The organism is Verrucosispora sp. WMMC514, from assembly GCF_027497295.1.
GTDB lineage: Bacteria > Actinomycetota > Actinomycetes > Mycobacteriales > Micromonosporaceae > Micromonospora > Micromonospora palythoicola.
This window is the reverse complement of sequence record NZ_CP114906.1, coordinates 6804540-6862210: the sequence shown is the minus strand read 5'-3', so window position 1 is coordinate 6862210 and position 57671 is coordinate 6804540. Positions and strand designations below refer to the sequence as shown.

Below are 57671 nucleotides of genomic sequence, written 5' to 3'. Positions count from 1 at the left end.
CCGCCCCCGACCGGTTGGCATACCTGTTCCAGTCGTGGCCGTTGCCTGGCGCGGGAGGTGAGGTGACGTCGTTCGTCGCCGATGCGCCGGTGGCAGTCGTTACGCCCGCCGGTACCGGTGACGCCAGCACGTACGCGGTGTTCCTCACGTTCTACGACGGCGCGAGCCTCGCCTGCTCCCGCCCGCTGGTATTCCCGGGGGTCGGGTTGTGGGAACTGGCCGGACATCTGCGGACCGCGGACCCCGACAGCGGTGCAGCATGGCCACCTGAGCTGCTGGTCTTGCGAGCACTCGTCGCGCCCGAAGACGACGCCGTCGGGCCGGCGCTGGAGCGGTGCAACAGATGGCCCGGCTTCAACCTCAACGCCGACCCGTGGCCCAACCTGCCCAACGAGCACGGCCCCGCCCACCACGAAGCCATGGCGCTCATCGCATCGGGCCGGTACGTCGACGGCCGACGCCCTGACGCATCGCGCATCGAGGTCGACGACCATCTTGCCCAAGTCGCCATGCACTGTGGTGGGTCATTCGGGTACCAGCAGTGGTTCCTGTTCGACACCGTGTGGGCGGCCGCTCACCCCGACCTGGCCCAATCACTGCTGCGCTACAGCAACCACTGGGATCCACTCGAGGACTGAACACAGCCGAGCCATCAGCTCTGGTCGTCAAACGAGCGGATGCAGATCGGGCGCGCGGTCGCCGGCTACCTGATCAATTACCTGCGCCCGTGGCCCGCCAGGCTTTGGGGCCTCAGGCAGCCCGGCGACCACCAGGGAACGACCCCTCAATCCGCTGCGTCGAGCCCGATCTGCGGCATGACAGCGCATCGATCCCTATGTTGGCGGCCGCCCACTCCTGGCGCCTCAGAAGCTCGTCACCGAAGCCCTGGTTGACACTCGCGTCCCAGTGGATGACATTAGGGGCAATCGGCCAAGGTCGGCCCTGGTTTACAGGACGGATCCTCCATATGGACGCCTATAGCGGCGGCAAGACCGATGACGGCGAACAGCCCGACACCGTCCGCGGTTCTGACGACATAACGGTGAAACCGTCCCGGTTGCCGGTGCATTGGAGCAAGCACCGCAAGCAACTCGGCTTCCTGGCGATGGCAGCGCTGGCGCTGGCCGGACTCGTCATCGTGGGCGTCCGCGTCGGATGGTGGTACGGAGGATTGGCAGCCTTAGCGGTCGGCATCGTAACTACCGCGCTTCCAATCATCTGGTCATTCCTCGGATTTCTGGAGCTGAACGATCCGGGCCCCTGGTTCACTAGTGCGGCCAACCTGGGCACGCAAGCGTCCAGGCTCCAAGCTCACTACGAGCGCATCGAGGGAACGCTACGGTTCTGGAAGAACAAGGCGACCGCGCACTATCGGTTACACCTAGCGCGCGTGATGTGGAACCTGATATCAAGTGTCAGCTTGCCTGTACTCGTTCAACGGTTTGAAAAAGATGAGCCAGGCGCCGTTCTGTTCATGACGACCCTCACAGCATGGACAGGGCTGATATCCATCCTCGCCTACACTTTGAAGTCGGAGGAAAAGTACCAGGGGTTCCGGCAGCAGGAATCAGATTTCTACGACGAGGGCCGACGGCTGCTGGACTTTGCCGACCCTAATGATCCGAAGTTCAAGGAGCGCGTGGACGACTACATTAGGACTATCGACCAGGTGCGCAAGGTCGGCCGCCGGGTTGAGACTGGTAGCCCTCCATCGGCCGTCTAAAGGATGTCTCGTAATCCGGTGGCTGTACGGCGGGACGGTGGCCGATGATGTCGGCGCAGGTGACCTCGGTGGCCCGTCAGGAGTGGATCTTCCGTTCACCGAGTTGCAGCCCGTCCAGTTTCGCAGGCTGGTCCGGCTGATCGGTTCTATAGCCAGCACGGCTATGCCGATTCGGGTCGACTCTTGGGTAGGAGGTCACCGCGTGACGCGCCCACATCGGCACACCGGACGCCAGCACCGGCGTCGACGTCACCTTCGGTCAAGAGCGCACGGCGGCGGTTGAGTAAGTCACCAGACGTGATCTATGAACATTGCCCGGGTACTCTATTGTGTTCTGAATCGGACGGACCTCAGCCACCGGCCGGCTTGACTGATCGATTTCTCGGCAGTCGCTGATCTGCAGGAACTTCATCATCTGCGATACGCCGATTGACGGAGGGCAGATGCAGCTCCTCAATCCACACTACGTAGCGGCGCCAACCCGCCTTTGCTTGAAACCTTGCCAACCGGAGTTGCGCTCGGCCATTCGGTTGGCGGAGATCCCGCTGTGCCCGGCCCCGAAACCAGACGTCGGAAATACCCATGGGAAGGGTAAGGTCATCGACGTGTTCAGTTATCCCGTCGCCATATGAATCGGACAGACGGTAGAAATAGTGGCCGCCATCCTTGTATAACCGCGCGAAGAGAAAGAGGTGCCGTTCGTCGGCCGGTTGAGCCAGAAGTTTGTCGATGTTCTCGCGGGCCCAATCTTCCGCGAGCATCTCAGCACACACCTCCGCGAGCTCGTTCAAGCGTAGGGGGATTGATCCGCTCTCGAACTGTGGCCGCCCTTCCTTCTTCGCTCGCGCCCATTTAACCATCAGTTCTGCGGCTGGGGGCGAGGTGACCTCCACGATGGCCGTGCGTTGCTGACTACCGGGGTAAACCCATGATCCGTCCGGCTTTTTGTCGCCAGCCCCAGCATCCGCAAGCTTGATGTCGACCCCGAGTACCTGCTCGATCGCCAGGAATGCAATTTCTTCTTCACGGCTTGCGTTCGCGCCGGCCACGTTGCTCATGGCTTGAAGAGTAGCCGGGCGCATCCTGCGGAGACTCGATGCTGGTCCGCAGGGGTGAGTCGGCGACGTCGACATACACCGGCCATGGTTCAGTGAGGATCGAGCGAGACGCTAATACGGCAGCCGCCGTTTGAGATCTTGCTGGTCAGGTGGGGTGGACGCGAGACGGCCACCGCGTGATCGTCTGTGCGTTGTGGACACAACATCAGATCGGGCGGTGGCCGCGTGCCACAGCGTAGCCGTTGTCGGATGGGAACGTGTGCTGGCCGGGGTGCTCGGGTGCTTCGCGGGCCGGTTCGGGCGGGTCGAGCCGCGACGTGCGGCCCGACAGTTCGTGACCGGGCTGCTGTCCGATTGTGAGGTCAAGACGTGTTGGCAGTTGGCGGAGCAGGCCGGACACGCCCGGCCGGACGCCATGCAGCGCCTGTTGTACCGGGCGGTGTGGGACGCCGACGCCGTCCGCGACGACCTGCGCGATCTGGTCGCCGGCCGGTTCGGTGACCCGGATGCGGTCCTGATCCCGGACGAGACGGGGGACCTGAAGAAGGGCACTCACACGGTCGGGGTGCAGCGGCAGTACACGGGCACGGCCGGCCGGATCGAGAACAGCCAGGTAGGGGTCTTCCTCGCCTATGCCAGTGCGCACGGGCACACCCTGATCGACCGACGCGTGTACCTGCCGGTGTCATGGACCGACGACCGCGATAGGTGCCGGGCCGCCGGTGTGCCTGACGAGATCGGCTTCGCGACCCGGTCGGAACTGGCCGCTGACATGATCACCGCCGCCCTCGACGCCGGTGTTCCAGCAGGGTGGGCCGCTGCGGACGAGGCCTACGGCAACAGCACTGCCTTCCGCGCCCACCTGCGCGGACACGGGCTCGGCTACGTCCTCGCGGTCTCCCGCAATCACCTGATCCCGCTCGACGGCGGCAAGACCCGCGTCCGGGCCGACCGGATCGCCGCCGACCTACCCGCCACGGCGTGGCAACGCCGCTCAGCTGGCGCCGGGTCCAAGGGTCCACGCTTCTACGACTGGGCGTGGCTCGACGACGTGTGCACCGACGCCGACCCCGACGACGACGGCCGGCACAGCCTCCTCATCCGCCGTAACACCACCACCGGCGAGCTGGCCTTCTACCGCTGCTGGACCCCGCGACCGACCAGCCTCGCCCAACTTGTTCGGGTCGCGGGCATCCGATGGACGGTCGAGGAAAGCTTCCAGGCCGCCAAGGGCCAGGTCGGTCTGGACCAGCACCAGGTCCGCCGCTGGGACTCCTGGCACCGGTTCACCACCCTCACATTGGCCGCCCTCGCCGTCCTGGCGATCTGCGCCGCCGACGCCGCCCACAACGACCCGACCGACACCGGACAGATCAAGCTCACCGTCAACGAGACCCGCCGCCTGATCAACGCCCACATCATCCGCCCGCTCCACGACCTCGCCCACCGTCTGCGCTGGTCACAACGGCGACGCCGGCATCAAGCCCAAGCCCGGCGATCCCACTACACACGCCGCCTCAACCTCGAACTACAGCCATGATCCCAAACGGCGGCTGCCGTACTAACCCACCGATTCACGGCAACTGGGGCGCCCTCGGTCGACCGTGCCCAGATCTCGGCGCAGCACCCGCCCGATGGAATGACACACTCACATCGGATCCGCAAGCATGGTTGTTCCCCGGCTATCGTCTCAACTACTTCGGGTAACCACGAGTCTCGGGTCCTCTGTGCCTCAAGTCGGTGTTGACGAGGCGGTCCGGCCGCGCGGCTCCCGGCCGGACCGTGGTTAGTACGGCAGCCGCCGTTTGGGATCATGGCTGGAGTTCGAGGTTGAGTCGGCGTGTGTAGTGGGCTCGGCGGGCTCGGGCTTGATGCCGGCGTCTCCATCCTGACCAGTGCAAACGGTGGGCGAGGTCGGTGATCGGGCGGATGATGCAGGCGTTGATCAGTCGGCGGATCTCGTTGACGGTCAGCTTGATCAAGCCGTGGTCGGTGGAAGCGTCGGTCGCGGCGTCGGCGGCGCAGATCGCCAGGACGGCGAGTGCGGCCAGGGCGAGGGTGGTGAACCGGTGCCAGGAGTCCCAGCGGCGGACCTGGTGCTGGTCCAGGCCGACCTGGCCCTTGGCGGCCTGGAAGCTCTCCTCGACGGTCCAGCGGATGCCCGCGACCCGCACGAGCTGAGCGAGAGTGGCCGGCTTCGGGGTCCAGCAGCGGTAGAAGGCCAGCTCACCGGTGGTCGTGTTCTTTCGAATCAGGAGGCTGTGCCGTCCGCCGTCGTCCGGGTCGGCGTCGGTGCACACGTCGTCGAGCCAGGCCCAGTCGTAGAAGCGTGGGCCCTTGGATCCGGCCCCGGCCGAGCGGCGTTGCCATGCGGTGGCGGGCAGGTCGGCGGCCACCCGGTCGGCGCGGACGCGGGTCTTGCCGCCGTCGAGCGGCACCAGATGACTGCGGGACACCGCGAGGACATAGCCGAGTCCGCGTTCGCGCAGCAAGGCACGAAACACGCTGCTGTTGCCGTATGCCTCGTCCGCGGCGGCCCACCCCGCCGGGACACCGGCATCAAGGGCTGCGGTGATCATGTCGGCGGCCAGCTCGCACCGGGTCGCGAACCCGACCTCGTCGGGCACCCCCGCGGCGGCGCAGCGGTCACGGTCGTCGGTCCACGACACCGGCAGATACACCCGTCGATCGATCAGAGTGTGCCCGTGCCGGCTTGCGTAGGCGAGGAACACCCCGACCTGGCTGTTCTCGATCCGCCCGGCCGTGCCCGTGTACTGCCGCTGCACCCCGACGGTGTGGCTGCCCTTCTTCAGGTCTCCCGTCTCGTCCGGAACCAGGACCGCGTCCGGGTCACCGAACCGGCCCGCGACCAGAGCCCGCAGGTCATCACGAACGGCGTCGGCGTCCCACACCGCCCGGTACAACAACCGCTGCATCGCGTCCGGCCGGACGTGCCCGGCCTGCTCCGCCAACTGCCAACATGTCTTGACTTCAAGGTCAGATAGCAGACCAGAGACGAACTCTCCCGCCGCCCGCCGCGGCTCCACCCGCCCGAACCGGCCCGCGAAGCAGCCGAGCACCCCGGCCATGACCCGCTCCCACGCGGCGGGGTCTACGCTGTGGCCTGCGGCCACCGCCAGATCTGAAGTTATGTCCACAACGTACAGACGATCACGCGGTGGCCGCCTCGCGTCCACCCCACCTCAACAGCAAGATCTCAAACGGCGGCTGCCGTATTAGTCCTCGTCGTTCTTCAGCCGGAGGGCGTCCCTGACCTTGTCGTTGCGAAGCGGCACGTACGCGCCTTCGACGAACCGGCCGCCCTCGAAGATCTTCATGAACGCGGCCGAGGTCTCGTCGCTGAGTAGCGAAGAGTTGGCCTCGAGCATTCGGTTGACGGTGTCCGTGAGGTCAGCGGCGGAGAGCTTCGCTAGTGCGATTCGCAGTTCCCGGGGCGCCTCGGCGTCCTCGACGCGAGCGTGGGACAGCGCTCGGATCTGGTCCGCGATGAAAGCCGCGGCAATCATGATCATCGCGATCCGCCGCTGCGCTTCCTCGCTACCCATGCCTGCCCGGAGGTCCTCCAGCGCCAGTTCCACCTGCTGCGGAAAGCCCGTCTCGGCGTCATCATCCAGGGCCGGCTGCCTGTCGGCCTCACCGCTCAGTTTCGACTTCATGCCGTTGATCCAGCCCTTGATGTGCGGCGCGGCCTTGACCGTGAGGACGGTGCCACCGACCGCGACGGCACCGGCCGCGAAGCCGATCACTAGGTGCTTAAGTTTGGCCCCCTTGAGCAGGTTCGCGATCTCCTCGTCGGCCGACAGCAGGTCGGCTCGTCCGAGGTTTCCGGCGGCATCGAAGGTGTTCGTACTGAAGGCGCCGATGTTTCTGGCCGACGCCGCGAGGTCGTGGCCCGCGTCGACGATGACCCGATAGAAGTCAGGCATATCTCTTCACGCGCCGCACTCTACTGACTCTTTGGCCGACCGAGATGTCGCCTCGCAGCGTGATCCGGTGCATGCTGCGCCGCGGCAGCGGGCAACGGCGAACGCAGCGCGGCATGCGTGTGAACGAGGCGTCGCCGATCACGTCGTTGTCATCACGGCCAGTCTCTGCTGGCCGCATCGGCGCGCCACTCGCACGGCTGCGCAGACTGTCGTAGCGACATTCGAGGGCTCCGCGCAGAGCATCCGCTCATCGGCCGAATCCGCTACCCGAGGAAACGGCTGGCCCAGCAACACCCGTTACGCAACGTCACCGACTCGGACCGCTGCCAGGTCAGGCGGCGAGTCGCCGGACGTAGACCGAACTCGGCGCCGATGTGCGCTTGCAGCCCTACCTACCTCTGCACTCGGACCTGTACGCCGACAGTTGTCCAAGCGACGTGATCGCCGGTGCCGTCACCGAGCTGCTGGTCGGGCGGCTGTCCACCGTGGTCACTCTGACCAGCCAGTACCCCGACATAAGCGGCCCGCCTACCCTGGGGATTCACCCAGTGGCGCACCGACGGCGATCATGAACGGGACGGGATCTTGGGCGCCTGCGCTGCTGGAGTCGCCGTTGGTGTGAATCTCGTAGTGCAGGTGTGGGCCTGAGCTGTGGCCGGTGGAGCCGACGAGGCCGATGGGTTGGCCGACGGTGACGGGCTGGCCTGGTTGGACCAGGGGCGGCTTGTCCATGTGGCAGTACCGGGTCATGAATCCTTGATCGTGTTGGATGTCGACATACCAGCCGCATCCGATGGTGTGGTGGGGGTTTCCGTCGCGGTGGCAGCCCCAGTCGCTGCCGTCGCGGCGGTCGATGGCGTTGCAGCGGACGCGGGTGACGGTTCCGGTGGAGGCGGAGCGGATGATGGTGCCGCGTGGGGCGGCGAGGTCGACGCCGTCGTGTCCGGGGCGTGCGGCGGTCCGGAATCCGGATCCCACTGGGGCGTGGATCGGTTGGGTCCACGGTCCGGTGACGTGACAGCCTTCGGCGGCTGGTGATCCGTCGGGGTGCGGGTTGGTGCCGGTGATGGTGGTGACCAGCAGGGTGGCGTCGGGTTCCCATTTCGCGTACGCGTCGGGGTAGGCCGAGATTTGGACGCGTTGGGCGGCTTCGGTCAGCGGCATGGTCTGCCAATCGGGGATGGTCAGGAGTGTGGCGTAGAACGTGGCGGCGGCGTAGGCGGGGTCGAGGAGTTGCGGTGGGGCGCCCCATCCTTGGCTGGGGCGTTGTTGGAACAGGCCGACGCTGTCGCGGTCGCCGTCGGGGAGGTTGCGCAGGCTGGATTCCTGCATGGCGGTGGCGACGGCGATGACCCAGCCGCGCGCGGGTACGCCGTCGCGTACGCCGACGGCGGTGATGGTGGCGGCGTTGCCGACCTGGTCGCGGTCCCAGCGGCCGACGGTCGGCCACCCGCCGGCGGGGGCTGGCGGTAGGGAGGTGGCGGGGTCGGGCGCGCAGCCGATGGCGGGGGCGCCGACCAGGATGCTGGTACCGGCGAGACAGGTGAAGATCACCGCGAGGCTGACGGCGAGCAGGATGGTGGCGAGGCGGCGGCTCATCCTCGCGCCTCGGGCGTGCGGTCGCGGGTAGAGGCGGTTGCTGGCGTGATCATGGGGTCCTCCAGGTATGGGGGCGGCCATCGTTGACGTTCGCCGCCCTGTTCGGTGCGGTATTCGTGCTTTGTGGTGCTTGTGGCTGCTGGTTGTGGGCACAAAAAATGGCCGCATCTGCGGCACGGTCGAGTGCGGGGCTTACAGCGGCGGTGAGGTCAGTAGCGGTTCGGGCAGGGATTGGGGCCCTGGCGTCGGGGAGACGGTGCGTGATGTCACGTGCCCGTCGTTCCCGACGCCAGGGCTTATCGGTGGTCGGTCAGCAGACGAGATCCGCCCGGCATGTGCACAACTGGCGGCGGATGCCAGCAGAGAACCCGGCTCACCGACGTGAGTGTGGGCGGCTTACCGAGGCGGCGGGGTCGGTCACGGTGAGGCCGGTTGGGTATCGGTGGCCGGCTGGGGTGGTGGTTCGTGGTGTCCGGTGGCGGTGGGGAGTGCGGCGAGGCGTCGTGCGGGCGGGTCGGGGTGATCGAGGATGCCGAGTTGTCCGGCGCGGCGGATGGCTTGGACGGAACGCACGTCGAAGTGGTGTCGTCGGGCGAGATCCTTGAGGTCAGTGTGGCCGGCTTTCAGGTCAGCCCAGACGGCTTGCCAGCGTTGGTAGGGCTCGGGGTTGACGGGGATGCGGCGCATGAGGGTGACCGGCCAGTCGTCGGCGGCTGCCGTGTCGCCGTCGGTGTCGTCGGGTCGCGACACGGTCGGGTCGTCGGGTGTGGCGGGCGGTTCGTGTCGCGGCACGTTCTCGCTCGGCGCGTCGTCGAGCCCATCGGCCGGTTCCGCGGTCCTGGGCTTGGTGGGGGCCGGAGGGTGTCGGTCGGGTGGGGTGTCGTGTCGTGGGGCGTGTTCGAGGATGCCGGAGAGCATCTTGATCGCGGCGATGAGCGCGATGGCGGGCCAGCCGGCGATGATCCGCGCGATCAGGTCGTCCTGGGCGACGAGGATGTTCGCGCCGAGGCTGGCGATGCCGCCGGCGACGAGCGCGGTCCAGGTGACCCAGGTGGAGGGGCGGCCGGCGCGTCGGTCGGACAGGATGGTCAGGGTCGCCACGATTTCGACGCCGTCCACGGTCAGTGGGAAGGCGTGGGCTCGCCAGCCGGTTTCGCCTCGGGACTCGGCGAGTTCCCGGAGATGGTCGTAGCTGACGGCGCCGGCGATGCCGGCCAGTCCGAGGGTGGTGAGGGTGGCGGCGGCGGTGATCGTCAGGTCGGCTGGTGACCGTCGTGGTGTGTCGTGGCGGGCGCGTAGCCGCAGGACGATGTCGGTGAGGGTGAGTGCGACCGCGACGGCGATGCCGGCGGCGAGGAGACGCCCGTCCATCAGCGGCACCCCCACCGATGGTGCGGTCCGCCACCGGGGTCGCGGCCCTTGTCGGGTGTCGCGACATCGGCGGGACCGGTGGTGTGGTGTCGGGTGGGACCGGCGGTCGGTTCGTGGGTGGTGCGGGTCGAGGGCATCAGAGGTTGCGCCTTCCACTCAAGACGTGCGGTGCCGGCGCTGGGGCGCCGGCACCGCATGGGGGTGATTCCGGCGCCCAGGGGGAGCACCTGTCGGTGCGTCACCCGGGGGTCAGGAACAGACCGCGGGAAGTCAGTCGGTGGTGGGGTCGTAGTCGCCGTGGTGGACCGGTGTGATGTCCACGGCGCGGATGTCGGCGGTGTAGGCGTGGGCGACGTCGAGGTGGTCGAGGTCGGCGGTGACCATGTCGACGGCGATGGGGATGGCCTCGCGATGGTCGAGGGCCTTCACCGTGACGACCAGCGGCACCACCCACACCACCCGGTACCTGTACTGCTGCTGGTCGGGGTGGGTGGGGGGCTGGTCGAGGACGCGTAGCCGCAGCTGCCACGGTTCGGTGGGGTGCACGACCGCATCGAGGCTGCGCAGGTCGACGCGCAGGAGGTGCTGCGCCGAGGCGACGGCGTCGTCGGTCGTGGCCGCGTCGACATCGACGGCCAAAGGGGTGTGGACGGTCGCCTCGAAGTGGGTGCGCAGGGGCGGCGGCATGGTCAGGTAGTGCAGGGCGGTGTTGGCCTCGGCGACGGACAGGGCGCCGGTGTTGACCGCCCAGATGATCCAGCGTCGGACGAGGCCGACGAACTGCTGATACCGGTATTCCAGAGCGCCGTTGCTGTCGCGCAGGGTGTCATCGGCTTGGGTGAGCGCGCCGCGCAGCGTGGTGATCAGGTCGGTGTCGGCGCGGCGCAGGAGCGCCACCTGCTGGGCGATGAGGTCTGCGGTGGCGTGCAGGACAGTGTCGTCCGGCATGGCGCCGCGGCTTTGCTGGAATCCGGCGTGCAGCAGGTCGGTGATCTGTTCGGCGGTCCACGGCGTCTGCTCGGGCAGGGCACCACTGCTGGTGTCGGTGGGGTTGGGATGGTCTTTCATGAAGGGTCCTTTCGGTGGCCGCGCGGAAGCGGCGCGGGCGGGTGTCGGTCTGTCGGGCGCGGCCGAGTTCGATCAGGCGCAGGCAGGTGCGCAGGACGCCGCCGTGGGCGCGGTCGAGGGCCCGGCCGATGTCGGCGGGTATGGGGTCCAGATCGGGGTGGGCGAGCTGCGCGTCGACGGCGGCGCGCAGCTGGCGAGCGGCGAGGCGAGGGCGACGCGACACACGGGGCTGGGTGCGGCCGGTCACCGGAACGCTTCCGTGAACCGGTGGTGCAGTTCTGGCGCGGCATCCCTTCGGTGAAGGGGACGGGTGCGGCGGGCGAGGTCGGTAGCAGGCCCTGCCCGCCGCTTCCGTAAGGTCAGTCAGGGCTGAGGCAGGTCCACGCGCAGCGCAGACGGACGAGGCGGGCACCGGTGAGTGACCAGCCGGAATTCGTCCGTCACACCGGCGAAGTCAGACGGGCCGTTGCGGTCGGCTTCACGGGAACTGCCGTCTTCCGCGTGTTCGACTGCCCGGTCGAGCAGATCCCGGCGGTAGCCGGGTCACCATGAGCCAGGGGCTTCATGCGAATGCGGCGAGCCTGGCGCGGAGGAATCCGCCGTCCGGCCCACAGTGGCGGCATTCCGCGATACGTCATCGAGCAGGCATCAGGCCGACAGGGTTTGTGGTCGCGAACATCGTGGTACGCCGGTACCTCTGCCTGGACTGTGGGCAGGTTTGCGGTCAGCGGTGCCGGCGTGAGGCCAGATCGTGGATCTCGCCGCGAAGTAGCCTGATCCCGTCGGCGGCGGCGGCCTCGACGGTGTCGAACGATGCCGCGCGGGCACCGCCTTCGGTGTAGGAGGGGAAGCCGACTCCGGTGACCCGGTTGTGCACGGTCACGTGCCAGCCGGAGGTGTCGGTGGGTGGGTGCAGGTAGGTTGTCGCGTCGATGACTCCGCCGGGCGCGTCGATGGCGATCGCGTACGGGGCGCAGGCTGTTCCCTGATGGGTTCTGGCGGTCCAGCCCTCGGGCAGCATCTTGTGGACCCGGGGCAGGTTGTCGGTGACCTGGCGGGCGGAGGCGGCGATGCGGCGTGTCGTCTCGGCGGCACGGTCCCGTGACGCATGGTCGGCGTAGCTGACCCACTGGCCGGTCGGCTCGTGCAGGACGAGCCAGATGCGGCAGGTGTCGCACCACGGCCGACCGTCCCGCACACCGCCGGGTGTGGCGCAGGTGCCGCAAACGGGTCGGGTCACGGTCTCCTTCCTTCCTGACCGCGTGGCTGGTCGGTGATGGTGGGCGGGGCTGCCCTCAGGGCGGGCAGCCGGGCGTGCAGCCAGTCCGCGATGAGGTCGCCGACGTCGCGGACGAGGTCGCGACAGGGGTCCGGCATGGCGGTGCCGAGTTCCGGATATCGTGCGGCGACTGCCCGGACCATGGCGCCGGCGGCGGCCGACGCGGCGGCGGACAGCCGGGCACGCCGCGCCTCGACCTCGTCGATGGTGGCGATGACCAGCGCGCAGACTTCCGCGGTGGTGGTGTGTTCGGGTACGCGGACGCACCACCAGCTGTCCTGGTCGTCGGGACCGATGGTGAACTCGCTGGTGTCCGCGACGGGCCGGCGGCGACCGGGTGCGTCGAACCAGCCCGGCCCGGCGGTCACTGACCATCGGGTGTCGCCGAGGCGGTCGGTGTAGCGGCTGCCTGTGTAGAGGGTGGCGGTGTTGCCGCCGCTGTGCGCGACCAGAGCCGGACGGCCCTGCTCGGCCAGGTGGGCGACGACGGAGTCCAGGTCGATCAGGTGGGGGCGCCGGCCGGCGTTGAAGGCGTCCCGCAGGTCGTCGACGAGGAGTTCGTCGACGGGTGCGGGCAGCCCAGGGCGGTGGCGGCGGGCGTACGTCCACAGGTCGTCGTCGCTGGGCGAAGACGTGTCGTTGCGGCGGCTGGCCTCGCCCCACGCCGTGGTGAGGTCGAGCAGTTCCTGCCAGTCGTGGGAGGTGTCCACCGTGTTCCTTCCAGGTTGACGTCGAAGGTGTGGCGTGGGCGTGGGGTATTGATTCCGGCGCGCACCTGACGGGGTGCCCGGGGATGCGGCGCAGCCGCTCCCGGGCACATCAGGCAGATCGCGGCTCAGGTCGGCTGCTCACGCCGGGGGCGGGTCGGTGACCTGCCAGCTCCACCCGTCGAGGAGGTAGTAGCCGTCGGCGTCGGCCGTGATGATGCTGGTCGACTCCGCCGGCGTGCCGGCCCGCTCGGTCTGGCGGACGGTGCCGTCGACCAGGCGGATGCGGGTGGTGCCGGCCGCCTCGCCGACCCGCGCCGCGTGCGCGTCGCAGTCGGCCGCGATCCGGGCGACCGTGTCGGCGGTGAACCGGGCGATCGGCCAGCCCTGCGGGCCGGTCAGGTCGGCCACGAGCGCCGGGTACGGGCCGCCGACCCCAGGCAGCACCACCCACCCCGGCTCCCACGTCGTGGCAACATCCCGGCCCCGTCCGGGGTGGCGGGTGGGTGGGGTGTGGTGCGCGACGACGTCAGCGGCGTCGCACACCAGGCGGATGCGGGGCTCGTCGCGCAGCGCCTGGTGGCAGCCGGCGGACAGCCCGGAGGTGACCGGACCCGGCACGGCCATGGCCGGTCGGCCCAGGGCCAGCGCCCGCCCGATGATGCCGTGGCCCCTGCCGGGGGCCGCTTCGACGAGGACCGCGCCGCAGGTGAGGGCGGCCAGCCAGGTGTGGTTGAGCAGGGTTCGGGTGCGGCTGGGGTCGCTGCTCGGCGGCCAGACGCTGATCAGGTCGAGCCGGTCGAACAGCGGCCGGTTGCCGACGGGGTGCAGCCGGTCGAGCCCGCAGGCGGGCATCGCGACGGCGGCGTGGGGTCGGCTCGTGAGGGCGCCGCGCAGCGCGGCGGCGTCGATGCCGTAGCCGCCGGCGTTGAGAACGGTCCAGTCCTGCTCGGCGAGCCCGTGGCCGAGTTCAGTCGCGACGTGCTGGCCGTAGGCGGTGGCGGCGCGGGAGCCGACGACGGCGACCGCATGGCGCAGCAGGTCGGGTAGGGGCCGTTCGGCGCGCACCCACAGGCACAGCGGCGGCGCGGGCAGATCAACGGCGCCGGCGGTGTGACCTGCGGTGGCAAGGTCGTGCAATCCGGTGGGCCATTCCGCGTCCTGCGGCGTCACGATCCGCGCGCCGATTCGTGCCGTGTCGGCGACGACCGCCTCGGCGATCCGACGTCCGTCGACGGTGGACAGATGCCCGACGGGAGCCGGCATCGCGGCGGCGGGCAGGTCGCGGGTGAGCAGGCGCCGCAGGACGGTCAGCGGGCCCTCGTGGTGGACCAGGGTGTGGATGTGACGGTTGCCCGGCGTGGTCAGGTGGGCCAGCACGGCGCGGGCGATCCTCGGGTCAGTGTCGGTGGGCATGATGGTCTCCTTGGTGCAGGGTGAGAGGTGCGGTGATGGGGCCCGCGTCGGGCAGCGGCCGGCCGTCGAGGTCGGCGAGGGTGAAGGCCAGACGCACGGGCGGTCGGGGCCATGCGCAAGCGCCTGCCGGCCGGGTTGGTGTGGACCAGGTCGCCGCGCACGTTCCCTGGCAGGCTGACTGGGTGTTTTCCAACGGCCACGGTGCGGGCGACGGACCCGTCATCCCGTCCCTCCGCGACGACTCTCCACACATTGCCGTCAGCTGCGGGACAGGCGCGGGTTAGAGCGTGCTCGCCGAGCTGGTCGCCGTGCAGGCGCTCGCCCGGGGCGGACCGCGTCGCCATCCTTGACCGGAAGGGCTTACACCGTTGGGCGCTCGGAATGGCCAGGTCGACTATTCACGCGGCCGGCGCAGATGCATGAGGCCCTGGTTCGCGATGTTCTCGCCAACGAGCGCAACCAACTCGCACTGCACGAGCCGGAAGACTGGGATCTCGGTCCCCGCAGGCTGGTCATCGCCGAGGAGTTGACGGCCCCCATCGGGCAGTTGGTCAACGTCTGGACGGACGTACGCGGCAAGGGTGACCCGAAGCGATCCCCTTGCCGTGTCGGCTCTGGCCAACCTGCCTGGGGACATCCCACGTCAGCGGCCTATCAGGCGGTGCCGGGGGACTTCCTGACGCTGCGGCAGGCTGACGAGGCGGGAGTCACCCCGTGGAAGCTCGACGCAGCCGAGAAACGGCTGCAGGGCAGCGTAGGCAACGTCCCCACCCCGAGAGGTAAGGACGGGAACGCCGACCTGTACGCGCGCAGCGCTCCTCGTGCCTTGGCGCGGTAGACAGTAGTCGGATAGGTGGGCAGGGAAGCCTGCACCTGATGGCGCAGGCTTCCGCTCACACTGATCGACGGACGACGGCCAGACCGCAGGTAGCGAGAACTCCCACCGCAACGAGCCCGATGCGAAGCCACGGCACGTCCTCGGTCTTTTTGATCCCGATCGATAGGGAGAGACCAACGCAGCCCGCGAGGACCAGGCAGATGAGAGCGGTTATCGTCCGGTATGTTGCGCTGTTCTCAGACCACCAGGCCCATGCGCCGAACACTGCGGGCACGAACAACAGGAGACTGAGCCCGAGCAGCGGGATGGCGATCCTCCACCGCTTCCATGCGCTCATCGCTGTTGGCCTCCCTCAGGACGCTCTTCGTCCTCTGTGTCGTCCTCGTCCGGCACCGTCAGGTCGTCACCCGCATCGCGAAGCAACCGAGCCTGCCGGTCGTGCTCGGCTCGTTCCTGCGGCGACATCGTGTCACGGCGGGCCATAGCCTCCTCGAACGAGGCATGCAGCGCCGTGCCGTACCACGAGATGGAGGCAGCGGTTCGAAGGTCCGCATCGCCGCTGAGGACGGTGCGAGCGAGTGAGCCGAGAGGATCGTCGGGCCCTCGGGTGCGTGCCAGCTTGGCGAGCACGGCACGCGCAAGGGGTTCCTGGGTGATGTCGTCGTTCATCGGTCCACCAGGGCCGGGTGCTGGTAGGGCTCCAGATCGGGCAGCGAGGCCACTTCCATGCCGGCTTTCACCATCTCGATCGAGGCGGCTATGCCCTTGAAAACCATCTCGGCGTTGCCGAAGAAGCTGGAGATCTCGTCATACAGGTCGTATGCCTGCCAGGCGTAGTAGCCGGCCACGCTGTAGCCGATAACGGCACCGACGCCAGTCTTGATCGTGGCAGTGCCGACAGCCGCAGCAGCGTTGATGACGATCAGCACGTCGATGAGCTTGCTGATCAGTCCGGTGACCACAGAGTAGAGTTGCTTAGCCGCTTCGGCTGCCTTGCTGTACAGGTCCGCGTACTGGTCACAGACGGGATGAAGGGCACGGGCCGCCAGGCCGACAGACAGCTGATACTCCTGCTCAGCCTCCGCCGCGTTGCCGCGCCACACGGTCGATACGTCCGCCGCGCCGGTAATCAAGTTGCGTCCGATGTCATCCATCGAGTTGCCGATTATTCGCCATGCAGCGGCGCAGTGAACGTAGGAGTTCCAGTCACCACTGAAGGCTTTTCCCCAGCTCTCGAACGGGTCTTTGCCGAACAACCAGACGCTGACCTGCCGCACCCAGGCGGCGGGGCTGAGCAGGTCAGACATCGGGTTGATCTGGAACATCTCGACGCCAGTGATGTAACTGGGAGGCACCAGCCGCGCTGTCGGCTCGACCACGTCGGCAAAAGGTGACCGGACAGCCGCAGGCCACAGGTCCGGCCGGGTCGGTCCAGCTAGCGTGCCGCGAAGACGGGAAGGGTCACTGGCACCGGGGTAGGTTCGGTCCAGATCGGCGGCCACGTCTGCGTCAGACGTCACGTACTCACCCTGAGCCAGATTCACTTGCGTCGCGGCGCTCTGCAGGAGTTTCTTGAGCCGCTCCAGACCTTCGCTCATCCGACGGTAGGCCGTTTGATGAGGGCCGGCGAGCATGAAGATCAGACCCTCTTGGTCGAAGGTCAGGTCGCAGTGCCGGGTCATGTAGTGCAACCCCTCGGCGGCATCCTGCGACGCACGGTGCAGCACGTTGTACACGCCATCCATGCCGTTGACGTCCACGTAGAAGCCGCTCACTTATCGCGCCTCCACGCCTGGCGGCTCGGACTGCGCCTCGTCGAGCCTCCGGGTTGCAGCGGTCACCCGCGCGATGATCTGTTCCCCGCTCACGAACCCTCCCTGATCCTGATCGCCGGTGGTGATCGACCCGCAGCAGCCTACGCAACAGAGCGGATGCGGCGCAGTACCGCAAGTGACCGCACGGGAGTGAAAGGCCCGACATCCTCGCGAACAGTGACACGGAGAGGGGATCGGGCCCGGACGACCAGACAGGGTCGCGTCCATCGGCAGCAAGGAGCAGATCTCAGTGCACACCCCCACGGGTCTGGCCCATTCGGACGGATGCGTGCCTGCCGCCGCGGGCGGCACTGCCCTCGGATGGCTGCCTTGTCGAGGGACAGGGAATACCGGCTCCACCGCCGGCAGACGGCGGTGTGCGTCGCGGTGCTACCAGCCGCCGCAGGTCGGCGGTCTCAGACAGGAGCAGTTCTGGGCGGGACATGCGACACGCCACCCGGGACGGGTGGCGCCAGATGACACTCGACCACCGGCTCGACGGGCGCCGCCAGTCACAGGTGGTGGGTTGCGGTGACGAGCCGGCTCAGCACGTCGGGGATGGCGCCGGCCAGGAGTTGTGGCGTGAGCGCGTCGTGGACCGTGATCGGCTGGGGGTGTTCGTCCCGGATGCGTTTGGTCTCGTAGCAGCGGCCGTCGGTGTCGATGGCGACGACGATGCGTACCTCGGCGTCGGCCATCGCCGGCACGGTGTTGATGTCGCCGTAGGTGTAGTCGGCGTACGGCGTGTACTGGAAGCCTTCGAACACCAGCGCGTACCCGACGAACGTGCGGTGCGTGGCGTCGAGCCAGTCCTTCAGCTCGGGTGCGTTCTCGGGGATGCAGATGAAGTCGGCGAGTAGGTTCAACACGCCGGCGAGGCCGGAGTTCGAGCCGGGATCCAGGTCGAGGGCGAACGGTGAGGGCTCCACCTCGATCAGGTGCAGCGGGGAGCCGGTGACCAGGTGGCGGTGGAACAGGGCGAGAAGCACCGGTGGGGCGTCCCAGCCGAGATTCTCGGCTTTCTCCTCGATCCCGGTGATGACCTGGGGCAGCGCGAGGGTGATCTGCGGGGACAGCATGTCCATGCTCCTAACGAGTGCGGGATGTGTGCACGACCTGCCGGCATGCGGACGGGCACGTGTGCCCGTTGCCGGCCGGGCCGGCGCGGAATGGGATGCCGACGGGGTGGATGAGGAAGCAGCCCCGGCGGCGGTGGCCGGTCAGACGGGCTGCGCCACGACGGCGAGCCCAGGCTCGGCGGCCTCGGCGAGGTCAGCGTCGTCTGGGGTGAGGTCGCGCAGGATCGTCTTGGCCACCCGCAGCACGGTCTGCGCGCAGTCACGGATCAGGGTGAGGTCGCCGTCGGCCCAGCCGAGCACGTACGCGTCGGAATAGGCTTGGGTGTCGAGGCCGAGCGCCCGGCACAGCAGGTGGGCGACGCTCTCGGCTTCGGTCTCACGTCGGCCGCGGTGCAGCAGTTCCTGCCGGTCGAGGTCGTCAAGGTGCCCGCACCGGATGTGGGCCAACTCGTGCAGGCTGGTCTTGATGCGCTGTGCGCCGCTGACGTCGTCACGCACCCGCACCATCTGCACACCGGTCCCCTTGACGGTGACCCCGTTCGCGCGGCCCAGGTGGGCGCTGCCCGCAGGCACGAGGGCGAAGTCGTAGCCGGCCTGTCTGATCAGTCCGACGACGTCGTCGTAGGCGCCGGTGGGGTCATCGCCGGTGAGCAGCTGCGCGGTCTTCCCGCCGGCGGCCTTCACCTGGCGGCGGCGCCGCACGGTGGGCACCTCAAAGGGTTCACCGTCGGTCTGGCTGATGTCGAAGGTGCTGGTGGGCCGGAATCCGACGACCTGGATCGCGGGGCGGCCGTCCGGGTCGCGTCGAACGGTGCGGCCGGCGGCCTCCCAGTCGCGGGCCTGCTCCTCGGTGGGGCGGCGGGTGACCGGCGCCCAGATGAGGAACCCGGTCTCGCCCTCGCGGACGTGCCGGTTGAGGGCCTTCCAACCTGAGGTGCCTTTCCTGTTGCCGTAGGGCAGGAAGTAGCGGGGCTCGATGTTCCGCTCGGCGGCTTGGAGCATGAGCAGGAACTGGTTGTGCAGGCTGTAGCGGGCGCCGAACACGGCCGCTTCCTCGATGAAGGTGACCCACTCGGTGGGGTCGGCGGCGAGGCGCGCCAGCCGGGCGTCGAACTCGGCTTTGCTCCGTTCGAGGAACGCGTCGCGTTCCTCGGCTGTCATGGCCATGGTGGCCCTCCTGTCTCCGCCACGTGGCGGCGGACAGGCTGGGGCCGCAGCCCCAGCCGGCCCGTAGGCACGAGGTGGGACTGCAGCCCGGGTGTTGCGGGAACGCGGACGGAGGTGCGCGTCAGCTCCGGGTCGGTGCGGGAAGAGTCGCGGCCAGCGCGGCGGTCTTGGGTGCGGTGCGGAACATCGAGACCGCGTTGGGGGCGATGTCCGCGACGCCGTCGGCGCGTTCGGTGGCGGTGAAGGGGAGCTTGGCGTGGGGGCCGACGCGGAACGCGGGCAGGCTGTAGTGGGTACGGGCAACGACGGTGCCGTCGGCGGCGGTGTACTGGTCGAAGGAGGTGAGGTCGAGTCCGTCGATGGGTGTCTCGCGGTTGCCGGTGCAGACGATGACGAGGTCGTAGGTGCGCCCGCCGATCAGTGCGGCGTCGGGTAGCGCGATGGGACGCGCCCGGCGGCTGATCACGGTGAGTCGTTGGACGCCGCGGCGGTCCGGCTGTAGGTAGCGGCCGGTGGCCTGGTATCTGCCGCGGATGTCGGTCTGCCACTGCTCGCAGGTTGTCGGCAGGTCCTCGGCGTACCAGTCGATGCGGTCGACCTGGTCGAGGGCGGCGGCGGCCATGAACGGTTGCGGGGCGAGGCCCAGGCACGACTCGACGGCGCACTTGGCGGAGTCACCGCCGCCGACGACCGCGACGCGACGCAGTCCGCGCAGCGGCCACATGCCGGCCATCCGCTGCATGAACTGCCGGAAGGTGAGCACGGTGGTGCCGTTGGCGCCGTCGGGGATCGGGTCGCCCACGCCGCGGGCGTCGATGACCCGGCCCGCCAGAATCGGGGCCTTGCCCTCGATCTCAATCTTGGCACCGGTGCCGGCGGCGCTGACGGATGAGACGGTGGCGTTGGTGACCACGTCGGCGAACTGGGCCAGCGCGAGGCGGATCACGAACGCCATGTCCGTGTTCGGCTGATATTCGATCATGGACAGGTCTGCTGCCTGGATCGGTGCGCCCGGCAGGTAGTTCAGGCTCGCCCCCTGGTCGCCGGCGGGTCCGGCGCCTCCGGCGCGGTTGCGGGAGTTGAGCCAGAACGTCGGCCGTGCGGTCAGCGCGAACGTGCCGCCGACGCGCTGGTGGCGTTCCAGCACCAGCGGCTTCGGGTAGCCGGCGAGGACGCGGACCGCCGCGTAGGTGGCGGCGTGGAATCCGCTGCCGATGATGACCTCACGGCCGGTGCTGCCGCCGCTGATGATGTCGTGTTGGCGCTGGTCGTCGGACCAGTAGGTGTCCAGGACCTGGTCGGCGAACTCGCGGCCGTAGGGGTCCAGGGCGATCCCGGTGAGTTGCGCCTGCGTCTGGCTGGGGAACTCGGACTGGCGTTGCATGATCGTCCGCATTCCCTCGGCGGCGGCCGGCCGTAGAGAGACGGCGGCGAGCAGGGCCTGGATCTGCGTGGATGGCTCGATCATGGGGCTCCGTGTCCTTTCGTGCGGAGTCCAGGCATCGCGCCGGGCCGTGCACCCACCCCGGGTGGCCCCCGGGGGTTTGCGGCACACGGCCGGCACGATCCCCGGAAGGGGTCAAACTGGGATGGGTTCCTGGGCTGGCCGTGACCAGCCCCTGGTGGGTCGATCGCTGACGTGGTCGGCGTGGACCGTCAGCCGGTCGCCGCCTCAGCGCGGGGCGGATGCCCTCCGGCGGCGGTGGCCGGGCATCCGCCGTTGGCAGCGGTGAGGCCGCCGTGGTGGTTATTGGGCGATCACGACCTCGTCGTCGAGGACGGCGAACCAGGGGATGGCCGTGGCCCGGCGCAGCCGGGTCAGCCAGTCGTCGATGGCCTCGATCGGGCCGTCGGGATCGGGCAGCGGATACCGGTCGGTGAAGTCCGGGGCGTCCTCGGCGAGGCTGCCCGTGTCGGCGAGCGTGCGGGCGAAGATCCGGATCGCTTCCCGCTTCACCGCCTCAACGCTGCTGCCGACGATCAGGATCGGCGCGTCGTCCCAGTCGATCAGCCCGTACACGTCCCCGCCGACACCCGCACCGGAACGCGCCCGACGGCGGCAGATGACCAGTCGGCGGGTCTTCATCGGACCGGCCCGCCGTCGGTGGTGCCGGGCTTGGTGGCGGGATGGAACACCGTCGTGAGCCCGCGACCGGTCTGCTTTGCCGCGCGCAGGGCGCGGTCGGCGTGCACGAGCGCTAGCCGCCGTGCGGCCTCCTGGTGGGGCGTGAGGGACGCGACGCCGGCGCAGGCGGTGACGGTGACCGTGACGGGCTGCCCGGTGAGATGAATGTCGGTCGGTTCGGCGACGGCAGCGACCAGCCGCGCGGCGAGACCGGCGGCGTCGGCGCGGTCGTCGATGACTGCCGCGAACTCGTCGCGGCGCAGACGGAACACCTGTGCGCCGGCGGCCTGCACGGCGTGGTGGAGCCGACCGGCGGTCAGGACGAGCAGTTGGTCGAACGCGCGGTCGCCGAAGCGGGCCACGAACGTCCGGGTGCCGTCCAGGTTGATCAAGATCATTGCGACGGGTCGTCCGGCGACGGCCAGGGCGGCGTGCAAGCCCGCCCGGTTACCGAGGCCGGTCAGGTCGTCGTGGTGGGCGCTGTGCAGGGCGGCGGCGACGGCCGCCCGGTAACCGGCCGCAGTACGCAGCCGGGTCAGGTGGTAGGTGATAGATGCGGTGATCACGATCGCCGTCAGCAGGACGGTGATCTGCGTCAGGGTGGACACGGTGCCCACACCTCCAATCCCCAAGGTCGGGGAGGTATCGAGGGCAGCCGGGTGCCACCGGCTGCCCTCACCTCGAACGGTGTGCGAGCGCCTGCTCGCGAAGGGGGGTGCCGGCGGCGCCCGGGTCGGGCACCGCAGCGACGACCTACTCGGCGGTGCCGGTGGTGGCGGCCCGCCACTGCTGCGGCGACACACCGGCCCGCAGGGCGTGGCCGAGCAGGTGCGCCAGGTGGTAGCCCGGGTCGACGTGCAGGGCACGGTTCACCGCGATGTTCGCCATGGCGCCGTCACCGGCCAGGTAGGCCGTGATGGCGAGCAGGCAGGCCGGTGCGGCGCTGGTAGCGGGCATCGCCCGTCGGGTCACGTCGATCCACAGCCGCCGCTGCGCATCGCTGCCGTCACAGGTGATCCAGGCGTGATCGCGGACCTCGGGGACCATGAGGACGGCGGTCAGCCACCCCACCTCGTCGTCGGACAGGGACTCGTCGCGGGCAACGGACTCGTACGCCTGCTGCACCGCCGCGATCCCGGCGCGCACCACATGCTCCGGTGCCACCGGCTGCCCGCCGCTGGCGGTCGAGACGGCAACCTCGGCCAACATGACGGCCATCCGAGACAGCGCGGTGTATGTCGCAGTGCGCATCCGGACGCGCTCCGGCCCCGATACCGGCGTGATGAGGCGTTCCAGCGCGCCCCGGTCCGGCAGGGGCGCGAGACCGCGGTAGACCGCTTCCGCCGCAATCCTGCTGCCAGCCGGGTCGTAGGCCACACCGTCGGCGCAGCCGGCGTCACCGCACAGGCACCAGTAACGGCCCTCGCCGACCCGCAAGGCTTCGAGGACGTCGACGCCGGCGGTGGTCAGCGCGGTGGTGAGCAGCGTGGCGGCGGGTGCGACCCGATCGGCCGGTCCGTAGCCGACGAGGAACGCCGCCGACCCGTGCCGGGCGATCATCGCGGCGTTCCGCGCCGCCGGTACCGCCAGGTCCGCAAGGTCGGACGGGTGGGGTAGGTCGAGGCGGGCGGCGAAGCGGACCTTTCTGCCGCCCAGGACCACCACGACCAGGCTGTCGGTCGGGGTGAAACCAACGAGGTAGGGCACTGCGGCGACACGATCGTCGCGGGTGGTGAGAGTCAGCTTGTCAGGTGTGACCACAGTTAGGTTCTCCTTCCCGAGGCCGCCGGCGGCCCGTGCCGCCGACGGGCAGGTCAGCGACAGCAGGTGAGCGCGGTGAGCACCGCGTCGGTCTGGGTGGTGGTGAGACTGATGACGGTGGTGCCTCGGCGACCGGTGACGACGACAGGTCCGACCAGCGGCAGGTCACCGCCGCCCAGACGCGCCACGAGCAGGCGGGCGACAGGGTTCGGGCGCAGAGCTTTCGGGTGTCCGTCCTCGTCGCCCCAGGCGTACAGGTCCGGGACGCCGATCGGGATCGGTGTCAGCCACCCGCCGACTATGCGGCGCAGCAGCGATGCGACGTCGCTGTGGCGCAGTCGGGTGTGGTGTTCGTGGCTCATGCCGTCCTCGGCAGCCACGATGTAACGGAACGTTTCACGGGCCATGCAGACTCCTGTCGGGGTAGTCGCCGGGCATGGCCGTCTGGCCATGCCCGGCGCGAAAGGGGTGGCCGGGCATCGGCCAGGACAAGTGGTGTGCAGGTACGGCCGCCGCCGGCGGCGCGGGTCCGTGGCGGGTGGACGTCGGGACCAGGAGGGTGTCCTGGGTGGTCACGGCGCGGTGGGCGGCCGCCGGGATGCGCGCCTCAGTCGCCGAGGTCTTCCACGTCGGCCGTGACGTCGATCGTCACGGTGTCGTCGTCGACGTTGTCGACCCGATCGGTGTCGATCCGCAGATAGCTGCGGACGTCGGACTCGGTGTCCTCGGTGTCGCGGTCCACGTCGGGGATCACGTCGAAGCTGCCGCTGATGGTGAACCGGACCCGGTGGCGCGGCTGATAGGGACTCAGGTCGAACCGGGACAGGAGGCTGTCGAGCCCGTCGCGGGTGATGTCCGCCTCGCGGTACTGGTCGATGGCGTAAGACCGGATCTCGGTGAGTTGGCTGGCCTCGCGTCGCCGATCCTCGTCGCGTTGCTCGACCAAGCTGCGGGCGCGTTCGGCGGCGCTGTCCTGTTCCGCCACCGCCCACGCCACGGCCTGCCGGGTCAACGCCAGCGCGGTGGCCGGGTCCGTGACCGGTACCGCGGAGATGTCCACGCGCAGGCTACGGACCTGCCCGTCGACCAGGACACGGACCATGCTCGTCCCCGGGGCCGGGGACAGCACCACGGCGTCGTAGCGGGCGCCGGCGTCCAGGATGGTGACCACCTGGCCGGCAGAGCCGGCGAAGGCGGTCAGCGGACGCGGTGACGGCTGCGGGGCGACAGCGGCCGAGGAATCGGGGCGTTCGGAGGTCAGGGCGTCGGTCATGACGATGCCTTTTCTGATAAGCCCGGCGGGACACCGGGACGTGGAATGGGGTTCGCGCCCAACGGCGCGCAGAGGGGAGTGGTGAACCGGCCAGGCGATCACGCCCGGCGCGGCGTGTGGACTGCGGCGACGTTCGGCCCGGGGGCTCGGGCACTGCCGGTGACGCCGGCCACCGGTACCGGGTCGGTCAGCGGCGTAGCCGCATTCGCCCGCGCTGGTGTGGTCGTCATCGGCGATTCAGGTGCGTCGCCAGCGGCCGCCGGGTCAGTCGGGTGGGTCGGTGAGAACGTCGATCAGGGGTTCACCGGCCAGGGCGGGATCATCGAGCCAGCCGCTACGCGTGAACGCACGCGCCGCGGTGCTCACCTGGAACCTCCCGCTGAGGGGGCGCGGTCCAACCAACGCAGCCGGACCAACCGGTGCAGGGCCGACTTCACCGACCCGGCCGACATGCTCGTCATCTCGACCAGGTCGTCCGGCTGGCAGCCCGAGTAGACGCCGCCCATGGCGGTGACGCAGTCCGCGTGATGGTGCACGGCCACGCACACCAGCCGCTCGGCTGGGGTCAGGTCATCCGGGTGCAGACCACGGCCGGCCCGACCGCCGGCCAGCAGCCACCAGCCGTAGGCGGTGTAGGTGCACATCCTGCTGCTGGCAGCAGCCAACGCGTCCAGCCGCTGCGAGCGGCCGGTCACCGGCCGTCCCGAACGGACGCTGCGAGGACGACGTCCACCTCGCCGGGCAGCCGGACGACGTCGTCCTGCCGCAGGTCGACCGCCCCGCACAGTCCGACGACCACCAGAGCAGGCGGTATCGGTCGGAGCCGGGTCACGACTCGCCTCCCGGCATATCGAGGGCGTCGGCGATCGCGTCGGCGAGTGTCGCGTACCTGGCCATCTCCGCCTGCGCCACCACCCGGATCCGATCGATCCCCGCCGCCGTGGGCGTGACATCGATCGTCTGGTCCGCCGCGCCTGCCGCACCGCTGCCCGTCGGCGCAGGTCCGGCAATCGCTGCCCACCTCTCCTGAGCGGTTCGAAGGGCGTTGACGATCGCTGCCGCGTCGGCGCCCGAGCACAAGATGCGGACTCGCGGAACGGAACTGTCAATGAGAACGATGTCGCGGCCGGGTTTGAGGTCACGGCGACGGACCTGCGCCCGGGTGCCGTCAGCCTGCGGTATCCCGTCGCGGTCCGGCTCGTAGACCAGGGTCTGGTTGCCGGCCCGCTTCGCGATGTACATGGCAGCGTCGGCTTGGGCGAGGGCGTAGCGGGGATCGCTGCCGTTGCTTGCGGCCACGCCAACGCTGGCCCGCGGTGCCGGTTCGTCAGCGGCCGGTGCGGTGAAGGCGGCACGGATCGCGTCGGCCAGCACGGCCGGGTCGGTGTGCGGGGCCACGATCACGAACTCGTCGCCGCCGGCACGAGCCACGACGGCATCGGCCCGCACAGCGGCGGCCGCGGCGGAGAGCCGATCCGCGATCGCGGTCAGGTACCGATCACCCGCCGCATGCCCACCGTCGTCATTGACCTGGTGCAAACCGTCGGCGTCGGCCACCGCGACCGCCACCGGGGCGCGGTGTTCGGCGGCGGTAGCCAGAGCCCTCTCCACGACAGCCCGGGTGGGCAGGCCGGTGAGCGGATCGGTCAACGCCGCGGCGAGTTCCCGCCGCAGACTGTTCTCCCGGTCGGCGGCCGCAGCGAGACTGGCCCGCAACCGCTCGAAATCGGTGCGCCACCTGTGCTGGTGGTGGCGGGCAAGCCGGACCAGCGTCACGGCGCCCGGCAGCGCCACCATTCCGGTAATGACGGCGGCTACCGCCGCGGCAGTGAACCGGCCGGTGGCGGCGAACGCGCCAGCCGGCCCGGCGGTGATGATGCTGGAGATGACGATGAGCATGCCCGCCCTGGTCAGGCGGGGTTGGCGGTCTAGTCGATGAGGAGACAGCATTCAAGGGCTCCTTACGGCTGAGGAGCACCGGGGGCGGACCGGCGTGGCAAGGCAGGGGCCCGCCCCCGGGCCCACGTGAAGCCGGCCCACGGATCAGGCGGGCTGGCCAAGCGTTGTCCGACGGCGAATCGGCCCGTGCACGGTCATCGGCCTACGGCGACACCGGCCGGCTCCCGGGTGGGCGAGATGGCCGGCGGGACGCGGTGAGGCGACGCCGGGCAGCGCAGCAGCCCGTCTGCTGACCTGCCGAGAGTGTCGCGGCGTGACGTGAGTCGCGGCAGCCCCGAACGCAGCTGTCCGGGTCGCACTCGAGGCCCGTGGCCACCCGCGTGAGCATCTGCCGCAGGTTCGTCGATGGTGTCGTAAACGGCCAGCCGAGTCCGTCGGCGAAGATCTTGACCTTGGGCGCCCCGTACATCGGGTAGTCGCCGTCGTCGATGGCCGAGGCGAAGTCGTCGCGGCCGAGCAGCCGGGCCTACTCGGTGAGTTCTTCGACCGAACGGCTGGCCGAGTTGCCGCGATGGTCGAGGAAGTTGTCGATCGCGAACTTCCAGGAACTGGCGGGCGTAGCTCTCGGCGTCGCTGTGCCGGCTCCACCGCAACTGGTCCCACCGCCCTGCGGTCATATCGGCGTCGAGAACATGCGGGCGTGTGCGGGGTTTACCCGGTCGGGTGGGCGGCGACGGCAACCAGTGGAGTGCGTAGGAGCAGCTGGTCGAATGTAGTCGTTGGCGGCGTGGACATAGGTCAGTTGGGCGGACAGCCGGCCGCTGCGGGTGGTGAGCCACATGCCGGTGGCAGTGGCGGTGGCGTCGCCGGGAACCGCGGCGAGTGCGGCTGTGGTGCAGTGGCTGCTCAATCCGGCCTGGAGCGTTTCGAGCCGGGCAGCGGGGATTGTGTGCTGCCGGTGTGCGGCGTTGTAGGCGGTCATCGCCAGCACTCGGGGCTACGCCAGGTCCACCTGTTGGGCGCGGCTGACCGGCCACGCCGTTGGGTCGGCGCGATGCCGGTCGAGAAACACCCACCAGGGTTGCGCATCGCGGGTGCCGGAAACGGTGGCGTGCCATTGCTGCCACTGCCACGCGGCGTACTCCGCGGCGCGGCTGCGCATCAGACGCAGATCGAGCAGGCAAGTCGGTCCGCCGGCCGCGTGTCCGCGCGAGCGGTGCACCAGTTTGCGGGTCAGTCGGCGGCGTGCCGGGAACGGCCGACAGGGCCAGTGGGACGAAGGTGCCCCTGCGTGTGGACGCGGTCCGCGGCGGAGTCGGTCAGGGCGTCAGTGGTGATTTCGGGGTCGAGAGTGACCACGATGGTCAAGGACACGGACATGTGTCTACCTCCACTCGAAGACGGAAATGGTCGGCGAGATGCGTCGCCGTCAAGGCTGTTGGCCGGATAGATCCATGGGTGGGCAACAGCGTTGGACGAAGCGACGGCGTGGAGAGCCTGGGAGAGATTCGGTGGTGCTGGTGGGCGGAACGTCGCGGGAGGAGGTGTCGCTGCCGACCGGCCGATGAGGCGGGTGGGCGGGTGCGGCTCCTGCCGTGACGGGCCGAGGCCCGAGGGGTGGCGCACGATGGAGACTCAAAATGGACCCTCACCATAACCCGCTCACCCAACAGAAAACGATCATGCGCTGGTGTCGTCCAGAAATGGCCTGACCAGGACTGTTGGGCATGTTGAGGGACGCTGTGACGGCTGGTTCGGCCAGTCGTGTTGGTTACCTCGGATCGGCTGTTGGCCAACACGCCCTGGCTATTGAGTCACAGTGAGGTGGTGCTGGGTTCCCGTCGACGACGGCGCGGCGTCGTTGGGTTGCGCAATACGTGTGCCCTACTGGCAGCCTCGCGTATTCGACTGCTGCGAGTTTCTACAGGTTCCGAACCGGGTCCGTTGCGGTCGGTGATCAATCCTCGTTTTGGCTCTGGGCAGAGTGAGCAGGCCGAGGTCGACCAAACGTCGCGGATGTACCGCTCCGGAAAGCCTTCAGCTCATCCGGCCCGAGGTCACGGTGCGGGATCCGGGTGCGAAGTCGCTAAAGCGGCGGCTTCAGCATCGCTGCCACGTCCGCGCCCGCGGCGCGGATGGCGCGTAGCCGCTCCTGCGTCCGCATGGTCCGTTCCTGCTCCTCGGTCACCGGCAGGTGCTGGTGATTGGCGGCGCAGGCGTCCGGCGCCACCGTCGGCGGCATATCCGGCCCCACGAACACCGTCACCGCCTTGCTGGAATCGACAAGGGTGAGGTTCTGGGGGACGGCGACCGGTAGAAATCGCAGCCTGTCGACCGCCTCATCGACGGTGTCGCACGTCTCCAGCAGGTAGCGCACGAGGATGAGAATGGCGAAGCCAGGTCCGTGGGCGGAACGTCCGCCCCAGGTGAGCGAGACCGCGAGACTGGCGTCGTTCATCCCGTCCAGCAAGCCCCACAGCAGGTCCTGCATCCCGATCACGGGGCGCAGGAAGCAGGAGGAGACGATGGTCCCTTCGCACTGATCGGGCCGTAGGTCATAGTTGCGCAGCAGAGTGCCGCTCTGGCCGATCTGGGTGCACGCCTGGGAAAACGGCCGCAGTGCCGCGTGGGTGAGGAAGACTTCAGCGGCGCTAATCCAGACAGGCCGCCCGTCTACAGACCCTCAAGCCTCGTCTCACCGGTAGCCGACAATTGGGCTGTCGAGGCGCTCGATCCAGGAGTCCACGAGGGCTTCGGCCTCGTCCGGCAGGTACCACTCGGCGACCGTTGAGTGCGCGCGGGCGCGGGCCGGCGGGTCGTAACGGGCCTCGGCAACGGCGCCGAACACGCCACTGGTGGTGCGATTCGACTCGCCTTGCCACATGGGAAGCATGAGCAGCACAGCTGCCCCGCGCGCCTGGCGGGAGAGCTTTCCAACCATCGCTTGCGGATCGCACGTGCGGCCCAGGCGCCCCCACTCGACTGCTGGAATCCACATCGCCTCATCGTCCTCGCGTCGCCGCAGCCACGGCCAAGGCGATGCAATGAGGTGGCCGTACAACGCCTCCAGCTCTCGGGCCGCGGCCTCCCGCCGTGCGTTCGGCGACGACCCGATGAGCGCAGCCGCCAGCAGTTGCGATGCGTAGGAGGGAAGGTGCTCCCGGAGCAGGGAAACCGAGCTGAAGAGCAGTGAGACGCCGTGCTCGGCGACGCTGCGCGAGTTGGGCGCGAACAGGGACGGAAAATGATGCAGAGCGCGCTGCGCCTCGTCGCCGAGCTTGATGGGCGGGATTACGCCGATGCCCTGCCGGATGCTCGCCGCACTGTACTTGTATGTGAGGGCCTCGCAGATCAGTTGAGGACCCACACGATCTCCGTCTGACCTTGCGGGAAGCTTAGTGATGATCTCCTCGAGAGACCGCTTGATCTCTCCTCTCGCCCGACTCGCGTTCTCCGGCAGCGCCGATTCCAGGATCAATCGCAGCGGTAGATCCCCCCGGTCGTACTCCCCCGGGGCTTCGAACACCTGGTAGCGCATGCGCCGTCCGTACTGCGGGCCATTCACGCAGCTTTCGAAGCTCTCCTTGGCGATCCAACCGAGTGTCTTGCTGGACGGAATCACGGACTGCAGCGATCGAGCCGCGAACTCAAGCCAGGTGTCGTGCTCGTCCAGGCTCAGCGCGAGGACGCGGTCGGCGCCGTCGTCGTTCTGCTCGTTCACGATTTGCAAGGCCAGCTGGGCTACGAGGTTCCAGGACGAGTCGAGGGGCCGTTTGCGCAGCTCGTCCCAGACCCCCTCCGGCGTGGGGTCACGGCGCACGAGCTGCACCGCCGTGAAGTACTCAAGAAACGTCCGGTGAGTGAAGCCGTACCAGGGCTCCCGTGCTCCACTGCCTACCTCGGTTAGCACCCACGCACGGCCGGCGCAGAAGTCGAGCAGGTCGTCCGACGCGCGCATGGCCTCCGCCTCTTCCGAAAACCGGCGCTTCATCAGGTAGTCCGTGAGGAACGCGTGCACCTCCGATCGGGGCAGCGCCTGGCGGCCCTTCGCGTCGTCGTAGATGCGCCACGCGAGCGCGGCCACGGCCGGACGCAGATGTGAGCGGTAGGGAGCTGACACTGCTAGCCCACGGTGCTTGTCCCACTCCTGGAACAGGAGTTTGGCGCACTTCTCGTAGACTTCGGCCCGATCCCGGGGGATCGCGTGCTCCGCTAGATAGAGTGAGCAGAGCAGCGAGAGCATCAGCGGGTTGGCGCGCAGGTCCGCGACCGTGACCGAGTCGATGAGAAAACCTTGGACCAGCCGCACCCGCTGCTTTTCCGGGACCGCGTTGTCGAGATGGAACCAGGAGCGCGCGTACTCCGCCACCTGCTTGTCCGTGAACGGCGGAACCCACACGACGGGGAACAGGGTGTCGTCGAGCGCGGCGTCCTCGTATCCGATCCCACGAGACGTCACGATGATGCGGACCTGCGGGTAGAGGTGGGCGAACCCCTCCACCGACTCGGCGAAGCGCCGCCGGTGGTGGAGCTCGCCGATCTCGTCAATCCCGTCCACGATGACCGTGACCGCGCCGGTGAGCAGGAGGTACTCGAGGCCCTCCTCACTGATCTTGACGTTGTAGGGATGTCGCATCGCCACCTGCAGCAGCTCGGCGAGCACATAGTCGCCGCCAATGATCTTCTCGTTGTGATCGCGCGTGATGAACAGGACCGGGACCTGCCCGCCGACCGTCGGCGGCTCGTCGACCGCGAGGTCCCGGGCCAGCTTGGCCGCGAACGTCGACTTGCCGGCGCCCGGGTCGCCGAGAATCACGGCGCGCCGCCTGTCGACGAGGATCTCCTCGATCGTCACGGCAGGGTTCGCGTCATCCGAGAACGTCGGGGTGACGTACAGCCGGTCGTACGAAAACCGCATCCGGCCTCCGAGATGGATCAAAGTCATGTCCGAGCGCAGTGCGGCCACCTGCCGGCGGAAGGAGGCGGCGACTTCGTGGAACTCGGCTACCGACCGAACCCGCTCGAGCAGTTCGTCTTTGCGGGCTCGGGCTGCGGCGAGGTCGGCGGCCACCGACACTCCGAATTGCTCCCACTGGCGGCCGGAGCCGAGTTTGTCGCGGGCTGCAGCTGCCTCGCGCTTGACGAGGGCGAAGAGAAAATCGGTCAATTGCAGCTGCCGTTCAGGATCGATCCCTCGCTGGAGGAGCCCGGTCCGGACGTCGTTCCGGAGCTCGACGGCACTCCCTTCCTTGGTGCCGGTGACGCTCCAGACCACGACGCGCAGGACGATCTCCTCGAACTCCGCCGAGTCGGTGAACTCGAGCAGCGCTCGGCTCTCTTGCGGCGGCAGGCCGTCCAGCAGCGCGGAGGCGGACTTGTGCGCGAGGAGCGTGCGGACCTCCTCGGCGAGCTGGCGCTGCTGGCGCGCCGTAAGGGCACGACGGCCCAAATAGGCGGCAGCGCGCCCGCCGGCCCGCAAGAGGCTGTTCTCGAGTCCGGTCGGCATCATCATCCGAGGCTGCCGGTACCGGACGGCGGCACACAACCACCGAAAGGCGTGTTCTGCGCGCCCACCCCTACCTCGCCATCACCGCCGCGCAGGCCAAAAGGGGGCGCCGAATCCGATGACGGCCTCATCCCTCTTACCCTCGGCGAAGTCCGCCGTCTCCTGGCACACCTGATCACCACCACCCGACCCTTCGACCACATCCATCGATAGTCACGATGGCGACGCCGACATCAGCACCGCGCCAGAACAGCCCAATACCAGGGAAGACTGGGTGAGCAACGGCCCCGGATCCCGGTGGGCCAGGGGTGCCGCTTCTCCCGGGGGTAGCCGGGGTGATCTATCGTGGAGGTACATCTGGATACGAGCGCTAGACCGAGCAGGCGTCTACCGGCACCGCGAAATGCACGTTACCGCAATCCTGAGCTGCCACACCCAACCGCTCACAACGGTCATACCGCTACCCTGCCGGAGCTCTTGCCGCAGACCCGCTGAAATGCACGCTCGCTGGGAGCGCAAGTTGCCCGGCCTTCTCCACAACCGGAGGTCGTCGATACGATCCGTCGGTGCCGTTGACTGTCTCTGTCCGCGAGTTGACCAACAGCTACTCACGACTCCGCGACGCGGCCGAAGCGGGCCTTCCGCCGGTGTCTCACCTACTTCGCTTTTACTCCGTCGAGTGCGGGCTGAAGGTTCTGGCGCTCAAGAACCGGAAGGTGCGCTCCACTGCCCAGCAGCAGGACCTCATCACGCATGATCTGCGCCAGTTGGCGAGGACCCTCAACTTGAGTGCGTCCGTCTATCGGAACCTGTTGGACTGCCGACGCCCTCCGAGAGGAGGGTTCAGCCATCCACCGGTGACCACGAAGGAGCTCCATGAGGCATGGCGGTACGGCGCGGAGCTTGATCCCGAGGACGAGAACCGAAATGTGGCAGGCTTGACCACGCTCGGACAGCTCTGCACAGAAAGGATCGGGCGGTGAACGATCGGCCTGCTGCCTACCCACCCGCCCACCCCGACCACCTGTTTACCTGGTTGGACGTCAACCAGTACTTCGCTGATCTTGCCCGCGCAAATGGCTGGCCCGACTGGCTACATGAAGTCGATGCCTACTGGGACAGTGCCCGCTTTGTCGTCGACTCGACGGCCTCGACCGCCGAAGTGTGGACTTGGCTGCGAGACGTACTCGGGCCCTTGACCGTCGAACCCGACCGTGGCGTGCTGCTACTCGACGACGCCGACCCGGACGGCCCTCAGCGACCGCTGGACGTCGAGATCGAGGTTGCTGGCGAGGTGCCCCCGGCGGAGCGTCGACCTCGCTGGAACGACCGTCGGGTCGTCTCCGAGTTGGCCCATGCCCTGCCTGCGCCACGTCAGGCCCTTCCACACGACATGTCCGTCGTTGCGTTCCACTCGTTTAAGGGTGGGGTCGGCCGAACCCTTCACTGTGTCGCGACGGCTCGACGTCTCGCAGACCTCGGCCGGAGGGTGCTCCTGGTCGATGCTGACCTCGAAGCGCCGGGGATCACCTGGATGGTTGCCGACTCGACGCGCATCGACTTCGCCTACGAGGACTTCCTCGCTCTGGTACACGGGGCAACCGATCCGGCGTACGTCGAAGCCATCAGCTTGGGTCGTAAGTTCCTGGCCAACCAGGAACTGGACGACGTGGTTGTCATGCCCGCCCGGCGCGACCACCTGCGGGTCGCCCCACCCCACATCGAGCCGGTCGACCTTCTCACCACGGACCGCGACCCGTACGTGCTGACCGAAGCCCTCGCTGAGCTGGGGCACGCGGTCGGCGTGGACACCGTACTTGTCGACCTACGGGCAGGATCGAGCGAGTTGAGTGCACCCCTGCTGCTTGATCCCCGAGTGCTTCGGGTGTTCGTTACGACCATCAGCGATCAGTCGGTCCGAGGCACCCGCCAGATCCTCCGTGAACTCAGTCGCCGCGCCCCCAGTCAGCAACCTGGACATCCGGATTGCGCTCTGCTCCTCACGCAGTTTCAACCGGTGGACCACGGTGATCGGCTGGCGGACGTGGTCGCCGAGCTAAGAGACAGCGCACTTGAAGTGTCCGGTCGACCAGGCGACTATACCGACGACCTGCCTACCTCGGACGCTGCGGTCCCTCTCATGACGAGCCGTTTCGAACCTGGATTGCTGAACCTACCCGCCTCCTGGGACGAGGTGGTGCAGCTCATCGCCCGTCTTCGAGTCGCCGATGTGGTGACCGCCCTGGTGGAGGCGCTGCCCGCCGTTGTAGCTGATGCCCGCGCGTCGGTCGAGGTCGAGCCGACCTCGATGGAGGAGAAAAGGAACCATCTCGCCGAGGTCGCCGACGCCTTGATCTACGCGGAAGGGTCCGCCGAATCGGAGTTCCTCACCACGGACGCCCTCCGCAATCTCGCCGAAGCCCACCGGACGGAACTACCGGTGGAGATCGTCATAGGTGGTAAGGGAGCCGGCAAGACCTTCACGTTCATGCAGTTGTGTCAGCGCCCCGACTGGGCATCCTTCGTTGCCGCTGCCGGGGTGCCCAACGCCTCACTGAACGTGCCTACCGTGCCGGTACTGGCCTCCACGAACTTGCAGCCCGCGCTGGGGACGGTCATCGACGAACGGCGATCGTCGGCGGCGCGGAATCTCTCGGGCCGAGAGCCGGTCAGTCGTGGAGCGATCCGGGATATGGTGGACGAGGCCAAGGCCGAGGAACTGACCCAGGTCGGTTGGCGGCGAGTTTGGCTAGCGTGTTTCGCCCGCTCTGTCGGCTTGGACGCCGACCCCGCCACTGCCGAGGACGCCCTCACGGCGTTCGCCCGCGACCGCTCCGCGGTATTCGTACTTGACGGGCTTGAGGACCTCTTTCCCTCATTCGCCGATAAGAGCCGTGAGCAGGATGCCCTTCAGGCGCTCTTGGTCGGCTGCCCGGAGTGGCTGCGCACCCTACGCGGGCGACCGCTCGGCCTGGTGACGTTCATCCGGCGGGATCTGGCCTTGGCCGCCATCCGACAGAACCCCGGCCAGTTCGAGAAGCGGTACGAAAAGTACGCCCTGCACTGGACCACCGAAGAGGCGCTGCGGCTGGCAGCGTGGGTCTGTCACCGAGGCAAAAGCCTGCCTGCGGTTTCCGGCGACCACGTCCGTACCGCCCCAGAGGCCGAACTCTCCCGCCTGATGTCGACCATCTGGGGCGAAAAGATGGGCGGTGCCAAGTCCAAGGAGGCCCGGTCTGAGGTGTGGTTCTTCGCCGCGCTCTCCGACTTCCGTGGCCAGATCCAGGCTCGAGACATTGTCGCCTTTCTCGCCGAGGCTGCGAAGGAGTCGGTGGGAGCCGACTCACGCTGGTCCGATCGAATCCTCGCACCCACCGCCATGCGCAACGCCCTTCCCAAGTGCAGCGAGCAGAAGATCGAGGCGATCGGGCTGGAGAACCCACCGGTACAGAAACTGCTAGATCGGCTACGGAACCTGCCCGTCGATCAAAAGAGGGTGCCGTTCCGGCTCGATTCCGTTGGCCTTAACAGCGAGGAGGCGCGGCTGTTAGACACGAATGGAGTCGTGTTCCGCGAAGGTGACCAGTACTGGATTCCGGAAATCTTCCGACACGGACTCGGCTTCTCGGTACAGGGCCGACCGAGAGTAGTGGCGATGGCGAAGCTCGTACGCCGCCGGAACGACATCTCTAACTAAAGGGCGGGCCGCTCGTCGCCGCACAGGGAAATCGGAACCTCGAACCTCAGCGGCACGCCTCGGCGAGGACGCCCCACCGGTTTGGCAGCCCGGAACGCTTGCGCAAGCGCTGAGTTCCTTACCATGAAAGAGCCCCGTCTTCTTCGTACGCGAGACGCAGGTGAACCGGAGCGACGTGCACCGTCCATCGACGCGGAGAAGACTAGCTACCCGGTTCGCCCGTAACCCGCTGGGCAGAGGCTCGAGCAGGTCGAGTGCCAAACGCTGCGAATCGACGGATGGGCCGGTCGACCAGGCGGCTACGGCGGGCGCGATCTTCGAGTACCTGCCGATCTTCCACAACCGACAACGCCGCCACAGCTCACTGGGCATGCTCACCCCGATCGAGTATGAGAAGCTCACCCGATCGCCCTATCCGCAGCCTGACGCCAACCAACACGGCTCCGAGAAACCCGGGGAACATCAGGGTGTCCACATCTCAGGGGAAAGCCCACACAACATCATCCTGCTCGGGGTGACACCAGTACCGTTGACAGGCAACGCCTTCACCGAGTTGCGAGACGTCCTTTAACTTCCCTCTGCGAGCGGCGGCGTCTGCTGTTGCCGGCGCCGCTCTCTATCCCTGGCTGCCACATAGACCGTCACCTGCTGAGGCCTAGATCGGGACTCGGCGCCGTAACTCGTGCGTTCCATGTCATTGGCGATCTCGTCTAGGAGGTTGGCCGTCACTGGACCGTAGAGGATGACGGTCATGAAAGTCGGCGCAGGTCTGCTCGGCTCGGATCGGCCCGGCATCTGCAGCCGGTGAAGGATAAAGGTGATGCCATGTCCCGTGGGAATCTCGTGCGCCACCGGTTCGACAGCGGAGTAGAGCGTGTCCAGCAGGTCCGACGGAATCGGCATGTTGCGGTCGTCCAGGGCCTGTGCGGTCTGGAAAAGCCCTTTGATCGCGGCTGACGCGTGGCGTAGAGCGGAGACCGCATCTCGGTTGTAACTGGGGGGCGCCATGCCCGGTGCTATTGCTCGGTTCTGGTGTCTGCGCGGCGCCGACCATCGCCGGTGCGGTCCGATGGCCGCGGGCGCATGGGGCCGTAGGTGCGTCGCCAGTCGGGCGGGCCGTCCTGCTCGGCCAGCTGAATGCCCACGATCACCGAGACCTGGGCCAGCGATGGCAGTCCGGCGAAGTCTTCAGCCAGTTGCAAAGGCGGCAGCCCGGCGCGTCGCAGCGTCCGGACCGTGATGGCGACCAGGCCGGCCAGGTAGAGGTCGACGAGTTCGACCGGAGCACGGGCCCGCCGCCAGTGGAACTCGTCGAGCTGCGCTGTGCGCAGCAGGCGTCGATGAGCGAATGCGGTCTCGCTGATAAAACGGACCAAGGTGAGCCGCGGCGCGGCCCCGTCGGTCGCTAGACGGGCCAGCGCCCGGCCGGCGGTCCACCAGTCGGCTAGTGCTGTCCCCGTCGCTCCGACCGGCGCCGGTCCGCGGATCTGGGGCGCGTCGGCCAGCAGTGCCCGAAGTTCGTCACCGTCGAATACCTCGTTCAGGTCCGCCACGGCGGTCAGTAGCAGGGCGACCTGCTGAGCCGGGGCCTGCACGGCAAGCTGTCGGTCGAAGTGGGTTTCCACGTCAGGGACAGGCGTGGCGGGGCTCCCGGTAAGCAGGGAACGCAGCTCCTCGGCAGCCGGCGCGATGGATCCGCGGGCCCCGGTGGCAGACACGCCAAGAAAGTCACCAAAGGGCAGGCCGAGCCGGAGATAGCTGTCCGCGGCTCGCAGCAAGGCCCGTTTGCCGGTCACCGGATTCAGCAGCAGACGCGCGATAGCGCACTCGCGCCAGGCGTCGGCGACCTCCGCGGGCCGTACCCACGGCGGGCGTCCTCCACCTGCGGATTGTTCGCTCAGCCGGCGGCGGAGGTCCTCCGTGCTGACCTCGCCGTCACGGACGACCTTGAGGACGGCCTGCCGTCCCTGTACGGCGGAAATGTCGGGGAGAAGTCCCATTAGCTGGTCCGGTGTGAATCGGGGCAGGAGCAGGTTTGCATAGCCGGCGAGGAATCGGGCCCGGGCCTCGACTGCCGCGGCATCGAGGCCTAGGGCGGCCCATACGGCAGTCGGCAGGGTCACAGCATCTCCCGGACATCCAGCAGTGCCTCGGGATGCGTGAACGCTTGGTTCAGCAATACGTCGGTCTCGACCAGAGCACCGGTGCTGTCAGGTGCCCAGCGCGTCGCATAGAGAATCTGCCGCGATGGCACGTGGACCTTCGCCGTGACCTCTCCCTGTAGGTACCAGGGCGAGTAGGGACGCAAATGCTTGAGTTCCCGGATCTCTTCTGCGACCCCGGGGATGGTCGGAGCGGGCCGGACGCCAACCAGCACATAGCATACAAAGATCCATCCAGGGCAGGGCGGATGCCGCGGATCGGTGTAATCCGTGCAGGCAAACTCCAGCGCAGTACGGAAGGCGCCGTGAGTGACGTTGGTCTGCTTGGTGACTTCGCGGTCGACGACGCCGGCGGCGAGCGAGATGAAGGGCGTGATCTCGAAGAAGTGCTTTCCGGTCCGCGGGTCGCGGCGGCTGTAGTGGTTAACGTGCAGATCAAGGTTAGATTCCGTAAGGCGGCCGAGTATCCGGTCGAGCGGCAGCGGTGCGGCGGCACCCAGTTCCAGCCAGCCCCGGCATCGGATGCCAGCTCCACCTCCAAGAATGTCGACGGCGGTGGCCTCATCCAGTTTCGCCACACCCTTGCAGCACCACTGGACGATCACGTGGCACCGTCCCCACGTGTATCGGACTGGCCAACCTCGGCGGCGAACTGCCGGAGCAGGACATCGTAGGCGGCCGCCAGGCGTTCCGGCTCGGTGCGATCGACCTCGGATACGAAATACGCATTCCATTGCGGATCCCAGCCGTCGCCGTACGCTTCGCTTCGCTTCCCGTGCCTGGACGCCGCCGCAGTGCGTAGCTTGGCGTTACGGCCGGGTGCGGAGTAAGTCTTAAACAGTTCGCCCGAGTAGTTTCCGTAGGCCTCGATGGTCATCGACTGGAAGAACGGCCGGTTGGCATAGAAGAGACGATCGAGGGAGCGTTTCCGATGCAGGATGTCCCGAGGTGACAATTCTTTCCAGTTGCCGACCCAGGCGAAGTAGCAATGAAGGTCATTCAGGTCCGACAGTGCTTCACTCAACAGGGCAATGCGCTTCTCTATTAGCTTCTGGTTCATCCACTGGCGCGCCTCCAGTCGCTTGGTGGCCTTGGTTACCTGGAAGGCCACGGCCGCGACGGCCAGCGGCGTGAACGCCGACACGGTCAGTTTGGCGATCTCCAAAGTGGTCCACACCTGACGCTTCCCCTCATCGAGGAATTCCATTGTTCGCCATCACATGGCTCAGTGCCAGGTCGGCACTGCCGTAGATGGCGCTCGACCGTATCGAACCCAAGTCTGCTGCACCTTTGATGACGCATCGGCTCGGGCCGCCGATCATGCGGGTGGCGTCGTCGCGCAACGTAGCGCCCCTCGCCGTAGCTCAGCACGCCGGAACTGCCGATGAGCGGATGCCGCGCTGCCCGCTTGGCGGTTGTCATCCAGCCGGTTCGGGCCGATCTAAAGCACAATCCAAACATGGCGAGAGATGGTGCGATAGCACCATCCATTGGCCTCACCGGGGTAGTTCTTGGGTCGCCCTTCAGTGCTCGCCCCGGCAACCAGCCCGCCTGCATCCAGCCGGTCGGAAACAAGATCGACGCCAGCACATTTGTAATATTAGTCTTGCCCAATTCGGGGAACGTCCCCGCCGCTGCGTGTCGACCAACTCAACTCGTCCGGTCGTTAGTCCGCCGCCTCAGTGTCATCATCTCCTTCCTCGGGGTCGTTCTTTCCGCTTGCCGGGCCGGTGTAGCCAATCGCGAGCAGATGGCTATTGAGGACCTCGTAGAGGAAGTGACCCTCACTGACCCAAAGCCGGCGGGTGCTACCATCGGCTCGCGCCACAACGAAGTGAATTCTGCCAGTCTGGTTCTTGTGTCGCCAGGCTCGCAGCACCACGCGATCCGAGATGATTGGCACGGCAGGCCCTCCCTTGTAGACGACACAGACTGCCACGATCTGGTCCAAGATCGGTACCGACCGTGTAGTCGACGAGTCCCAGCCGCACGGTTTGCCTCCCATCGCCCCACTCGCAGCCTCGATGGGCCCCGTCAGCGCGTTCAGGCGGTTGATGGTTACCGTGTCCACGCAGCTCACTGCCTTCCGGCCACGGTCGGTCGTCACGCTCAGGTCCACCAGGTTCATCGGGCCCTGCGTCACGGCAGCTCTCCCGTTCTTGACTCCCCCGACCGTGCCGAGCGGCCACTACTCAGCAGTTCGCGACGTCGGCCGGACCAAAGCCCAGCCAGTTAGCGTAACGACAGGGGCAAGCAGGTAGCGCGCCCGGTCGGCGGCATGACCGGACGCTTGTGGAGCCTTTGTACGATGGTGACGTGAGTGAGCCAGATATAAACCATAATCGATCAGCCGAAGATTTTAAAAGAATGATTGAGACGGCCCGCTGGCACATCTTGCGCTACGATCAGCTTCGGGGATCGATTGCCAACCGGGCCTCGTTCCTGATTAGTGCAAACGCTGTACTCATCGGGGGAGTCGCACTTCTGTTCCCCAAGACGGTTGGGCAAGACATAACAGGCGGGCGGCCAATTCTGGCCACCCTTGCCGCCGGGGCGCTCTTGGTGTTGGGACTCTCTGCGCTGTCCGTACTTAGTGCCACCAAGGCACTGCTAGCGGGAAAAACCTGGCGCTCTCTGTACGGAACGGACCCGCAGCCAAGCATGTTCTACCAGCACTCGGACACGGTCGAGCAAGCCCCGAACTTTGCTGCATTTGATGCCGCGCTCCTCGGGCAAAGCCTAGACGAGGAACGGAAGTCGGCAACCGTGAACCTCTGGGTCGTCCTCCAGACCCACAACTACAGGTACAAATTTCTTCGAAAATCTACCCGTTACCTGCAGCTTGGCTTGGCAGTTTTTGTTAGCTCGGTGGCTGCGGTGATTGTTCTGTCAACCATTGAAATCTTGGTCCGGTAGCGCAACGATTTCTCGTTTCGCGCACCCTTCTCGGCGGATCCGCGCACTGCCGGCAGCCACCAGCAGTCGTGGTCCTTACGCACGGTTACTTGAGCCTCTCCTCGAGTCCAGCATAAGCCAGTTATGGCGGTCCCGGTGGAACCCATCTCGGCCGTCATAGCCGGAGCCCTTATCGCCGCGTGTTCGGGCGGTGGGGCCTGCTGGAGCAGATTCGCCTGAGTGATTAGCGGGCAGCTCGCGTGTGGGGGGAGTCAGGTGAGTTCGTGTAGCGGGTCGTGGTCGGGTGTGGGTGGTCCGGGGTTGAGCGGCCCGGGTTCCTCGTCGGTGGTGGGGAGGTCGGCCAGGCGTAGCCGGTGGCCGCCGTTGCCGAAGAGTCGCCAGATGGGGCCGGCGGGGCCGTGGCCGTTGACGCGGTCGCGGGCGCAGGTGGCGATGGTGAGGGTGGTCAGGGCGGCGGCGATGCGGTGGTCGCGGCCGGCGGTGTCGATCAGCCGGTGGTGGAAGTGGCGTTCCCGTTCTCGGGTGGGCAGGGAGAACAGCAGGGTGTAGTCGGGTCCGCCGTCGATGCGGAGTCGGCGGTAGGGCTCGAGCTTGTCGCGTAGTCGTGGGTGGTGTTCGGTGCCGCGGTCGTGTTCGAGCCAGAAGCCGACGTGGTGGTGGCCGGTGGTCCAGACGCCGTGGCCGTCGGGGCGTACACGGCGGCCGAATGCGGCGGTGGTGTCCTGCTCGGACCACCAGCGGGTCAGCCGGGACTGCGGGTGGGATCGGCTGTGGACGAGCAGGTTGATGAAGAACTGGTTGGTTTCGATGGTGTGTCGGCGGGTGCGGTCGGACAGGACGCGGTCGGCGGCGAGGGCGACCGCTTTCGGGGTGGGTGGGGCTTCGCCGCGGGCGAGGGCGACCAGGCGGGCCGACAGTCGGCCGGGTACCCAGTAGACCTGGGTGGGTTGGCCGGGGTGGGCGCGCAGCACGCGGTTGATGAAGTCCATGCGGCGCAGTGTGTAGAGGCGGTGGCCGCAGGTGATCGGCGAGTCGAACAGCACTGCGGCGATCTGGTCGGTGGTGAGGGCGGTGTGGTCGGACAGGAGGAAGGCGATGACCCGGTCGCGTGGCCGCAGCCGGGCCGAGATGTCGGCCAGGGTCGTCGTCGTACGCCGGGGCGGTGTGCGGGGGAGAGGAGGCGATGGACCACCCCCCGGTCGGAGGATGTCCCCCCGTGGGGACTGTCGGGACCGTTGATCATCGGGCATTCCTGCACCTACCTGCACTGTTGGGCATCGAAGGGTGAGCGAGGGCCGGCCGGGTCTGCACCGAGGTGCGGACCAGTGCCCGCCCGCCGCCAGGCCGGACGGCATTCCGACCTGGCGGCAGCGAACGGGGTTCACCGGCGGCGGTGGGCGTCGGCCTGGGTGGCCAGCCGCTTGGCGAGTTGCTCGATCGCCGTGGGGTCGCCTGCGCCGCCGCTGGCCGCGGCGCAGGGGGCGCGGATCTCGTCGGCCGCGCCGACGACGGGGCGGGGTGGTCGGGTGCGCAGGGTGAACGCGGCGGTTTCCCGGTTGCCGATCACGAGGCGGGCGGCGGCCTGGTAGGCGTCGAGGTGGCTGAGGTCGTGGTCGGACAGTTCAGGGAACATGTGCCGGGCCATCTGGTGGGCGTCTTCGGGCGCCACGTTGAAGGTGATTTTGTTGCGGGCGTTCGCGGACAGGGCGAGTTGGGTGGGGCGGGGGAGTTGGGCGAGGTCCTGGTGGGCCAGGACGAGGCTCATCCGGTAGCCGCGGGCTTCGGCGAGCATGTCGTCGACGGATCCGGGCAGGTTGAGGAAGTTGTGGCATTCGTCGATCACGACGGTGCAGTCGCGGCGTTGGTGTTCGGGGAGTTTCGCGCGGGCGGTGGCGGCCTGCCAGGCGCGGGCGAGGATGAACGAGCCCATCAGGCGGGAGGTGTCCTCGCCGAGTTGGCCCTTGGGTAGGCGGGCGAGCAGGATCCCGCCGGTGTTGAGTAGCCGTCCGATGTCGAGCGATGAGCGTGGGGTGCCGAGGGTGCGGCGGGGGAAGTCCCGCAGCAGGAACGCGCGGAGGCGGGCCATGACGGGGCCGATGACCTGCGCCCGTACGGGTGGGGGCATGGATTCGTACCAGGTCCAGTAGCCGAGGAGGCCTTCCGGGTCGTCGAGGCCTTCGGTGAAGGCGAGGCGGAACTGTTTGTCGTTGAGCAGCGGCGGGACCAGGGCGAGGGTGGCGTTGGCCTTGCGCATCAGGGTCAGGCAGGCCACGCGCAGGGTGTCGTCGATGCGGGGTCCCCAGTGCCGTTGGAAGATTTTGGAGAAGATGGAGACGACGTTGTCCACGGCGAGGTCGTGGTCGTCGCCGGACAGCGGGTTGAAGTAGCCGCCTTGGGTTTGGTCGGGGTCGATGAGCACGACCCGGTCGGCGACGTTCGGGTCGAGCCGGTCGAGGACGTCGGTGACCAGGTCGCCTTTGGGGTCGATGACGACGACGCCGCGGTGGGCGGCCACGTCGTCGAGGATCATGTTGACCAGCAGGGTGCTTTTCCCGACGCCGGTGGAGCCGAGGACGTGGAGGTGTTGGCGGGCGTCGACGACGGGCAGCCCGACGGCGTGGCCGCCGATCTGCGCGTGGCCGAGCTGTTTGACGCCTCGGCCGCCGGTGGTGGGCACGTCGACCGGCATCGGCATCGGTTTGGCGCGGGCCCGCAGCAGACCGGGCACCGCCACGTCGGAGGGCAGGGCGGCCACGGCGGCGAGTTCAGCGGCCCCGAGCAGGTAGCCGGTGCGCAGTGGCCGGTTCGCCAGCACCGTGGCGGGGCTGCTGAGGCGGACGCGGCGCAGCCGCTGCCGGGCGGTGTAGAGGCCGTAGGCCGAGGCGACGCCGTCGGCGAAGGTCGTCAACCGGGCCCTCAGGTTCTCCTGCGGGGCTTGGCGGGGGTTGGTGTGGGCGATGCCGTAGCGGATGGACGTTTCCCACAGCTGGCCGCAGGCCAGCTTGTCCACCGCGGTTCGGGCGTCGCGGTCTCGTTCCGGGTCACTGGCCGGCGGCCGGTAGGCGGTGGCGCGGCTGCCCGCCGTGGGGCGGGTCGGGCCGGGCGTGAGGAGACCGAACAGCCCTTCCAGCCAGGCCGACGGGTCGAGAACGCCGGGGGTGCGCTGGCCGGCGCGCAGTGCCGCGGTGCCGGCGCGCAGCCGGCGGATCTGGCGGGGTGTGGCGGGGCGGGCGAGGATCTGCACGCAGGCGTACTCGTGGTCGCGCAGCCCCGACAAAGCGGAGATCAAGGGCCGCAACGGGTCGGTGTCGTGGTCGGTGACGATCGGATACCACGCCGGCAGGGTGGGTGTCAGGGCGCCGCCCTCGGAGATGACGTCGGTAGGGATTGGGGTGGTGGCGTCGGCGGTCGTGGTGGTGGCGCCGGGCCAGGCGCCGGCGATCGCGGCGAGGACCGGTCCCGTCGGAATGGTGCCGGGCAGCCAGATGGTGATGGTCAGCTGCCGGCCCGCCCACCGGTACTCGTAGCCGACGTGCGGGGTGCCGTAGAGCCACCGTCGCCAGCCGGCCGGGCGCAGGATTTCCGCGCAGGTCGCCCACCACCTCGCCGCGCTGTCCGGCTCCACTTCCGGCGGTGGGGTGATGGTGACCTGCTGGGCGTGCCGCTGCCAGCGTCGCTGCCGCCAGATCTGCACCTGGCAGTGGGCGACGACCGCGACCACAGCTGCCGCGGCGGCGATGGCGGCGAGCCACGGTCGGGCCACCACCCACCCGGCCGCGGTGCCGATTGTCTCGGCGACCGGGTTGGTCGGCGTGACAGACGACAGCAGCGGCGGGATGGGTGGGGCGAGCCGGGTCACGACTCGTCCTGCGGGTCGGTGCCGGTGACGCAGAGCTCGTGTTCTCGGTAGGAGGACACGGCGTGGCTGGCCACCCGGTTGGCACCGGAGAGCAGGAGTCCTTCGCCGCGTTGGGCGGACAGCAGCATCCGTGCTTCTCCGCCGGTGAGGTGGAAGCTGTCGGCGACGGCGGCGATGGCCTGGGGGGCTTGGCGCATCAGCACCTGGGTGGCGCTGTTGGCGATGACGGCCTGGCCGAGGTCGGAGCCGAGCAGGTCGGCGGCGTCCTGCGTGATCACTGACAGGCCGGCGCGGCGTTTGCGGGCCGCTTTCGCCAGCCGGTTCAGGAACCGCACGCCCTCACCGTCGCGCAGCAGGGTCCAGGCTTCGTCGACGATGACCAGCCGCCGCGGGTCCCCGGTCGGACCGGCGGCGGGTGGGGCGTCCACGATCCGCCAGATCGCGTCCAAGGCCAGGAGCATTCCGGCGGGGCGCAGCTCGTCGGCGAGGTGGCGGGTCGACCACACCACCAGATGCCCGACAGGGTGGGTGGTGGTGGGTCCGGCGAACAGGTGACTGAAACTGCCGGTCGTCCACGGCGACAGCCTGGCGGCGAGAGTGGCCGTCGGCGGCGAGCCGTCGGCCTCCAGGGCGGTGGCCACGTCACGCAGCAACGGCGCCGGCCGCCCCCAGGTGCCCGGGTCGTTGGTGACACCCGCCTCCAGGTAGGCGGTGTTGACGGCCCGGTCGAAGGCGGCACGTTCGGCCGGCTGCATGCCACCGTCCTGCCCGCCGCCGAGGAGCACGGTGATCAGGGTGTGGGCGAACAGCGCCCGCCGGGTACGCGCGTCGGGCCGCCGATCGTCGGCGGCGATGTCGAACGGGTTGAGCCGCACGTCGGGGGCGCCGAGGTTGATCACGGTGCCGCCGACCGCCTCGGCGAGCCGCCGGTACTCGTCTTCCGGGTCGATGACGTGGACCTGCACCCCGTCATACAGGCTCCGCAACGTCTCCAGCTTGATCATGTAGCTTTTGCCCGCGCCGGAACGGGCAAGCACCACACTGTTGTGGTTGTCGGCGGCCCACCGGTCATGCCACACGATCCCGTTGGTCGCCGTGTTCAACCCGTACAGGACACCGGAGGCGGTGGGCGGATCCCCGGGCAGCGGCGCGGGAAGGTCAGCGGAGGCCAGCGGCATACCGGCGGCGAGGCTGTCGGTGTCGAACACCCGCCGCATCCCGATGCTGTCCACCCCGAGCGGCAGGGTGGACGTCCACGCCGGCAGCTGCCGCCAGGTCGCCGCAACCGTGTCGAGCATGACTGAGGCGGCGGTGGCCCGCACATGCGCCACCGACTCGGTCAACTCCTCCAAACTCGTCGCGTGCACAGCGACGTAATGCGCGACCCGGAACAGACGACTCGCACCCCGGGCCACCCGGTCGGCCAACTCCGCGGCATCCGCGGCGGCGGCCTCGGTGGTCGGGTCGTCGAGACGACCGTGCTCGGCATCCGAGCGCCGGGAGGATTCCAGGCGGGCACGCTGGCGACGCAGCCGCGACGCGGCCACCTGCGGATCGAGCGGCTCGATGTGGATGACGACGTCGGCGCGGCCCGGCCAGCCGGTCAACGCCGACAGCCAGCCCGCGCCGACCTCCGCCGGATAGCCGTTGACCAGCAGCGTCGAGGTGTAGCCGTCACCGACCTTCAGGTAGCGGGGGGTCACCTCGACGCTGGCCGGGCCGATCAACGCGGTCAGGGCGTCGTCCTGCGACCCTGCCGACGGTGCCGCCGGCTGGGGTGTACGGGTGGGAAGCAGAGCGCGCAGCACGGCGCGGAGCGTCATCGTTGCCCTCCGGTGACCGGCTCGTCCGGCAACGCCCGCTCCCCGGAGAGGGGGAGGGTGTAGGGGTCGACGGCGGCGGCGAGCACGGCGGCGACCGCCGGCCCGTCCAGGACACGGGTGGCGGCTCCCACACCCTGCAACGCGGCGGCGGTGTGCTCGGCGGCCCGCAGCACATCGGTGTCGCGGCGCGCGCCGGTGGCGGTGTGCACGATGGTCACCGTTCGCCACAGCGGCTGCCGCTCCTGCTCCACGTCGAGGAGAAACTCGGCGTAGTCGGCGGCGGCGTCCGCCAACGCCGGATGAGGCAGCAGATCGGCGGCGTCGGCGATGCGCTGCGCATGCCCGGCCAGGTCCACCGGCTGGGTGGACACCACGATCTGCACCGGCGCCGTCAGGCCGTTCAACCAGCGGGCGTAGGCGCCGACCAGCGCCGCCTGCTCCGCCGGCGTCCGCAAACCCAGGTTCACCGTGGTCACCGCGACCAGGGCGGCGCTGGTCCCGCCCAGGTCCACCACCCCGTTGGCGGCGATCGCCCGCGCCGGCAACCGCAACATGGCTGGTGGCGTCAGGTCTCCCTCGACCCCGACCGGGCTCGGCGCCCACCTCGGCGCCCTCGCCCCCGGGGCGGGGACCTGCCGGCGCGGGGTGCGCGAGCCCCGGACCGCCGCGAGGAGCCACGCGTCCAGACTCAGGCCGTCACGGCGACCCAACGCCAGGACCGTGGCGGCGCCGAGCAGCGGAATCAAGGCGGCAAGGAGGATCGGCATCGGCACATGGCCCAGCAGCGCCCGCCACAGCAGGTACGCCACCGCGGTAGCCGCGGCCAGAATGGCCACCTGCCGCGGACTCAGCTGGTAGAGCAGACGATCCGGGGCCTCGATGTCCGCCGGAATACGAGCACGAAGATCAACATCAGACATGGGAAACACCAATCCTTGGCATCAAAGGGGTCAGCCCGGCCAGCCGGTGCCGCTGCTGTCGCGGCCGGCAGCCGGCCGAGCCGAAGGCCGCGGTCGTGACCGGGTAGTGGCTGCGGCACGTGCTGCCGCTGAGGTGCGGGTGGTCCGGGGTCCGTAGGTGGGCACCGACGGCCATCCGGTGCCGCTGGCCGTTCGGGCGGACTCAGGGACAGCAGAGAGCACCGGCGGCACGCGCGGGCCGGGCACCGACTCGGCCGGCCAGCTACGAGACGCGCCGCTCGGCCAGCCGGTACCGGATTCGGTGTAGGCCCACCAGCGACGCCACCGCGGCATCCGCTGCGGCATCGCCGTCGCCGGGGTCCGCCCCGACGGCACCCTCCGCACCCCGACCCCGGGTTGGGCCTGGGACGGCCGAGCAGATGTCGACGCCGCAGCAGTTCGCGGTGGACGGCGCGCCACCGGACCGGGCCCCGCACCTGTGCGAACCCCTGAGGGTTGTGGCAGCGGCACCCCGCCGGTACGGGCGACCAGGTTCCCGGCGCGGCGTGTCCGGCCGACGACGGCTCCCGCCGCAGCACGCCCCGCGCCACCCCACAAACCTCCGGTGAGGGCGCGGCCGAGTTGCTGGACGATGGCGACCCGAACGAACGCGCCGACCACGTTGCGGGACTGCCCACCCGTGACGTACCGGCGCACCAGACCCGGGATCCGCGTCACCGCCAACAGCAGGCAGCAGACGATGAACAGGTTGAGCGTGCCCGTCGGATCGTTCGGCAGACCCAGGGCCGGCAAGTTCGCAGTCGGGCTGACGAACACCGTCAACCCGGCGTGCAACGCGATGCCCTGACCTCCGACTGTGGCGAACACGCCGAGGAACGCCCGCCACCACAACGTCGCCACCGGCTCGGTCCACGGCGTGCCGTGGCAGGACAGCGCCGCCGGCGCGAGACCAACGAGGATCACCAGCAGGCCCAGCCGCAGCACCCAACCGACCATGATCATGGCGGCGAGCACGGCGATGACCACGCCGATGACGAGGGTGAGCAGGGCGTTGGCCGGATTGGTCAACGCGTCGACGATCGTGCGACGCAACTGGTCCAGCGAGCCATCGGTGGTGACCGACCCACCGATGAGCGCCTGGATCAGCGCGTTACCCACGGCGATGAGTTCCCGGCACATCGGCATCGCGAAGTTCGCGCCGATGATGCCGATCAGCAGACGCGGCGCGAGTTCCGCGACGCCGTAGCGGGCCTGGACGCTGTCGCGGGCCATGACCACCACACCGCAGGCAACGATCGCCAGCACATAGCAGGTGTTGGCGATGAGCAGTGCGCGGGTGCTGATCGTCTGGACCTGCGGCAGGGCGGTCACGTCCGGCACGACGAGGAACGCCCAGGACAGCAACCTCCACAGGGCGTCGATGACGTCCGCAACGCGTGCCGCGATCCATTCCAGGATCCTGTCCAGCACCGCCGCGATGGTGAACGGGTTGTACATCAGTTCGTCCCGAGGATGCCGCGCAGGATGCTCATCAGCACCGGCGCGAGCACTGCCAGGCCGTAGCCGGTCGCGGCGCCCTTCAGCGCACCCTTGGCCTTCTCCACCTGACCGGGGTCGCCGCCGGCCATCAGGTACAGGGCACCGCCGTAGGTGAGGAACAGCGTGGCGACGCCGACGAGGATGCCGACGATCCAGGCGATGAGGTTGTTGATGACGGTGTTCAGGCTGTTGACCGCCAGCAGTTCTGGCGGCCCAGCCTGAGCCGCACCGGCCGTGACGGCGACAACTGCGGCGACGATCATGGTGGACAGGAACAGACGGGACAGGACACGGCGCATCTGGTCTTCACCTCCCACCCCACCAGGCGGCGGGGCATGCGTGACAGCCGATAGGGAGGCGCCGCCCGTACGGGCGGAGACCGTGGAAGCACTCTCCTTCCACAACCAGGTTCGGAAATTGTGGTGAGCACGGGCCGATGCCGGGCCGAGTCACCACCCACACCGGGCGGCGCCCAAGACCGTCCGCAAACCGGGCTGGCGTGCCGGGGTGGATCGGTCTTGTGACCGCCAAAAGCCGCTGTTGGCCGCGAACTGCGGGGACCTGGCACCCAACAGCGGCCAACGGCTACCCAACTGTTGGGGCGTCTCCTCTGGACCGGGACTCGCATCGGAGGCGGTGGACTTGCGCACGTGCGCCCGCCTGCCCCCGCCTTCGCGCAGCGACCTTCTCCAACTGCGGCGGTCCCTGTGAGGAGGTTGCCGACGGGGTGGAGGATCTGTGGTGGTGGCGGTGCTGCGTTTCGACGATCCCGGGGCACACAATGCGTACATGGCCCATCACGACAAGCGGGTGCCTGAGCACCTGCTGATCGCCGTCGAGCAGCAGGACGATCCGGTGTCGGCGGTGTCCGAGGACGATGCCCGACGCCGCTCGGTCACCTATCCCACGCTGATGTGGAGCGCGCCGGTCTTCGGCTGTGCCGAGGAGGTCGACGGCCGGTGGCGGATCGTGCGACTTGACGCCGACGAGCCGCAGCATGCCCGCGACAGCCTCGCCTCGCACCTCCGAAAACTGTTCAGCGAGACGCCGCCGACCGCCGAGAACGCGGCCGTGCGGGCGGCGTACGAGACGGCGTACGAGGTGCTCGACTGGGAGCCGGTCAATGAGCTGACCGTCAGTGGCCGTCGTTACCGGATCATCCGGGCGCAGCCGTTCATCCGGATGGGCCCGGACGGACCCGAGCCGCCCCGGCCCACCGACGCCGACCCGTACCCGCCGGGCAAGGCGGAACGGACCACCTCGCCGATGAACGGATTCGCCATCGACCCGGCCGCCGGCACCGGGCTCACCGACGCCCTCGTACGGATGGAACTGGTCTCGGCCACCTACCCGGCGACATCCGTCCCCGACGACGTGTACGCCGACTCTTGCCGGGCGCTGGTGACACACCCGAACGTGGTGCTGCTCCCGGTCGGCTTCACCGTCGGGGAGCACGTCGACGGCAAGTGGCGGTCCCGGTCGTTCACCACGTACCCGACGCCGCAGGGCGCCCGGGACGCGGAGTCCTTCGCCATCGCCGACATTCCACGCGACGCCAACACCCCGATCGAAGAGTTCATGGCGGCTTACGCGCACGCCCGCGCGGCGCACCGTCCGCCACGCACCGACGACTTCGAGGTGGGCGGTGTGCCGTGCCGGGTGACCCGGGTCGAAACCTTCATCCGGTACGGCCCCGACGGTCCGGAAGGACCCCGCCCCTCAGACCACGACCCGCTACCACCGCCAGCCAGCCAGGTCGAACAACTCCGCGCGCAGGGCCTGATGCCCGAACCAGACTGACCCGAACAAGGCAGTACGGCAGGTACGCCCGCCGTGCATCGCAGGCGGCTCGCGTCATGCCTGCGGCCTGCCTGCCGTGACGGTTAACGTGCGCAACCCGAAAGGCAGGCTACGGCGTCGGCGCGCCGAGCTCGATCCGGTTCGCCGCTGTCGAGGACCCGACAGCTCCACTTTCGACCGGCAGGCGATCGCTACGCTGATGGCTCTTGTCAACCAAGGGGACGCGCGATGCCCGAATTCTCCGACTCGGCGGACGTACTCGTCCGGGTCGTCGATGTCACCGCCGGCCGGGCGATCGGCCGGGCGAGCGTGGTCGACAAGCTCCAGGACCGGATCGCAGAGCTGCGGGCTGGCATGCTGGCCGGCGCGCGGGCAGTCAGCGCCGACCTGGACCAGTTGCCGGAGCGCCAGCACTGGCAGGTGAGTGAGCTGTCGGCCACGTTCGGCGTGACCCTCACCGCCGACGCCGGGGTGGTGCTGTCCCGAGCCGGCGCGGAGGCCACCTTCGAGGTCACGGTCACGTTCACCCGGAAATGACCGACGGCCAGATCGTCCGCGGTGGCAGGAACGTGGGCAGCGCCTTCCTCTTGGACTCCCGCACCGTCCTCACCGCCGCCCATGTGATCGGGAATACCCCGCCCACCGGGCTGGCGTTTCGCCCCGAGGGGGGCGCGCAGGTCACCGTCGCGGAGATCCGGACCGCGCCCGAGATCGACACAGCGGTGTTGACCCTGGCACATGTGATTTCCGATCACCAGACTTCCGCCAGCCGCCCCTGCGCCCCCGACAGGCTTCCGCCTATCGCCCGATGGCGGGTGGAGGCTCGCCCGGAGCCCGATTCGCCGCTGTTGACCGGTTCGATTCACGGGAACCGCCCGGTGAAGAACAGCTTCGGGTACGAGATGCAGACCCTCCAGCTCGAGGTCAACCCGCGTCTAGGCGCCTACGGCGGATACTCGGGCGCAGCGGTTCGGGTGGACGGCGCCGTCGTGGGCATGCTGATCGAGCAGGCCGAAGAGTGGATCAAAGACCACGATTCGCTGGTTCCGCGGGCGAGTGACGCGCTGTACGCGGTGCCGCTCGTCGACATTCTCAACCGCTTCGGCCTGGCCGGGGCGTCCATGCCGTGGTGGGAGGAGCTGCGGCAGCTGTTCGAGGCGCTGGACGACAACGACGACCTACCCGACACGCTCCGCCGGCCCGAGCACACCGCGGTGCAGGCGTACGAGGTGCTGGCTGAGGCGTTCACCGACGAGGAGACGTCGGACACGGACTGGTTGGCTGAGCGGATCGGGCGGCAGTGGTATCGGTCCGCCGACCAGCATCCCGTGTACCGGCTGGCCACGCCCAGCCCGCTGACCGCCGACACGCTCAGGTCGATGCTGGACCAGCTCGCCCGGGTGCACGCGACGGCGCTCACCCTGCCGCGGCACGTGCGGCGGCCCCGCTACCGGATCGAGGCTCCCGGCACCACGCTGGACGACTTCGCGACTGAGGTCGACCGGTGGCTGCACGAGCGGACGGCCGAGCCGAGTGACGACGAAGGCGCCCACCGGCACCGCGACGACGAGAGCGGGAACGACGAGGCACGCGACGACGAGGCCCTGCGCGACCTGGTCCGGTGCTTGAACCCGCCAGTTCACGAAGGAGACGACCCGGTCGGCGAGCTGATCGCGAGGCTGGGCCAGGCGGGATCGGACCGCCCGACCGAGGCCACCCGAGGGCTCGTCCGGCGGCTGTTTCAGCAGGGACCGGAGGCCGCCGAACTGCTGAAACAGCTGGAGCGGCACCTGCTTCCCGGCAAAGCCGCCGCGAAGGCGCTGACCGCAGCGGACCGGCCGCCGGACCGCGTGCGCCCGTTGAAGCAGGGCTACCTGGTCAACGATCAGCCTACGCTCGAGCATCTGCGGGGAGGGTTCTTCGCCGAGACCAACGCACTCGACACAATCGAGCGGGCGTACTGGTCATGGTACGAGCAGACGATGCTCGACCCGAAGCGGCTGCGCGACCTGCGGGTACCCATGTTCTGGATCACCGGCCCGTCCGGGGCGGGCAAAAGCATCCTGCTGCTGCAACTGCTGGCCCGGCTCAACACCCGAACCGGCGTATCGGTACTGCTGCCCCGCCGCCGTGGGCGACTGAGCGACGCCGCCGGCTGGGCCGCCCAGATCGCCGGACACCGACACGTCGTCATCGGCGTGGACGATCCCCTGTCCTGGACCGAGAACGACCCCTGGGCCGACAGGAACGGCTACTCCACGTGGCCGCAGGCGTTCCAGACGCTAGCCGACCAGCGCCCAACGATGTCCAGCACCGGATCGCCGATCTTCGTCTGCTGTGCCCCCTCCGAGCAGCGCGCCGAGTTCGCCCGGACCTACGACGAAGAGGCCCTTGTCGGCGAAGTCCGGCTGGACCCGTACCGGCCGGAATACATCTCGGCGCTCCGCAGATGGTTCACCGAACGCACCGGCGAGGAACCTCCCTCCATCCCGGAGCACGGGAGCGGCTTCCCGCGTTCCCGGACGCCGCCGGCGCTGCTGTTTCACGAGTGGCGCAACCGCGAGGGCATCAAGCCGTACACACGGCGGTTCCGCAGCCGGATCGACCGGCAGGGACAGCCGGAACTCAGCGATTTCTTCCCGCGTCTGCTCGCGGTCAACCGGCTCGACGTGGGCTACCCGCGAGAGGCGGTCGACCTCGCCGCACTCAACGACGCCCTCCGCCCCTACCAGGACGACGAACACATCCACCTGTCCGACCGGGGCGGGCGACCGGGCTACTGGATCGGCCACCCCGAGATCGCCCGGCAGATGTACGAACACTGGGGTGCCTCCGACGCGGAGCGCAGCGCGCACCTGCGCGACGCCCTGCTGGACGCGCACGAGGCGGTCCCCCGCGGCTGGGCGGCCGTGCCACTGCTTCGGGCCATCCAGACCGCCACCGGCCGAGTCGCCACCGCGGGCGAGGAAACCGGCCGGAGCGGGCGGGACGGGCAGGAGCTCGTCCGGGATATACGCGCCGCACTGGTGGAGGTCGTCGAGCGGCTCGGCGCGGAGCCCCCAGAGCTCGCCGACCCGGTGCTGGCGGAATGGGTCCGCATCGAGCACCAGTGCCAGCTCTCCAGCTCGACACGGTGGCGCCCGCGGGAGCACGCCCTCACGCGTTTGCGCCACCGGCCGGCCACGGGCACGGGCACGGACGAGTTGGTCCGCGCACTCGTCGAACTCCGCAACACCGGTATCGACCGCAAGGTGTGGGAGTACGTACGGCACCACCCGGAGTGGGCGGCCTGGGTGACATTGGCCCTCCCACTCGTACGGCGGTCGCGCCGGCCCGACACCGACCCGCTCGTCGCGCGGGTGGTGGAATCCGCGGCGGCGCGGCACCCGGCGGCGATCACGCTGCTCACCGAGGCGCTGTCGACCGGCCTCACGGACGGTCCGCTGGTGCGGCTCGCGCACCGCCTGGTCCGCGGCGAACTCACCGCCGACGCGTCCCTGGCGCCACTGGTCAAGGCCCTGTACCTGCGTGACCGCAGGCGACCGCGGAGCTCCAACCCGCTGGCGGCGATCTCAATCCACGAGCGCGTGGTCACCTCGTGGCTGCGGGCCGGACCCCGTCTCGACGACGGGACGGTCTGGGCGGAGATCCTGCGGCATCCGGTCCCGCCCGCGCTGAGACCGGCGCTCGAGGCCTGGGTCGGCGAGTTCCCGGCGGAACGCACCGCCGGATCCGCCATCGCTCACTGGCTGGACTGGCAGTGGGTGAAGGACGACGATCACCGGAGGCTGCTGCAGACCCACCTGGAACAGTGCCTCGACGTCGATCCCCAGCTGGAGGAGCGGCTGCGTGGCATGCTGTCGGCCGACGGCCCGGCCTGGTCGAGGCTGTTCACCGTGCTCCCGGCTGCATGGGTACGGGATGCGCAGGTGCGCGCGGCTGCCGAATCCTGGCTGGAGGCACGGCGAAACAGCCCAGCCTGGCCCTGGGTCTACCAACACCTGTGCACCGGGGTGGGAACGCCGGACAGCCGGCTGCGGGAACTTGGCGCCGGCTTCCTCGCCGCCGCCGGTGAGGAGGACAGCGGCACGGCTTACGTGCGTTACTGGACGATCCGGGTCAGCACGGAGCAGGAGCAGCCGACGGCGGTCCGTGAGGCGTACGCATGGCTGCGGCGGCGACCCGAGCTGGCCCACGCCTGGGGGCTGCTAGTGCCGTGACCACGAACGTTCACGGTGTTGGTTGACACGCCGCGCGGCCTGTCGGGCGGGCGGCGTTGTGCGGGTCAGGCTGTGGCGGTGGCAGATCTTGTACGCGTGCGGCGGCTGAGTGACCAGGAAGGTCAGCAGCTGCTCAGAATCACCCGCCGGGGAACCGGTTCTCCGATCCGACTACGGCGGGCGATGGTCGTGCTCGCCTCGGCCGGTGGGAACACGGTGCCGGCGATCGCCCGCTTGGTCCAAGCCGATGAGGACACGATCCGGCAGATCATTCACCGGTTCAACGAGATGGGGATGGCCAGCCTGGACCCTCAGTGGGCGGGTGGCCGTCCCCGCCAGATCAGTAGCGACGAAGAGCAGTTCATCGTCGAGACGGCCAACACCCGCCCCGAGAAGCTGGGGCGGCCGTTCACCCGGTGGAGCATCCGCAAGCTCGCCGACCACCTGCGCCTGCATGCCACCCGCCGGGTCCGGATCGGGCGGGAACGGTTGCGGCAGATCCTGCGCCGGCACCGGATCACCTTCCAGCGGACCAAGACGTGGAAGGAGTCCACCGACCCGCAGCGCGATGCCAAACTCGCCCGGATCGAGTACGTCAGCACCCACTTCCCACAACGGGTGTTCGCCTTCGACGAGTTCGGACCCCTCGTGATCCGCCCCCAGCCCGGCGCCGGGTGGGCACCCGCAGGCCATCCGCACCGGCTGCCCGCGAACTACCACAAGCTGCACGGCGTCCGGCAGTTCCACGGCTGCTACTCCGTCGGCGACGACCAGCTCTGGGGTGTCGTCCGGCGCCGCAAGAGCGCCGCGAACACCCTGGCCGCACTCACGTCGATCCGCGCCGCCCGCCCGGACGGGGCACCGATCTACGTCATCCTGGACAACCTGTCCGCGCACAAAGGCCGCAAGATCCGGGCATGGGCGGCCCGCAACAAGGTCGAGCTCTGCTTCACCCCGACCTACGCCTCCTGGGCCAACCCGATCGAAGCCCAGTTCGGGCCGCTACGCACCTTCGTCATCGCCGGCTCCAACCACCCGAACCACCCGGCGCTGACTCGAAAGCTGCAGACCTACCTGCGCTGGCGCAACGCCAACGCCCGCCACCCCGACGTCCTGGCCGCCCAACGCCGCGAACGAGCCCGCATCCGCAGCGAACGCCAACAACGCTGGGGCCAACCCGCCGCCCTCGCAGCCTGACCCAACACCGCGAACCTTCGTGGTCAAGGCACTAGCCGGCTCGATCCTGCGCGCGACGCCATCCGGCGACGTCGATCCGGTCGTCGGTGTCCTGCTCGACTGGGTCCGGGCGCATCCCGACGAGGGCACCGCAGCCCAGGTGTTGGCCGCGTGCCTGAGCGCTGGCACCTCGATGGACCTCCGCCAGCAGAAGGTCGCCTACCTCGTCGAATGGCTGGCCGTACCCCGACCCGGTTGGACGCGCGTCTTCCTGGCCGCACAATCCGTCCTCACCACCGAACAGCGCTCCGCGCTGGCCCTGCCGTGGCTGCTCGAACGCGTCGACAAGCGGTACTGGCTGCGGGTGTTCTACGTAACCGCCGACCAGTTCGACCCGGCGCAGCTGGCAGCCGTGGTGCGCCACTGGTTCGCGACGGCGGCGGCCGGAAACTTCGCGGCGGGACCTCTCTGGCGCGCCGCGATCGAGAACGACGGTCCCTGCGCCCACCTGCTGGACGACCCGTCGTTCCGGCGGGACGTGGTCGACTGGCTGGGACGCAGTGGCGGAGTCGCCGCCTGGCGACCCATCGCACTGAGCCTGGTCCTCCGAGATCCCGACGCCGAGGTGCTGCGCGCAGTCGTGCAGAGCCAAGCACCCCTCGGTCGCCGCTACAGCCTGGCGAACGACCTGGAGGATCACCTGCGTACGCAGCGGGAGCAGGCGGAGAAGGTGTGCCGGATCATGGAACAGCTCGATCACACGGACACCTGGCACATACTGTGGCGGAGGCTTGTCTCCGTGGCCCCCAGCGAGCGGACCTGGGCGGTCTCTCAGCGGCTGCTGATGGACGACGAGGACGGCGGGCACGCACCGAGGCTGTGGATACGGCTCTGGGACGTTTGTCCGGACCCCCAGCGGGAGTGGTTGGCACACCTCGCGGAGCAGCGGCTCACCAGCTGCCCGAGCGACGAGCCGGCTTGGCAGGAGGTACGGAAGAAGCTGCTCAACCCGGTGGAGCCGGACTGCGGCAAGCGGGACGCGCACGCGCAGTTGCTCACTCCCCTGACGGAGCGCCCGGCGGAGCTGGTCGAGTGTCTGGCCGAATGCAGTCACTGCCGCCATCCGTTCGAGATCACGACTCAGAAGAAGATCTTCCAGTACGTCTGCCCGAAGTGTGACTTCGACCTGACCATCGACACCGACCTCGCGGAGGTGATCACGGCGCGGCCGATGACCCGTGTCGTCGGCCACCTCGTCGACGTGAGTAACAAGGGAGCCCGGATGCTCTGCGACAGGTGCGGGAACGAGCGGACCGAGACCATGCGCCTCGACAGCCACCACATCGCTGTGGACCGCCAGTGCGGGCTGCTACACGTCGTACCTGCCGCCGAGGTGACCGACTTCCGCGAGCACCGGCGGCACCGGGCGGCGGGTCTGTCCGACGACGACGGTTAGGTGACCACTTCAGGCATGGTCCGCCGGGGATGTGGCTCGTTCGATGGCCGCGGACGGCAGCATGGCTCGGCCGTTGCCGCTCTGGACGACATCACCATCGAGAGGGCCTCGTTCCGCATTCCCGGGCGGGTCTATTCGCCGGACCAGCACATCAGCGTAGTCCGATGGATGAGCCTGGCGGGGCGTGGCCGTAGCCGCACGTGGGCGAGTTCGCCCTTGCGGATGGCGCTGATCAGGCGTTTTTCGGCTTGGTCGCGCCAGTGTGAGGCGAGTTGGCCTTGGATGCCGCGGCGGGCAGCGGCGACCTGGACAGTGACGCCTTCGAGTCGGGTTTCGGCGATGATGTTCGCGTCGTCGGCGTCGATCACTCCGATGGCGACAGCTCGTGCGAGGACGAAGTCGGGGTGGTCCCACGGCTGTAGTGGTGTGCGGGGACCGGCGGGTTCGCTGTCGAGCGGGTCGGTGGTAACGTC

At 68.8% G+C, this 57671-nt stretch carries 52 protein-coding genes (2 of these 52 cut by a window edge); 13 read left to right on the top strand and 39 right to left on the bottom strand.

Features of this window, described 5'->3' with window-relative positions; genetic code table 11:
* Positions 1 to 638: the 3' portion of a hypothetical protein gene (locus O7597_RS31655; RefSeq protein ID WP_281581664.1), read on the top strand. Its footprint begins 361 nt before the window's first position; only the last 638 of its 999 coding nucleotides appear in the window; its start codon lies beyond the left edge, outside the window; its stop codon occupies positions 636 to 638.
* 329 nt (positions 639 to 967) lie between these two features.
* Positions 968 to 1723, top strand: a complete 756-nt coding sequence (locus O7597_RS31650) for a hypothetical protein (protein WP_281581663.1) — start codon at positions 968 to 970, stop codon at positions 1721 to 1723.
* Positions 1724 to 2073: 350 nt separating this feature from the next.
* Here O7597_RS31650 and O7597_RS31645 read toward each other — a convergent pair whose 3' ends face one another.
* Positions 2074 to 2781 (bottom strand): hypothetical protein, encoded by a 708-nt coding sequence (locus tag O7597_RS31645; protein ID WP_281581662.1) that lies wholly within the window; start codon positions 2779 to 2781, stop codon positions 2074 to 2076.
* 259 nt (positions 2782 to 3040) lie between these two features.
* Between O7597_RS31645 and O7597_RS31640 the strand changes: the two genes are divergently transcribed.
* A complete protein-coding gene (locus O7597_RS31640; RefSeq protein WP_281581661.1) occupies positions 3041 to 4321 on the top strand; it encodes an IS701 family transposase in 1281 nt (426 codons plus the stop codon).
* Positions 4322 to 4592: 271 nt separating this feature from the next.
* On the opposite strand, the gene O7597_RS31635 is transcribed toward O7597_RS31640, so the two are convergent.
* The 5 genes from O7597_RS31635 to O7597_RS31615 form a co-directional block, all read right to left on the bottom strand.
* On the bottom strand, positions 4593 to 5870 hold the full coding sequence (locus tag O7597_RS31635; RefSeq protein ID WP_281580117.1) for an IS701 family transposase: 1278 nt from the start codon (positions 5868 to 5870) through the stop codon (positions 4593 to 4595).
* Between the two features lie 147 nt (positions 5871 to 6017).
* Positions 6018 to 6728 carry a hypothetical protein gene (locus O7597_RS31630; RefSeq protein ID WP_281581660.1) on the bottom strand — a complete coding sequence of 237 codons (711 nt, stop codon included), beginning with the start codon at positions 6726 to 6728 and terminating at the stop codon, positions 6018 to 6020.
* A gap of 528 nt (positions 6729 to 7256) precedes the next feature.
* Entirely contained in the window at positions 7257 to 8327 is a 1071-nt protein-coding gene (locus tag O7597_RS31625; RefSeq protein WP_281581659.1) for a M23 family metallopeptidase, read from the bottom strand.
* Positions 8328 to 8744: 417 nt separating this feature from the next.
* Positions 8745 to 9698 (bottom strand): DUF2637 domain-containing protein, encoded by a 954-nt coding sequence (locus O7597_RS31620; protein WP_281581658.1) that lies wholly within the window; start codon positions 9696 to 9698, stop codon positions 8745 to 8747.
* Between the two features lie 270 nt (positions 9699 to 9968).
* A complete protein-coding gene (locus tag O7597_RS31615) occupies positions 9969 to 10766 on the bottom strand; it encodes a hypothetical protein (RefSeq protein ID WP_281581657.1) in 798 nt (265 codons plus the stop codon).
* Between O7597_RS31615 and O7597_RS31610 the strand changes: the two genes are divergently transcribed.
* Entirely contained in the window at positions 10765 to 11067 is a 303-nt protein-coding gene (locus tag O7597_RS31610) for a hypothetical protein (RefSeq protein WP_281581656.1), read from the top strand. The genes O7597_RS31615 and O7597_RS31610 overlap by 2 nt on opposite strands.
* A gap of 423 nt (positions 11068 to 11490) precedes the next feature.
* Here O7597_RS31610 and O7597_RS31605 read toward each other — a convergent pair whose 3' ends face one another.
* The 3 genes from O7597_RS31605 to O7597_RS31595 form a co-directional block, all read right to left on the bottom strand.
* Positions 11491 to 12006 (bottom strand): hypothetical protein, encoded by a 516-nt coding sequence (locus tag O7597_RS31605; RefSeq protein ID WP_281581655.1) that lies wholly within the window; start codon positions 12004 to 12006, stop codon positions 11491 to 11493.
* A complete protein-coding gene (locus O7597_RS31600) occupies positions 12003 to 12755 on the bottom strand; it encodes a hypothetical protein (RefSeq protein WP_281581654.1) in 753 nt (250 codons plus the stop codon). The genes O7597_RS31605 and O7597_RS31600 overlap by 4 nt, the downstream gene beginning before the upstream one ends.
* Before the next feature lie 138 nt (positions 12756 to 12893).
* Entirely contained in the window at positions 12894 to 14168 is a 1275-nt protein-coding gene (locus O7597_RS31595) for a DNA-processing protein DprA (protein WP_281581653.1), read from the bottom strand.
* A 415-nt stretch (positions 14169 to 14583) separates the two neighbouring features.
* On the opposite strand from O7597_RS31595, the gene O7597_RS31590 reads away from it, so the two are divergent.
* Positions 14584 to 15006 carry a hypothetical protein gene (locus O7597_RS31590; RefSeq protein WP_281581652.1) on the top strand — a complete coding sequence of 141 codons (423 nt, stop codon included), beginning with the start codon at positions 14584 to 14586 and terminating at the stop codon, positions 15004 to 15006.
* Positions 15007 to 15061: 55 nt separating this feature from the next.
* Here O7597_RS31590 and O7597_RS31585 read toward each other — a convergent pair whose 3' ends face one another.
* From O7597_RS31585 to O7597_RS31500, 18 genes are all read right to left on the bottom strand, one after another.
* Positions 15062 to 15343, bottom strand: coding sequence for a hypothetical protein (locus O7597_RS31585; RefSeq protein WP_281581651.1), 282 nt, complete (start codon positions 15341 to 15343; stop codon positions 15062 to 15064).
* Positions 15340 to 15675, bottom strand: coding sequence for a hypothetical protein (locus O7597_RS31580; RefSeq protein WP_281581650.1), 336 nt, complete (start codon positions 15673 to 15675; stop codon positions 15340 to 15342). The genes O7597_RS31585 and O7597_RS31580 overlap by 4 nt, the downstream gene beginning before the upstream one ends.
* Positions 15672 to 16781, bottom strand: a complete 1110-nt coding sequence (locus tag O7597_RS31575) for a hypothetical protein (protein ID WP_281581649.1) — start codon at positions 16779 to 16781, stop codon at positions 15672 to 15674. Before O7597_RS31575 ends, O7597_RS31580 begins: the two co-directional genes overlap by 4 nt.
* Positions 16782 to 17332: 551 nt before the next feature.
* Entirely contained in the window at positions 17333 to 17899 is a 567-nt protein-coding gene (locus tag O7597_RS31570; RefSeq protein WP_281581648.1) for a hypothetical protein, read from the bottom strand.
* Between the two features lie 141 nt (positions 17900 to 18040).
* Complete coding sequence (locus tag O7597_RS31565) at positions 18041 to 19066, bottom strand: ArdC family protein (RefSeq protein ID WP_281581647.1); 1026 nt, start codon at positions 19064 to 19066, stop codon at positions 18041 to 18043.
* 121 nt (positions 19067 to 19187) lie between these two features.
* Positions 19188 to 20534 (bottom strand): hypothetical protein, encoded by a 1347-nt coding sequence (locus tag O7597_RS31560; RefSeq protein ID WP_281581646.1) that lies wholly within the window; start codon positions 20532 to 20534, stop codon positions 19188 to 19190.
* 279 nt (positions 20535 to 20813) lie between these two features.
* Complete coding sequence (locus O7597_RS31555; protein ID WP_281581645.1) at positions 20814 to 21152, bottom strand: hypothetical protein; 339 nt, start codon at positions 21150 to 21152, stop codon at positions 20814 to 20816.
* Entirely contained in the window at positions 21149 to 21799 is a 651-nt protein-coding gene (locus O7597_RS31550; RefSeq protein ID WP_281581644.1) for a GGDEF domain-containing protein, read from the bottom strand. Before O7597_RS31550 ends, O7597_RS31555 begins: the two co-directional genes overlap by 4 nt.
* A gap of 145 nt (positions 21800 to 21944) precedes the next feature.
* Complete coding sequence (locus O7597_RS31545; RefSeq protein ID WP_281581643.1) at positions 21945 to 22952, bottom strand: DUF4192 domain-containing protein; 1008 nt, start codon at positions 22950 to 22952, stop codon at positions 21945 to 21947.
* Positions 22953 to 23005: 53 nt separating this feature from the next.
* Positions 23006 to 23359, bottom strand: coding sequence for a hypothetical protein (locus O7597_RS31540; protein ID WP_281581642.1), 354 nt, complete (start codon positions 23357 to 23359; stop codon positions 23006 to 23008).
* A 200-nt stretch (positions 23360 to 23559) separates the two neighbouring features.
* Entirely contained in the window at positions 23560 to 24225 is a 666-nt protein-coding gene (locus tag O7597_RS31535) for a hypothetical protein (RefSeq protein WP_281581641.1), read from the bottom strand.
* Positions 24226 to 24587: 362 nt separating this feature from the next.
* Positions 24588 to 24920 carry a hypothetical protein gene (locus O7597_RS31530; RefSeq protein WP_281581640.1) on the bottom strand — a complete coding sequence of 111 codons (333 nt, stop codon included), beginning with the start codon at positions 24918 to 24920 and terminating at the stop codon, positions 24588 to 24590.
* Positions 24917 to 25057, bottom strand: a complete 141-nt coding sequence (locus O7597_RS31525) for a hypothetical protein (RefSeq protein WP_281581639.1) — start codon at positions 25055 to 25057, stop codon at positions 24917 to 24919. Before O7597_RS31525 ends, O7597_RS31530 begins: the two co-directional genes overlap by 4 nt.
* Complete coding sequence (locus O7597_RS31520; RefSeq protein ID WP_281581638.1) at positions 25054 to 26175, bottom strand: GGDEF domain-containing protein; 1122 nt, start codon at positions 26173 to 26175, stop codon at positions 25054 to 25056. The genes O7597_RS31525 and O7597_RS31520 overlap by 4 nt, the downstream gene beginning before the upstream one ends.
* A 622-nt stretch (positions 26176 to 26797) precedes the next feature.
* The gene (locus O7597_RS31515; protein ID WP_281581637.1) at positions 26798 to 27106 is read right to left on the bottom strand and encodes a hypothetical protein; all 309 of its coding nucleotides are present in this window, start codon (positions 27104 to 27106) and stop codon (positions 26798 to 26800) included.
* A 15-nt stretch (positions 27107 to 27121) separates the two neighbouring features.
* Entirely contained in the window at positions 27122 to 27346 is a 225-nt protein-coding gene (locus tag O7597_RS31510; RefSeq protein ID WP_281581636.1) for a hypothetical protein, read from the bottom strand.
* 864 nt (positions 27347 to 28210) lie between these two features.
* Positions 28211 to 28780, bottom strand: a complete 570-nt coding sequence (locus tag O7597_RS31505; protein ID WP_281583346.1) for a C45 family peptidase — start codon at positions 28778 to 28780, stop codon at positions 28211 to 28213.
* A 39-nt stretch (positions 28781 to 28819) separates the two neighbouring features.
* Positions 28820 to 31636, bottom strand: a complete 2817-nt coding sequence (locus tag O7597_RS31500) for an NACHT domain-containing protein (RefSeq protein ID WP_281581635.1) — start codon at positions 31634 to 31636, stop codon at positions 28820 to 28822.
* A gap of 560 nt (positions 31637 to 32196) precedes the next feature.
* Here O7597_RS31500 and O7597_RS31495 point away from each other — a divergent pair.
* Together O7597_RS31495 and O7597_RS31490 are read left to right on the top strand one after the other, a co-directional pair.
* A complete protein-coding gene (locus tag O7597_RS31495; RefSeq protein ID WP_281581634.1) occupies positions 32197 to 32613 on the top strand; it encodes a hypothetical protein in 417 nt (138 codons plus the stop codon).
* Positions 32610 to 35327: an AAA family ATPase gene (locus O7597_RS31490; protein WP_281581633.1), complete on the top strand. Its 2718-nt coding sequence runs from the start codon at positions 32610 to 32612 to the stop codon at positions 35325 to 35327. The genes O7597_RS31495 and O7597_RS31490 overlap by 4 nt, the downstream gene beginning before the upstream one ends.
* A 567-nt stretch (positions 35328 to 35894) precedes the next feature.
* Here the strand turns inward: O7597_RS31490 and O7597_RS31485 are convergent.
* The 5 genes from O7597_RS31485 to O7597_RS31465 form a co-directional block, all read right to left on the bottom strand.
* Positions 35895 to 36335: a hypothetical protein gene (locus O7597_RS31485; protein ID WP_281581632.1), complete on the bottom strand. Its 441-nt coding sequence runs from the start codon at positions 36333 to 36335 to the stop codon at positions 35895 to 35897.
* An 8-nt stretch (positions 36336 to 36343) separates the two neighbouring features.
* Entirely contained in the window at positions 36344 to 37450 is a 1107-nt protein-coding gene (locus tag O7597_RS31480) for a hypothetical protein (RefSeq protein WP_281581631.1), read from the bottom strand.
* The gene (locus O7597_RS31475) at positions 37447 to 38094 is read right to left on the bottom strand and encodes a hypothetical protein (RefSeq protein WP_281581630.1); all 648 of its coding nucleotides are present in this window, start codon (positions 38092 to 38094) and stop codon (positions 37447 to 37449) included. The genes O7597_RS31480 and O7597_RS31475 overlap by 4 nt, the downstream gene beginning before the upstream one ends.
* Positions 38091 to 38696, bottom strand: coding sequence for a hypothetical protein (locus O7597_RS31470; RefSeq protein ID WP_281581629.1), 606 nt, complete (start codon positions 38694 to 38696; stop codon positions 38091 to 38093). The genes O7597_RS31475 and O7597_RS31470 overlap by 4 nt, the downstream gene beginning before the upstream one ends.
* A gap of 459 nt (positions 38697 to 39155) precedes the next feature.
* Entirely contained in the window at positions 39156 to 39617 is a 462-nt protein-coding gene (locus tag O7597_RS31465) for a hypothetical protein (RefSeq protein ID WP_281581628.1), read from the bottom strand.
* Positions 39618 to 39805: 188 nt separating this feature from the next.
* On the opposite strand from O7597_RS31465, the gene O7597_RS31460 reads away from it, so the two are divergent.
* A complete protein-coding gene (locus O7597_RS31460) occupies positions 39806 to 40405 on the top strand; it encodes a hypothetical protein (protein WP_281581627.1) in 600 nt (199 codons plus the stop codon).
* Positions 40406 to 40656: 251 nt separating this feature from the next.
* Here the strand turns inward: O7597_RS31460 and O7597_RS31455 are convergent, their stop codons facing one another.
* From O7597_RS31455 to O7597_RS31430, 6 genes are all read right to left on the bottom strand, one after another.
* On the bottom strand, positions 40657 to 41655 hold the full coding sequence (locus O7597_RS31455) for a replication-relaxation family protein (RefSeq protein WP_281581626.1): 999 nt from the start codon (positions 41653 to 41655) through the stop codon (positions 40657 to 40659).
* A gap of 131 nt (positions 41656 to 41786) precedes the next feature.
* Complete coding sequence (locus O7597_RS31450) at positions 41787 to 44264, bottom strand: DUF87 domain-containing protein (RefSeq protein ID WP_281581625.1); 2478 nt, start codon at positions 44262 to 44264, stop codon at positions 41787 to 41789.
* Complete coding sequence (locus O7597_RS31445; RefSeq protein ID WP_281581624.1) at positions 44261 to 46087, bottom strand: conjugal transfer protein TraC; 1827 nt, start codon at positions 46085 to 46087, stop codon at positions 44261 to 44263. Before O7597_RS31445 ends, O7597_RS31450 begins: the two co-directional genes overlap by 4 nt.
* Positions 46084 to 47007, bottom strand: a complete 924-nt coding sequence (locus O7597_RS31440) for a PrgI family protein (protein WP_281581623.1) — start codon at positions 47005 to 47007, stop codon at positions 46084 to 46086. Before O7597_RS31440 ends, O7597_RS31445 begins: the two co-directional genes overlap by 4 nt.
* Before the next feature lie 30 nt (positions 47008 to 47037).
* Entirely contained in the window at positions 47038 to 48504 is a 1467-nt protein-coding gene (locus O7597_RS31435) for a hypothetical protein (protein WP_281581622.1), read from the bottom strand.
* Entirely contained in the window at positions 48504 to 48845 is a 342-nt protein-coding gene (locus O7597_RS31430; RefSeq protein ID WP_281581621.1) for a pilin, read from the bottom strand. Before O7597_RS31430 ends, O7597_RS31435 begins: the two co-directional genes overlap by 1 nt.
* Before the next feature lie 490 nt (positions 48846 to 49335).
* Here O7597_RS31430 and O7597_RS31425 point away from each other — a divergent pair, with 490 nt between their 5' ends.
* The 5 genes from O7597_RS31425 to O7597_RS31405 all read left to right on the top strand — a co-directional run bounded on the left by O7597_RS31425 (position 49336) and on the right by O7597_RS31405 (position 57198).
* A complete protein-coding gene (locus O7597_RS31425; RefSeq protein WP_281581620.1) occupies positions 49336 to 50346 on the top strand; it encodes a DUF5954 family protein in 1011 nt (336 codons plus the stop codon).
* A gap of 228 nt (positions 50347 to 50574) precedes the next feature.
* Complete coding sequence (locus O7597_RS31420) at positions 50575 to 50883, top strand: CU044_2847 family protein (protein WP_281581619.1); 309 nt, start codon at positions 50575 to 50577, stop codon at positions 50881 to 50883.
* Positions 50884 to 51224: 341 nt separating this feature from the next.
* Positions 51225 to 54566, top strand: a complete 3342-nt coding sequence (locus tag O7597_RS31415) for a hypothetical protein (protein ID WP_281581618.1) — start codon at positions 51225 to 51227, stop codon at positions 54564 to 54566.
* Between the two features lie 78 nt (positions 54567 to 54644).
* Positions 54645 to 55763 (top strand): IS630 family transposase, encoded by a 1119-nt coding sequence (locus O7597_RS31410; protein WP_281580406.1) that lies wholly within the window; start codon positions 54645 to 54647, stop codon positions 55761 to 55763.
* A 19-nt stretch (positions 55764 to 55782) separates the two neighbouring features.
* On the top strand, positions 55783 to 57198 hold the full coding sequence (locus O7597_RS31405; RefSeq protein WP_281581617.1) for a hypothetical protein: 1416 nt from the start codon (positions 55783 to 55785) through the stop codon (positions 57196 to 57198).
* A 131-nt stretch (positions 57199 to 57329) separates the two neighbouring features.
* On the opposite strand, the gene O7597_RS31400 is transcribed toward O7597_RS31405, so the two are convergent.
* Positions 57330 to 57671 carry the end of a hypothetical protein gene (locus tag O7597_RS31400; RefSeq protein ID WP_281581616.1) on the bottom strand. The gene runs 453 nt beyond the window's last position, so only the last 342 of its 795 coding nucleotides appear in the window; its start codon lies off the right edge, out of view — the gene reads right to left on this strand; the stop codon is at positions 57330 to 57332.

Bases quoted from the DNA above. Each gene is read 5' to 3' on its own strand.
- O7597_RS31650 (WP_281581663.1), top strand. From the start codon at position 968: ATGGACGCCTATAGCGGCGGCAAGACCGATGACGGCGAACAGCCCGAC.
- O7597_RS31645 (WP_281581662.1), bottom strand. From the start codon at position 2,781: ATGAGCAACGTGGCCGGCGCGAACGCAAGCCGTGAAGAAGAAATTGCA.
- O7597_RS31635 (WP_281580117.1), bottom strand. From the start codon at position 5,870: ATGGCCGGGGTGCTCGGCTGCTTCGCGGGCCGGTTCGGGCGGGTGGAG.
- O7597_RS31630 (WP_281581660.1), bottom strand. From the start codon at position 6,728: ATGCCTGACTTCTATCGGGTCATCGTCGACGCGGGCCACGACCTCGCG.
- O7597_RS31625 (WP_281581659.1), bottom strand. From the start codon at position 8,327: ATGAGCCGCCGCCTCGCCACCATCCTGCTCGCCGTCAGCCTCGCGGTG.
- O7597_RS31620 (WP_281581658.1), bottom strand. From the start codon at position 9,698: ATGGACGGGCGTCTCCTCGCCGCCGGCATCGCCGTCGCGGTCGCACTC.
- O7597_RS31610 (WP_281581656.1), top strand. From the start codon at position 10,765: ATGAAGGGTCCTTTCGGTGGCCGCGCGGAAGCGGCGCGGGCGGGTGTC.
- O7597_RS31615 (WP_281581657.1), bottom strand. From the start codon at position 10,766: ATGAAAGACCATCCCAACCCCACCGACACCAGCAGTGGTGCCCTGCCC.
- O7597_RS31595 (WP_281581653.1), bottom strand. From the start codon at position 14,168: ATGCCCACCGACACTGACCCGAGGATCGCCCGCGCCGTGCTGGCCCAC.
- O7597_RS31590 (WP_281581652.1), top strand. From the start codon at position 14,584: ATGCATGAGGCCCTGGTTCGCGATGTTCTCGCCAACGAGCGCAACCAA.
- O7597_RS31585 (WP_281581651.1), bottom strand. From the start codon at position 15,343: ATGAGCGCATGGAAGCGGTGGAGGATCGCCATCCCGCTGCTCGGGCTC.
- O7597_RS31580 (WP_281581650.1), bottom strand. From the start codon at position 15,675: ATGAACGACGACATCACCCAGGAACCCCTTGCGCGTGCCGTGCTCGCC.
- O7597_RS31570 (WP_281581648.1), bottom strand. From the start codon at position 17,899: ATGCTGTCCCCGCAGATCACCCTCGCGCTGCCCCAGGTCATCACCGGG.
- O7597_RS31565 (WP_281581647.1), bottom strand. From the start codon at position 19,066: ATGGCCATGACAGCCGAGGAACGCGACGCGTTCCTCGAACGGAGCAAA.
- O7597_RS31560 (WP_281581646.1), bottom strand. From the start codon at position 20,534: ATGATCGAGCCATCCACGCAGATCCAGGCCCTGCTCGCCGCCGTCTCT.
- O7597_RS31555 (WP_281581645.1), bottom strand. From the start codon at position 21,152: ATGAAGACCCGCCGACTGGTCATCTGCCGCCGTCGGGCGCGTTCCGGT.
- O7597_RS31540 (WP_281581642.1), bottom strand. From the start codon at position 23,359: ATGGCCCGTGAAACGTTCCGTTACATCGTGGCTGCCGAGGACGGCATG.
- O7597_RS31535 (WP_281581641.1), bottom strand. From the start codon at position 24,225: ATGACCGACGCCCTGACCTCCGAACGCCCCGATTCCTCGGCCGCTGTC.
- O7597_RS31520 (WP_281581638.1), bottom strand. From the start codon at position 26,175: ATGCTGTCTCCTCATCGACTAGACCGCCAACCCCGCCTGACCAGGGCG.
- O7597_RS31515 (WP_281581637.1), bottom strand. From the start codon at position 27,106: ATGACCGCCTACAACGCCGCACACCGGCAGCACACAATCCCCGCTGCC.
- O7597_RS31500 (WP_281581635.1), bottom strand. From the start codon at position 31,636: ATGATGATGCCGACCGGACTCGAGAACAGCCTCTTGCGGGCCGGCGGG.
- O7597_RS31485 (WP_281581632.1), bottom strand. From the start codon at position 36,335: ATGGCGCCCCCCAGTTACAACCGAGATGCGGTCTCCGCTCTACGCCAC.
- O7597_RS31470 (WP_281581629.1), bottom strand. From the start codon at position 38,696: ATGGAATTCCTCGATGAGGGGAAGCGTCAGGTGTGGACCACTTTGGAG.
- O7597_RS31465 (WP_281581628.1), bottom strand. From the start codon at position 39,617: ATGAACCTGGTGGACCTGAGCGTGACGACCGACCGTGGCCGGAAGGCA.
- O7597_RS31455 (WP_281581626.1), bottom strand. From the start codon at position 41,655: ATGCCCGATGATCAACGGTCCCGACAGTCCCCACGGGGGGACATCCTC.
- O7597_RS31445 (WP_281581624.1), bottom strand. From the start codon at position 46,087: ATGACGCTCCGCGCCGTGCTGCGCGCTCTGCTTCCCACCCGTACACCC.
- O7597_RS31440 (WP_281581623.1), bottom strand. From the start codon at position 47,007: ATGTCTGATGTTGATCTTCGTGCTCGTATTCCGGCGGACATCGAGGCC.
- O7597_RS31435 (WP_281581622.1), bottom strand. From the start codon at position 48,504: ATGTACAACCCGTTCACCATCGCGGCGGTGCTGGACAGGATCCTGGAA.
- O7597_RS31430 (WP_281581621.1), bottom strand. From the start codon at position 48,845: ATGCGCCGTGTCCTGTCCCGTCTGTTCCTGTCCACCATGATCGTCGCC.
- O7597_RS31425 (WP_281581620.1), top strand. From the start codon at position 49,336: ATGGCCCATCACGACAAGCGGGTGCCTGAGCACCTGCTGATCGCCGTC.
- O7597_RS31420 (WP_281581619.1), top strand. From the start codon at position 50,575: ATGCCCGAATTCTCCGACTCGGCGGACGTACTCGTCCGGGTCGTCGAT.